This is a genomic window from Pseudarthrobacter lactosi (assembly GCF_055412785.1).
In genome coordinates this window covers 1-57,671 of the sequence record NZ_JBVAYS010000004.1, presented here as the reverse complement: position 1 = coordinate 57,671, position 57,671 = coordinate 1, and the positions used below count along the sequence as shown (strand labels likewise).

Below are 57,671 nucleotides of genomic sequence, written 5' to 3'. Positions count from 1 at the left end.
GGACGGCGGCCAGGCGCAGTACATCGACCGGCCGGTCCCGCCGCGCGCCACGGATGACCCCATCTCGCGACTTTTGGAATGGGCGCTGGGCCGCCTGGGCGAACCCCTCACCATCGACCGGCTCGCTGCCCAGGCGCATCTGAGCCGCCGCACCTTCGTGCGGTCCTTCCGGGCCGCAACAGGTACAACGCCGGCAGCCTGGATCCGTGCGCGCCGCCTCGATGCAGCGCGGCGGCTTCTCGAGACCACCGACCTGCCGGTGGACCAGATCTCCGCCGCCTGCGGGTTCGGCAATGCCGTCACCCTGCGCCAGAACTTCGCGGACGCCTTCGGCACGACGCCCACGGAGTACAGACGGCGGTTTGACGCGCGGGTTAGGTGAGGGGGCTAGCGGGACGCGTACGGTCCATCTGAGTTCTGACATGCCCTGTAACGCTCAGAAGTTCGTGCAGCAATCTTCAACCCATCTTTAGCTCTTCCGGACGCTGGGTGCGATCATGCCTGATGGCGCTAAACCGAAACCCGGCCGTTGATTCGTTCCTTGATTCGCTTGATCATCCAATGAAGCCCACCATTGAGCGCTTACGGTTGGCTGTCTTGAACGCGGATGATGGAATCACGGAGCGGATCAAATGGAAGGCGCCGAGCTTCTGTTTCAATGCCGTTGATCGGGTCACGTTTAACCTTCGGCCCCTGCATCACGTGTAGCTAATTTTTCACCGCGGCGCCAAGACCCCCAACGACACCTTGCGCTTTGATGCCTCGAAGTGGAGCGGCTTGTTGGAGATGATCGGAGGAGACTGCGGCCACGTGATCCTTCAAAGCCCGGAGGCTGCCATGGCTCGCCAAGAGGACGTCATTGCGCTGGTCCGGGAGTGGGTCCGGGCCTAAACCCAAGCCAAGCTGGCGCAGGGGACGGGCGGGATCGGGCATGGGCTTCCTTCAGCATCGGGGGGCGGCTGCTTCCCGGCGTATGCCCCGGCGCCTCCGCCACCCCATGCTGCTGACTTTGCATTGCGTGGCAGGAACCCCCGGCCAAAGCCGCACTACGCTGTGGGAGAACCGGCCGAATTTCTCCCCTCTGCCCCGGCCGAACTCCCAGCCTCCGGACGTAAACTGACCTTCGCACCACGTCACGTGAGCCCCGAGTCAGGGAGCCGCTTTTGCTCTGGAAACTGCTTGTTGAATACCTGCGGCCGCACCGGCAGCTGCTGATCGCCGTCGTGATTTTCCAGCTGGCGCAGTCCATCGCGTCGCTGTACCTGCCCACGCTGAACGCGGACATCATCGATGAGGGAGTGGCCAAGGGGGACACCGGTGTCATCCTGAACCTGGGGGGTCTGATGCTGGGCATCACGCTGCTGCAGATCGTGTGCTCGGTGATCGCCGTGTACTTCGGGGCGAAGGCGGCCATGGGCGTGGGCCGGGACCTGCGCGGCGCCATCTTCACGCGGGTGGGGGAGTTCTCCGAGCAGGAGGTCACGAAGTTCGGCGCGCCCAGCCTGATCACCCGGTCCACGAACGACGTCCAGCAGATACAGCAGCTGGTGCTGATGGCCGCCACCATGATGGTGGCTGCGCCCATGCTGGCCATCGGCGGCGTGATCATGGCCGTCCGGCAGGACGTGCAGCTGTCCTGGCTGATCGCCGTCGCCGTGCCCGTGCTCATGATCGGCGTGGGGCTCATCATCATCCGGATGGTGCCGCTGTTCCGGAAGATGCAGAAGCGGATCGACACGGTGAACCGGGTGCTCCGCGAGCAGCTCACCGGCATCCGCGTGGTGCGCGCGTTCGTCCGTGAGGACATCGAGACCGCCCGTTTTGCCCAGGCCAACGAGGACGTCACGGACACCGCGCTGCGTGCCGGCCGGCTGATGGCGCTCGCGTTCCCCGTGGTGATGCTGGTGCTGAACGTGTCCAGCGTGGCGGTGATCTGGTTCGGCTCGTTCCGGATCGAGGACGGCTCCATGCAGGTGGGCACCCTCATCGCGTTCCTGAGCTACCTGATGCAGATCCTGATGTCCGTCATGATGGCCACGTTCATGGCGGTGATGATCCCGCGTGCCGCTGTCTCGGCCGACCGGATCGGCGAGGTGCTGGGCACCGAGTCGAGCGTCCGGCCGCCGCTGAAACCCGTGAGCAGCGCGATTTCGTCCGACGGGCACCGCCGCGGGCAGCTGGAAATGCGCGACGTCGGATTCGCCTACCCGGGTGCCGACCAGCCCGTCCTCTCCGGGATCAGCTTCACCGCCAAGGCGGGGCAGACGACGGCGATCATCGGCAGCACCGGCGCTGGCAAGACCACCCTGGTGAACCTCATGCCGCGGCTGTTCGACGCCACCACCGGCGCGGTCCGGATGGATGGCGTGGACGTGCGCGAGCTGCACCCGGACCTGCTCTGGGGGCACATCGGCCTGGTGCCGCAGCGGCCCTACCTGTTCAGCGGCACCGTCCGCAGCAACCTGCAGTACGGCAAACCGGACGCCACCGACGACGAGTGCTGGGCCGCGCTGGAGATTGCCCAGGCCCGCGACTTCGTGGAGGAGATGGAGGGCGGGCTGGACGCGCCCATCTCCCAGGGAGGCACCAACGTCTCCGGCGGGCAGCGGCAGCGGCTGGCCATCGCACGGGCCCTGGTGAAACGGCCCGAGCTGTACATCTTCGACGACTCCTTCTCCTCGCTGGACACCGGCACCGACGCCCGCCTGCGGCAGGCCCTCAAGCGCAGCACCGCCGGCGCCACCCTGGTGATCATCGCCCAGCGCGTCTCCAGCATCGTGGACGCGGACCAGATCCTAGTGCTCGACGACGGCAGGATCGTGGCGCGCGGAACGAACCGCGAGCTGCTGGAGACGTCCGAAACGTACCGGGAGATTGTGTCCTCCCAGCTGGCAGCGGAGGAAACGGTATGAGCACGCAGAACCGGCCGACGTCGGGCGCTCCCCACGGGGCCTCCCCCCACTCAGCCGCCCCGGGCGGAACCGCAGCGGCCTCGAAAACCGGGACTGCCGACGTCGTCCGCATTCCCCGTCCGGCGGGCGGACCGGGACGCGGCGGACCGTTCGGGGGGATGAACATCCCGGCGGAGAAGGCGATGAACTTCGGGCCGTCGGCCAAGCGGCTGCTGGGGACACTGCGGCCGGAACGGGCCTGGCTGCTGCTGGTGCTGGTGATGGGCGTAGCCAGCGTGACGCTCTCGGTGATCGGGCCGCGGCTGCTGGGGGAGGGCACCAACCTCATTTTCGCCGGGGTGGTCTCCAAGCAGCTGCCCGCCGGGGTGAGCAAGGCGGAGTTGATCGCGCAGCTGCGCGCCGCGGGGGAGAACCAGAAGGCGGACATGCTCACTCCCATGGCGCTGACGCCGGGGCAGGGGATCGACTTCGCGGCGCTGGGAAGCGTGCTGATGTGGGCGCTGGTGCTGTATGTGCTGGCGTCGGCGTTTATGTGGGTGCAGGCGTATGTGCTGAACGGGGTGGTGCAGCGGACGGTGTTCGGACTGCGCGAGGAGATCGAGGCGAAGATCCACCGGCTGCCGCTGCGGTACTTCGATTCGATCCAGCGCGGCGAGCTGCTGAGCCGGGTCACCAACGACGTGGACAACATCTCCCAAAGCCTGCAGCAGTCCATCAGCCAGGCGGTCACGTCGGTGCTCACCGTGGTGGGCGTGCTGGTGATGATGGTCATCCTCTCGCCCACGCTGGCTTTGATCGCGCTGGTGACCGTGCCGCTGACGCTGGGGATCACGGCGCTGATCGCCAAGCGCTCGCAGAAGCTGTTTGTGGCGCAGTGGAAGCACACGGGGGAGCTGAACGGGCAGATCGAGGAGACGTACACCGGGCATGCGCTGGTGAAAGTGTTCGGCCGGCAGCGCGAGGTGGAGGAACGGTTCCGGCAGAAGAACGTGGAGCTGTACGACGCGAGCTTCGGCGCGCAGTTCATTTCCGGGCTGATCATGCCGGCCATGACGTTCATCGGAAACCTGGTGTATGTGGGGATCGCGGTGGTGGGCGGCCTGCAGGTGGCGTCCGGGGCCATGCAGCTGGGCGACGTGCAGGCGTTCATCCAGTACTCGAGGCAGTTCACCATGCCGCTGGCGCAGCTGGGGTCGATGGCGAACCTGCTGCAGTCCGGGGTGGCGTCCGCGGAGCGGGTGTTCTCGCTGTTGGATGAGGACGAGGAGTCTGCTGAGCCTGCTGCTTCGTCTGGTCCTGTTTTTGGGCGGGGGCGGCTGGTATTCGAGGACGTTTCGTTCTCGTACTCGCCGGACAAGCCGCTGATCTCTTCTTTGTCCCTGGTGGCTGAGCCGGGGCAGACCGTGGCGATTGTCGGGCCGACCGGCGCGGGCAAGACCACGCTGGTGAACCTGATGATGCGGTTCTACGAGCTGGATGCCGGGCGGATAACGCTCGACGGCGTGGACGTCACCTCAGTCTCCCGGCGCGAGCTGCGCTCGCGGCTGGGCATGGTGCTGCAGGATACGTGGCTGTTCGGCGGGACCATCCGGGACAACATCGCGTACGGGCGGCCTTCGGCTTCGGAAGACGAGATTTTGGAGGCGGCGCGGGCGACGTACGTGGACCGGTTCGTGCGGTCGCTGCCGGAGGGGTACGACACGGTGCTGGAGGACGAGGGCTCCAATGTGTCAGCGGGTGAGAAGCAGCTGCTGACCATTGCGCGGGCGTTCCTGGCCCGGCCGTCGGTGCTGATCCTCGACGAGGCGACGTCCTCGGTGGACACCCGGACTGAGGTGCTGGTGCAGAAGGCGATGAGTGCGCTGCGGTCAGACCGGACTTCATTTGTGATTGCGCACCGCCTGTCCACGATCCGCGACGCCGACCTCATCCTGGTGATGGAGGCCGGCCAGATCGTGGAGCAGGGCACGCACGCTTCGTTGTTGGCCGCGGGCGGGGCTTATGCGCGGCTGTACGAGGCGCAGTTCGCGGCTCCTGTGGCGGAGGTTTGAGGCAACGCACAAATGGGACATTCTCACCACGTCTGCTTCGACCTGCTGTTCTTTCAGCTGGACCAACGGCTACTTAGCCATCGGGCTTGAAACTCTCAGGTTTCCGGCCCAGAGTGCCAGCAAGTTGAACTTCCACGTCGCTCTGATCGATGACAGGCTGCACCGGGACGATCACAATGAACCATCGGCATCCTGGAACTTCGGCACCAAGAAAAGATCGCAGCGTCAGATCCAGCCTGGGGGCGTCAAACTCGCCCTGGCACTCGTCGCTTACAATGTCTACGCCCTCCCAGAAACGAAACGTCAGACTCCGGGGTTAAAGCCAGCATGAACTTTATCTTGGACCTGACCGCTGTACTCGGTTGCCGACACAGCCTCGCAATTTTGGCTTTCTGCTGACGTGCACGCCGTTACCGGCAGGACCGGGGCTGGCCAAACGAGAAGAATCCTGTGCCCCAAAAGAACTGTCCGTTCGAACGTGTCAAGCGGCTTCGGCTGGCGACTACCGGCAAAAGGCTATAAATCAGAGGGGAACGCGCAGCAGAAGCCTGGTGTTGTGCTGGAATACAACAATGACGTCCAGAGCAAAACGCCGTAACGCGCGAAATCGAAAGCGGAAAGGGACTCCGCTTGGAACCCTTGATCCACACGTAGCAATCCTTCTGGCTTCACTCGAAGGCATGGCTGTAGAGGGTGCTGTCGTCTCCGGCGAGTCAGACCCAGGGCCCGCAATCAGGCGGTTGATTTCCGAGCTCGTTACTGGGGTTCGTAAAGCGTTCGCGCCCTTTGACCCTCTCCGAGTGATCGAGGTGGCAAGGATTACATGCTTGCCTTGGTCAGGTGCGACCGAGATTGCTTCACCCGAAACGGTTGATAAAGCAGAAGGTGGGGCAACGCGTGCTGAGCTCATAGCACTCATAGCTGCAGGTGGCAGTGCCGAGACTCCAGATGGGAAAGAGGACGCTACGAGTCAACTGACGGAGCAAACTGCAGAACAACAGCAAAGCATCGGGGAAGCCTTGTCGAAGGTACTGCCCATGGTTGAGCGGATTCTGCACTTGGCCCATCTGCTTCAAACAGCTGAATCGGATCCTGATGAACCGCTGGCGATGCTCGGCGCAATGATGCGTGGATCAGAAATGTGGGTACGGAATTCTTCTTATCCTGAGATGGTCGTTGAGACACTCTCCCAGATGTTTGGAACACCGGAGATCAGTCAACAACTGAAGACTGATCTCGCCTTCGACGCTGAAGATGCCGTACATGTCCTAGACAGCTGTCACGAACTTCAAATCGACCGTCTCAACGTTCGCAGTAGGCGCCTCTTCGAGGCTTCGGAGCATCCTGATGAAGCTGAGGTTAGTGTGGAGGTCTTGGTAGAAGCGTTCCAAGCCTGGAAGGATGCGTTTGAACCCAGCGTTGACTCGGTTTTGGTTACGATCGCTGAGATCTGTGAAGCGACTAATTTACCAAAGACTGTTGTCACGGCGGTTTTGGATTACTTCTCATTCGACCCAAAGGATCTGTCGGCCCACCAACTCGTGGATGACTTCATTGGGGGTAACAACAAACTTCGTTCACACCCGGTTCTGAGGTCGACGGGCGACGGCGCAATGCTCGTACATGGTGCTCACGTTCTGCCAGCTGTCCGTGAGCGCCTAGAAAAGCACCTAAAGGCGACCTCAGTCTGGGAGCTGTACCAAAAGCACCGCGGAGATCTTCTTGAAACGCTCACGACGGCAGCGCTCCGTCGAGTCCTGGATTCTGCAATTAACTGGGACGGCTTTGAATACTATGTTCCGGCCACTGAAGGAGAGGGGCAGTTGGCCCCTGCAAAGTTCAGTAAACGAGTTGAAGGTGATCACCTCATCATCCAGGACGACGTCGCCATCATCGTTGAGGATAAGGCCGTTGCCATCTCCTCGAGATCGCGTACCGGCAACAGCCGCAGTCTCCGGAAAGACCTAACCGGAATAATCACAAAGGCCTCCGAGCAGGCCAGCCGCTTGCAGGAACGCATCCAATGCGATGGCGGATTGCGGATCCACAAACACGGCTGGTTAGATCTTTCTCATATCCGCGAGATTCACACGATAGCGGTAAGCCTAGATGATCTGCTGTTTGCCTCCACAGCAACCTCGGAACTCGTTCGCGCTGGTATTTTGAAGTCAGACCGCATCCCGTGGACGGTCTCGATCCACGACCTAGATCTCATCACTCGGCTTGTGGATAGGCCATCTGAATTCCTGCTCTACCTTCGTCGGCGCTGCAATCCCGAAGCAACGGTCTTCTACTCGGCACCGGATGAACTTGATCTCTTCCTCTACTTCCTCGAATCGGGCCTTTATGTGGAACCCGATCCGGACTTCGTTCGGAGTCAGATGCCGTTCATGCCACCACCTACAACGGCTGAGCGTCGACGACGTAAGACGCAGGCGCCAAGGATCATAACGAGTCGTACGGACGTTCTGGACAGTTGGTATGCCTCGAAACTTGCCACCCGGGATGACGGATCGCCTACGCTAGCGGGCAAAGCGCCGATCGACGAGGGGCGCAGCGAGCCTTCACCCAAGCCCAGTATGACCCGCAGCCCTCTTGGGCATCTGATAGATGCGATTGCATCTCGACGCGATTATGGCTGGTTGAGTGTGGGGGCCACACTTCTCGCGGGGTCCTCGGAATTCCAGGAGACATTGGCACAAATTCCAAGTCTGATACTGCCCGATGGTACTTCCGTAGGACGCGAGAGGCGAGTTGCCTTGCCCTTCGGTAACTCCTTAGAGGAGGGATGGCTGCTCGTCTGGTGCACGAGTGCTCCGGGACAGCCTGCTGATGCGTATGGGAGACACATTCGGCAGTATCTACGTCTTAAAAAGTATCAACTCGGCCTGCAGCGAGGAGTGGCATTCTTCTACGATTCTCAAGCCAGAGAGTTGGCTGATGTTTTCTTCGACGACCATATAGGAGAACTGGAACCGGAACTCCACCAAAGACTCGGCAGTTTAAGGCAGGCTGGGGATTTCGACACACTAAAGCGTCCGAAGAAAAATTCTAAACATTAGTGCCGCCGGGTGGTCGGTGGGATTTGTGGCACCACTTTTGAACCAGAAATTCCATATTCGATGACGAGTTTGCAGCCCCAATGCAGAGTTGTACTGATGGGTGGTGATCAAGTCGCCTGTAGTCGCATATCCTACAAAAGCCATAGCAACTCCTCGATAGGCCACGCAACGCACAGCTCCTATTGAAGAGAGGTTTCGGCCGACATGGTGAGTCCTTAAATGAGCTTTGGCGATTGGCGAGCACCCGGAGGGGTCAACTCAAGTACGCGGCTATGCCCGGTGAACGTGCCTAGACTGCATGTCGACTGTCGTCTCACAAACGTGTTTATGAGACGACAGTCGAAGGGCTGAATCAGGCCTCAAGGCGCTGGTGCTGACGTTCAACCATGTAAGACGAAATCTTGTTACCTATACGATTTTGTACTTGCGTCCAGATGCATACGATGAGAGCGAAAGGCAAAAATGGTCGACTAGGCGAATCAATTGCAGGACATGTTGTGCGATATCGGCTGCAGATTTACCCACAACCTGTTCGTGAAATATTTCAGGCAACGGATCATTTCCGTGCGCAACATCATTGCGCATGGTGGACATGGCATTCAATGATGCTTCCATATCCGCCGCAGGGACTGCAGATTCATCTAAATCCAGCACGGCCCAGATCCGTTGAAAATGATGTGCTCTTATGGTTTTCCCATCAAGAGGCGGTTGCGGGCCTGAGGTGATACGGGCCGGAAATTTGGCTATCTGCATATTCGTTTCCAGGCTAGTTACAATTGCGCGGTTATCCCAGTGTTTATCTCCTTTCGAAGACATACTCATTGCCTGGAATTGGGAATCTGATGCGAGTGCGCGCAGACCCGGACTGAGGGCTGAGATCGCCACTCCTGCGCGATTGATGTCGACCGATAATTCTACGAGAGCTTCTCTGAGGAGGCGCTCGATTTCAGCCATTGCCGCGACAGCAGCTGCCCCACGTAGCTCTTGCCCTAGTGGGTCACTCTCAGTAACCCCAGGTAACGCATTGGACGATAATCGTAAGAGCGTTTGGCGCCAGAATTCCAAACGGTTCGTTGCAGCATCCCCAAGTTCAATTATGCTGATGCTGAACGGTTTACTCATCTCCGCTAAGGAGGGCTCGCGCGCGCTCGATTCGGCGCTTCAACATCGAGCGGGTGTTCGTCCCGCCGGTGCTCGCTCCAACCAGTTCAGGGTCATTTAGCCAATCAGTCAAGGGCGGTGTAGGCAAGTCGCCTTCCTGCACTAATTCCCCGAGGGCAACGCCGCAGGCTTCAAATTGCACGAGTGGAGTGACGTGCGTGTTTTTCCGCAAGAACGGACCATCATCCAGGAAATCAGAGAGTAGCGTGAAGGTTGATTGGAATATCTCACGTTCGCGTGAGTAGTCAAAGCTTTTGTTTGCCGAGTCAGTGAATTCATTCACGAATTTCGATACTCCGCCCGCAAATGCGTCTCGGGTATTCTTATAAGCGAAAAACTTGATGACTTGCTCGGCGGCCGTGCCGTCGTGCCTGTTCGCTTCTTGAAGCTTGAGTAGAGTCGAAAACGCGGTGCTCGCGCTCAGCTCCTCGGCAAATTCGATGAAGTCACCTCGGTAGACGGCTGACCGCACCTCTTGAGGAGTCAAGGATATCGCACCAGAATTTAGACGCTCGAAGAGGTCGAACCTGACGCCCTTGTCACTTTTGTCTGTAAGAGAAATGAGTTGCAAGGGCTGTCGCCCAAAGTAGCGTTGGATTGCTATGGGCATATCTTCGAGAGCCACTCCATTCAGCTGCGAGAGTTTCGTAAGGCCTTCAAGCTTAAGCGGAGCATTCCTGCCAATCTTTTTGAGTTGCTCCTCGGACTGTGAAATGAACATGATCAACGTCGAGATGCGCTGGAGTCCATCAACCACTTCCCATTGAAAGTTGTCATTGGTTGCCACAAAAATTGGGGGGATTGGCAATCCGAGAAATAGCGACTCTATAAAAGTGGATGCTACGGCCTTCGGCCAGCGGTATTTACGCTGATACGAGGGCGCAATGCTCAGCTCACCTTCCTCAAACATTCGCACAAGTTCGCGAACGGAAAAACTAACTGCTCCTACGTCGACCTTTCGCCGCTCAGCTGCTAGTTGCTTTTCGAGGCCCGAGAACTTGTTTTCGCTCATAACTAAACCCTAGTGCTTCCCACTCCTCACGAAGAGTTCACTCGGATGGGACGGCCAAGGCATTTGTTGACTCGGCGTACACAGAGATCCTCGCGGACGAGAAAACGGAGACCGGCAGAGCACGTTGTCGCTTTCCCGGTCTGGCTGCGCCACTACAATCACACGGGTGAGACCCACATGTCGTTCAAGGGTCATGTCCACCGGTCAGTCGCTTCACCAACCCCAGGTCAACACACAGGTCAGGCCTCGGGCTGCGCTTCCTTTTGAGTTCGCCTGTGGACTTCCGCTCGGCGGTGCGCTTAAAAGCCTCAGCGGCGTCGTCTTCGCGATCGTTGGCTTTGATGCGCCACACACGGCGGCGGACTTGAATGCTTCGAAGCTCACCCGCGGGTGCTGTGGTCACGTTCAGCTCGTCGGCCGCCTGCTCGATGGTCAGGAAGCGTTTTTTCTGGGGTGTGTCAGACACCGGAGCGATCTATGGGTGGTTGCTCCTCAACGCCAATAGCTTGTGAACCGCGGTATTCGTCTTCTCTGTGTGTAGCGAGCGGTATTCGTTCTCTCTGTGGGTAGCGAACAGCACGTACCAATGCGAACTGAGGAAGATGTCGGCAACGGTGGTTTTTCCTCTGGCCCCGCTTTTGAGCGGGGTGCCTGCTGCGGCTCCTTTGGAACCGGGGCGGCATTGAGAACCGTATTCCCGCGCAGTCCTGTTGCGCGGCCCTAAGGGCTCAGACGACGTTACCTACAGCGCTGCCGTCATCGGAGACATCTCGTATCGGCGGTGAGACACGCGAAGGACGCCGACCACCCCACCGTCGTAGTACACGGACACACAGCGCAACGTCGCCGCCCCCAGACGTAACCTGTTTAGATGCCTCGTTTTGCGCTTGATATAGACTCCGTCCCCCGCCCCGTACGCGCCCAGGAACTCCTGGATGCGGTGAACCACCGGGTCGTCATTGCCGATGGGGCCATGGGCACCATGCTGCAGGGCCGGGAGCTGTCGCTCGAGGACGACTTCCTGGGGCTGGAAGGCTGCAACGAGATCCTCAACGCCACGCGGCCGGATGTCCTCGCGGACATCCACGACGCCTACTTCGCCACCGGCATCGACGCCGTCGAGACCAACACCTTCGGTGCGAACTGGTCCAATCTCTCCGACTACGGCATCGACGACCGGATCGAAGAGCTCGCCCGGAAGGGTGCAGAGATCGCCCGCGAGCGCGCCGAAGCGGCAGAAAAAACAGACGGACGCATGCGCTGGGTCCTGGGCTCCATGGGGCCGGGCACCAAGCTCCCCAGCCTCGGCCACACCAGCTACGACTACCTCAAGCAGACCTTCGCCCTGCAGGCCGAGGGCCTCATCGACGGGGGAGCGGACGCCTTCCTCATCGAGACCAGCCAGGACCTCCTGCAGACCAAAGCCGCGGTCAACGGCTGCAAACAGGCCATCGTGACCCGCGGCGTCCGGCTTCCCATTTTCGTTACGGTGACCGTCGAGACCACCGGCACCATGCTGATGGGATCTGAGATCGGCGCTGCCCTGACCGCGCTCGAACCGCTCGGCGTCGACGCCATCGGCCTGAACTGCGCCACCGGGCCGGATGAGATGAGCGAGCACCTGCGCCACCTCTCCAAGCAGTCCTCCGTGGCCATCGCCTGCATGCCCAACGCCGGTCTCCCCGTGCTCGGTCCCAACGGCGCGCACTATCCGCTCTCGCCCACCGAACTCGCCACCGCGCACGAGCAGTTCGTGCGCGAATTCGGCCTGGGCTTGGTGGGCGGCTGCTGCGGTACGACGCCGGAGCACATGGCCGCCGTCGTCGAGCGTCTTGCTCCCTTCCGCGCCGCCGGCGCCGTCACCGGCGGTGGGAGGGGCGCCGACGGCGGCCGGCTTCCCACCGAGCGTGAAGCAGGCATCGCCTCCCTCTACCACCACGTGAATTTCGACCAGGAGTCCGCCTACCTTGCCATTGGTGAGCGCACCAACGCGAACGGTTCGAAGGCGTTCCGCCAGGCGATGCTCGAAGAGCGCTGGGACGACTGCGTCGACATCGCCCGCGAGCAGGTCCGCGTCGGCGCGCACCTGCTCGACGTCTGCATCGACTACGTGGGGCGCGACGGCGTGGCTGACATGAAGGAGATCGTCTCGCGTTTCGCGTCGGCCTCCACACTCCCGCTCGTCATGGACTCCACCGAACCGGCCGTCCTACAGGCCGGGCTCGAACACATCGGCGGCCGACCGGTGGTCAACTCCGTCAACTACGAGGACGGCGACGGCCCGGAAAGCCGCTTCGCGCGCATCATGCCGCTCGTGAAGGAACACGGTACCGCCGTGATCGCCCTGACCATCGACGAACAGGGCCAGGCACGCACCACCGAGGGCAAAGTGGCCATCGCCTCCCGCCTCGTCGACGCCCTGGTGGGCGAATGGGGGATGCGGGTCGAAGACATCATCGTCGACGCCCTGACTTTCCCCATCGCCACCGGCCAGGAAGAGACCCGCCGGGACGGCATCGAAACCATCGAGGCCATCCGCCAGATCACCGCGAAGTATCCCGGCATTCAGACCACCCTCGGCGTCTCCAACGTGTCCTTCGGCCTGAACCCGGCAGCGCGCATGGTGCTGAACTCCGTGTTCCTGCACGAAGCCGTCCAGGCCGGCCTGACCAGCGGCATCATCGACGCCGCCAAGATCGTGCCGCTCGCCTCGCTCCCCGAAGGACAGCGCAAAGTGGCCATGGACCTCGTCTATGACCGCCGCGAATACGACGCCGACGGCAACATCACGTACGACCCCCTGAACATCATGCTGGACCTCTTCGCCGGCGTCGACACCGCAGCGCTCAAGGACCAGCGCGCCGCGGAACTCGCGGCGCTGCCCACCGGCGAACGCCTGCAGCGGCGCATCATCGACGGCGAAGGCAAGGGCCTCGAAGAGGACCTGGACCTCGCCCGCAGCGAAGGCATGGCCCCGCTGGCCATCATCAACGATCAGCTGCTCGAGGGCATGAAGGTGGTGGGTGAGCGCTTCGGCGCCGGCGAGATGCAGCTGCCGTTCGTGCTGCAGTCCGCCGAGGTCATGAAGAACGCGGTGGCCCTGCTCGAGCCGCACATGGAGAAGTCGGATTCCTCGGGCAAGGGCACCATGGTGATCGCCACTGTCCGCGGCGATGTGCACGACATCGGCAAGAACCTGGTGGACATCATCCTCACCAACAACGGCTACAAAGTCATCAACATCGGCATCAAGCAGGGGATCGCCGAGATCATGGCCGCAGCTGAGGAGCACAACGCCGACGTGATCGGCATGTCCGGGCTGCTGGTGAAGTCCACCGTGGTGATGAAGGAAAACCTCGCCGAGCTCCAGTCCCGGGGCCTCGCGAAGAAGTGGCCCATCATCCTGGGCGGCGCCGCCCTGACCCGCGCCTACGTGGAGCAGGACCTGGCAGAGCAGTTTGAAGGAACCGTCCGGTACGCCAAGGACGCCTTCGAGGGCCTGGCCCTCATGGAACCGCTGGTGCAGGTGGCCCGCGGCGCCGACCCCGCCGCCGTCGGCCTTCCACCGCTGAAGAAGCGGATCCATAAGGGCGGTGCGAAGTTCACGGTGACCGAGCCGGAGGCAATGCCCGGCCGGTCCGACGTCGTCGCCGACAACCACGTGCCCGCGCCGCCGTTCTGGGGCACGCGCATTGTGCGCGGCGTGGCATTGCACGACTACGCGGCCATGCTCGACGAGCGCGCAACGTTCATGGGGCAGTGGGGGCTCAAGCCCGGCCGCGGCGATGACGGCGCCTCCTACGAGGAACTCGTGGAACGTGAGGGCCGGCCGCGCCTGCGGTACTGGCTGGACCGCATCCTCGGCGAGGGAATGCTTGATGCGTCCGTCGCCTACGGCTATTTCCCGGTGGTGGCCGACGGGGAACAGGTGGTGGTGCTGCACCACGGGGAGGATCACGACGGCGTCCTCGGCACTGCGGGATTGCTCGCCCCCGACGGTGGTTCCGGCGGTCCGATCGGCACCGAGCGCCTGCGGTTCGATTTCCCGCGCCAGCGCCGGGACCGGCACCTGTGCCTGGCCGACTTTGTCCGCTCCCGCGAGTCCGGACAGATCGACGTGCTGCCGGTGCAGCTGGTCACAGCCGGTGCCAAGATCGAAGAGTTCACCTCCAAGATGTTCGCTGCCAACCAGTACCGCGACTACTACGAGCTCAACGGCCTGGTCATGCAGCTCACCGAGGCGCTGGCGGAATTCTGGCACGCGCGCATCCGCTCGGAGCTGGGTTTTGCCGCCGAGGAGCCGAAGGACAAGGCCGGGTACTTCAAGCTCGACTACCGCGGCGCCCGGTTCTCGCTCGGGTACCCCGCATGCCCTGACATGGAGGACCGCCGCAAGGTGACGGAGCTGCTGAAACCCGAGCGGATGGGCGTGGTCCTCAGCGATGAGCTGATGCTGCACCCGGAACAGTCCACCGACGCGTTTGTGTTCCACCACCCGGAGGCGAAGTACTTCAAAGTGTGAGCTGCGGGTGGACCACGCGCTGCTATGGGCCGAGGAGCTGAACTCCGTTTAACGTCATCGGCCCTGCGGCAACTTTCTGGGATCCAGGGAGTTGCCGTAGGGCCGATGCGTTTGTGGTGCAGGTTCCGGAGGCCGGTCAGTCTTTGCGGACCCATTTTTTGGGCATTGCCCGAGAGCGCGGCAATGCCCCCGCCGGGCAGTGTGTAGGGCTTAGCCTCGGACTGGTCCCGTGAGATGCAGGCCCCGCCGCCGTCGGTTATGTAGATTGAACTGACCCTGTTTTTCATCTCGCCCAGGTTGAGGCGTTCCGGCATTTGTATGTGCCACGCGTAGCCAACGCAGTCGGGGCTGTCGTAGATGGTTATGTACCCGTACGTGTTGTTGATCAGGGACGCTGAATTGTTGTTGACTTGGACTCCCCAGCCGTTCCGCCCAGCCGGGCCGTCGGTGAACAGCTCGTTCCCCATGCCGGCGTCGCTGTTGGCGCAGTCGGCCCGTGCGCCTTGGTAATCGGAATTGAAGTAGAAACACACCCGTCCTGACGGACGCGCTGTCCCTGAGCCTGAAGCATTGGCAGCGGGCGCGCCCGCCAGAAATGCGCTGGCACCCAGGGCCGGTACGGCTCCCGCAGTAGCTCTTTATGCATCGCGAGTTTCATGAAGTTCACCAGTCATTTTTGTTCGCGGACTCATCATCCGGGTGCCCAACGCAGGCGCCTCCGTCATCCTCCGACATCCCGTCTCATACGGCCATGGGGACACCTGCCCTAACCCGGCGGTGGCTGGCCCGCGACACACGTCAGGCCAGGTCCTCGACGGCGAGTCCCCTCGGCTGGTATGTCATCAACGACCCCGGGTTCGATCCCGGCAGCGTCGACAACATCGTCGACGTGTTCGCATCGAAAGGCCGCATCCCACGCAGCCGCACCCGTGCCATCGTCGCTGAATACGACACCGACGGACGCACCCCGGCTCAGGTGATTGATCGGGTCGTGTTCGGAGTAGGCGTAGGGGGAGAAGTACTTCGCGTCAGCGAGGTCGAGGATCGGGTCGGGAGCGGTGAAGATCCCGAGGACGGGGTCGTAGTCGCGGGCGCCGAGGTGGGTGAGTGCGCTGGCAATGTCCGCGGTGCCAGTGAGGTATCCGGTGGCTGCGGAGAACCCGTTTTCATTGGCGGCGTTAGACCCGGGGGAGGTTGCAGGCGCCGGCGCTGTTGTGAGGGCGGTCTGTCCGATCGCGGTAGTGGTGGGTCCGCGGGTGAGGCCGTTCGGGTCGGTGTGGCGTTTGATTGCGGTGATGCCGGTGGCTCCGGCGTTGGTGGTGGGGCCGGTCATGATTTGTGCGGTGTTGACGCCGTCTCCGGTGATGAATGAGACGGCTGTTGGGGTTGCTCCTGGTTTGGAGGTGCGTTGCGCGACGGTCTTCCCGGAAAAGGTGTACGTGCGTGTGGCGGTGATAGCCCCAGCCGTGGTGCAGAAGGCGGTGGTGTTGCCGATGGTGATGGTGGTGCCGGTGCCGTCGATGGTCGCTGCGAGGCTGCCGTCCGCGGCGTAGTAGCGCTGTGTTGCGGTTGCGGTGCCGGTCACGGGTGCTGTTCCAGTGGCTGCTGCCGGGTTGGGGTTGCGCGGGACGGTGGACGTGCCGGTGGTGGAGGCGATTTTCCCATCGGGGGTGTATGTGATGGTTTGTCCGCTGCGTCCGGTCATGCGTCCGGCGGCGTCCCAGGTGAACGTTGACGTGGTTGCCGAGCCTGATGCGGGGCTCGAGGTGAGGCTCTGGAGCCGGTGGGGGCCGGGCTGTCCGGTAGCGGGGGGAAGGTAGTAGCCGGAGGTGTCTGCGATGAGTTGAACGGTGCCGGCGGAGTCGTTGGTGAAGGAAACGGTTCCGTCGGCGGCCACGGGGACGATGGCGAAGTTGGGGACGGTTTGTCCTGGTCCGTAGTTCAGGTTGGATGTGCCTGGTTTCGGGGTGCCGCCGGCGTAGGCCGTGATGACCCCGTTGGATGTGGGGGAGGTCGCTGTGATGTTCATGGCGACGGCGGAAACCCCGGTGGCGGGGATTCCTCCGCGGCCGGTGACTTTGAGGTTGACGGTTTGTCCGGGTCCGATGGGGGTGTTGATCCCGCCGGTCCCGTCGCGGGTATCCATCTGTCGGAATGGGGTTTGGGCGGAAAACGCCCCGGGGGCCGTGGGTGTGCCGGGAAGGTAGTAGCCGGAGGTGTCTGCGATGAGTTGAACGGTGCCGGCGGAGTCGTTGGTGAAGGAAACGGTTCCGTCGGCGGCCACGGGGACGATGGCGAAGTTGGGGACGGTTTGTCCTGGTCCGTAGTTCAGGTTGGATGTGCCTGGTTTCGGGGTGCCGCCGGCGTAGGCCGTGATGACCCCGTTGGATGTGGGGGAGGTCGCTGTGATGTTCATGGCGACGGCGGAAACCCCGGTGGCGGGGATTCCTCCGCGGCCGGTGACTTTGAGGTTGACGGTTTGTCCGGGTCCGATGGGGGTGTTGATCCCGCCGGTCCCGTCGCGGGTATCCATCTGTCGGAATGGGGTTTGGGCGGAAAACGCCCCCGGATCCGTGAGAGCTCCGGGGTAGGCGTAGCTTTCGGTGGCGGCCAGGGCACCTGCAGCATTGAACCGTTTGACCTGGGTGCGGTCTCCGGTGGTGTTGTACTCCAGGGTCTGGGCGTACGGTGCGGCGCCTCCGAGCCCTGTTGGGCTGAAGCCTCCGGCGCAATTTCTACTGTTTGGTGTCCAGGTTCCGGCGAGGCGTCCGGCGTGGTCGTAGGTGTAGCACTGGAAGTCGTCGGCTGCGGGGCGGCCGGGGCGGGTGGTGTAGGTCAGGTCCCGGGAGGTGAGCTGGCCGCTGGGTTCGTAGGTGTATTTGGTGGTGCCGAGGTCGGTCGTGACGTTGCCGGCTTCGTTGAGTGTCTGGCTGTCCAGGAGCCGTCCGGTGGTGTGGTCCCAGGAGTAGTAGACCTTGGTGGAACCCATGGTGTCGGTGCCGGCGGTGAAGAGTTTGTTATCGGACTGGCCGTAGAAGGCGAGGTTGTTCATGTTGTCCTGCTGCGCGGACCCGGCATAAGTCACACCAAACTCAGACAAGACACCAGAGGGTTGATCCCAGTCGTTGTAGCTGTGGGAGACAACTTCCCGTGGAAGCCCTGCGATCGCCGGATACGTAACTTTCGCGGGGAGCCCTGACTTTCCGTAAGTTGACAGGGTTTCGTAAGTCCCCGCGAGAGCTCCAACGGATGCGGGGAGTTGGGTTTTCACGGAACCGGGCTGGTAGTTGGCGTTGTAGCCCGCGAGCGTGGTTGTTACGGGCTGGTCCTGGTTAGGTCCGTTGTAACGGGTGGTTGAAGCGACCTGGCCCTTTTTCTCGGTGTCGTAGGTGTAAGTGAGGAGGGGTTTTGATGACTGTCCGGTGAGTGTGGTGGTGATGGTGGTGGGACGGTCAAGAGCGTCGTAGGCGGTGGCGGTAATGGTGCCCAGGGCGTTGGTGGTGGTGGCTGGCCGACCGCTGGCATCGTAGGCCGTGGTGGTGGTTCCGGTGTCGGGGTCTGTTGTGTTGGTTTGTCGGCCGAGCGGGTCGAACGACCAGGCCCAGGTGTTGCCGGCGGTGTCAGTCATCCCGGTCATGCTTTGGAGCGGGTTGTACGTGTAGGTGGTGGTGTTGGCGGTACCGGTGGGTGTGGTTCCCTGGTAGACCTTTCGGGCGACGGTTTTCCCCGCGGCATCAGTAGTGACCTTAGCGGCCGGGTCGTTGCCGGGTCCCGTGGTGGTCACGGAGTTCGTGCCGGAATAGGCGATGGTGGTCGCCCATTGTTCCTGGTTGTCGTAGGCGAGTTTGCGGGTTTTGATCAGACGCCCGGCGGTGTCGTACTGGTAGTCAGTGGAGGACGGGACCGCGAGGGACGGGATCCGGAGAGTCCCATCGGGATCGGTCAGAAGGTAGTAGCCGTGGCGTTCGAGCTGTTTGGCTCCTCCTTCGCTGTAGAAGGTGTCGGTGGCGATCGTTCCGCCGTGTGTGGACCACTCCTGGGTCTGGCGGAGCCTGCCGAGGCCGTCGTAGATCTTGTAGCTCTCCCCGGGTGAACCACGGAAGTTGACGGTCCCGGTTTTGATCCAGGAGGGCTCCGTCTGCGAGACCTTGTAAGTGGTTGACGTGGTCGGGACGGGGTTGGTAGCTGCGGGACGTGAAGGGTCCCAGGTCCCGGTGATTCTCCCGGTTGCGTCGTAGGCATTCGTCGTTACATTGCTGTTGGCGTCAATGACGGTCAGTTCCTGGCCGCGGACGGGATCGAGAGTTGTGGTTTCGGTCCAGCCCTGAGGATTGGTAACCGTCACACCGGTGATCGGGCCTGTCGCCGGCGCGTACGCGGTGGTCGTCGTGCGGGGAAGGCCGGTAGTGCTGTCGGTGGAGGTGCTGAGCCTGCCGAGGGCGTCGTAGGCCTGAGTGGGGCCTGACTCCCATGCCGTAGCGGAACTCCCACTGATGTTTTTTGCCTGCCGCGTCGTTGTCACGCTTCCCTTCACCGGTGTGGTGTAGCCGGTGCTGCCGGGCACGGCGCTGGTGCTGGTGTCGTAAAGGTTCTGCGTGGCTTTGAGGAGATTCCCGGCGGGCGCGCCGCTGCTTGCGCACGCGCCGGCGTAGGTGGAGATCACGGCCGGCAGGGAGAGCAGGTTCGGGGTGGCTCCGTCCGCGTAAGCGGTGGTGGTGCAGGTGTCGTCGGTTGTGGTGGCGAGGTCGAGCGCGTGCGTGATGGCCTTGGGCCGGCCGAGGCTATCGAAGTAGGTGTCGGACTGGGTGTTCCGCCAGCCGGTGTCGATGGCTGATTTGGTCCAGTTCTTACTGGTCCCCTCTTGCCGGGCCGTGGGGGTACCGAGGGCGATGACGCCGGTCGCCGTCGGGGCCGAGGCCCAGGGAACGTTGACGGTTGCGGTAAGCAGTGCCCCGTTGTTGCTGAGGAACTTTTGGGTTTCCAGGACCCGCCCGGCGAACCAGACGGAGTCAGGGACTGTTGTCCCGTCGGAGGCTGCCTGTGTGGCGGTTTTCAGGCCTCCGGTGGTGTTGGAGGGTGTTTTGTCCAGTCCGCGCAGGTAGGTGGTGATGGTGGTGGAGGCGGCGGTGAGGGTTTTGACTTGGGCCCAGCCGGCGGCCACTGACCAGGTTTGTTTCGCCCCTGCCGGTCCGGTGCGGTAGACGGGTTCGGGGTATTTCCATGCCGGGGTGCCGATGTATTCGTAGGTGGTGGTCTGGGACAGGCTGCCGGCTCCGCCCGGGCCGGCGTCAACGGTGACGGCTTGGACGGGGTAGATGTGGAACCAGTCCGTTTGTGGCGGCTTCACGACAGGGGTGGTGGGGGCCCACACTTGCGGGAAACAGCGTCGTATGTTGGTTTCGGGGGAGGCCGGAAGGCTCGTGGGACTGCAGTCCGCAACGTGGTAGCTGACGGCAATTTGGGCGCCGGTGACGGTTTTGATGGCCGAGAGCCTGTACCTGTTCAGGGGTGCGAGTCCGTCGGTGACCCAGACCCTGTTTTGCCGGGCCTCGCCGCCGAAGATGACAAGCGGGTCGGTGATGGCTGCTTGGCCGGCTTGGGTGTTCAGGCCCTGGTGTTCGATGGAGCCGAGCCAGAGAGCAGGTTTTGTTCCGTCACCGGGGTCGGGCATGGAGTGGTTCAGGTTCCATCGGTCCGCTGCGAGGTAAGTTCCGGCCACAAGGGTTTCGGTCTGTATGCCCTTGAGCCGGTGATCCATGTAGAAGGTCGGGGACTGGACGGTGCACGGACCCGCTTGCGGGCACGCCAGACCGGTGGGGACATCGGTCCCGGCGGTGCAGACTACGCCGGTGCAGCGGTCGGTGTAGTCGAGCTTGATCCGCAGAGGTGCCGAGGACGTCAGCTCCGCACCGGCTCGCATGCCGTAGTCGATGCGGTCCAGGCGGCTGGAGCGGACATAGGGCAGGATTGCGCCGGTCCCTGCCTGCGCTTTGTAGTAGTTCAGCGCCTGGCTGTAGTACAGGGCCTGGGAGTTCCCGTGGACATCGACGATGTAGTCCAGGTTCCAGCCTTGGGCCTGCTGGCACAGTGAATCGGCGAAGGAACCTGCTGCGCAGGGCTGGCTCGCATCTGCCGCGCCCACGGGGACGGTGTCCACCGAGTTCGTGGTCGCGTTGCCTGCGCCGGGAAGTTTGTTCAGGCCGAAGAAGTACTGGGTGCCGGAGGTGTCGGTGATTTTCCAGTAGCCGCCGTCGTAGGTGCCGTTCGTCCCGGCAGTGGTGAGGTATTCGACCCGTGAGCCATCATCTTTGGAAAGCTTCCACATCCCTTTCCCGGCGTCGCGGACCAGCTGCCCGGAACGCCCGCCGAAACTGACGCTGATGCTCTGCCCCCCGGGATTTCCGCAAAGGTCGTACGATCCTGTGACGGCCTGGTCTGAGCACGGCACGAATTTCTGTGAGATCCGCCCGGTCCCGGTGAGCGCCCAACCGTCCCCGATGGCTGAGGCCTGGTTGTTGGTGGCGCTGGTGAGGCCATCGACCCGGGTGGAGTCATAGGACAGCCCCAACGTCGGGCTTTGCCCGGCCGGGGCTTCCCGGGCGGACAGAGGATACGTCCAGGTGAAGCCGCCGGTCTGGCCGGTCGTTCCCCAGGTTCCCGATAATGTTCCTGGCAGGGCCGTGAAGTCTCCGGCCCCTTTATCGTTCGCCGGCGGTGGCGCGAGCGGCATCGATGCTGTTCGGACGACGAGGGAGCTTGATTCCTGGGGCTGTCCTGGCATGACTGCGCTGGCTGTGCCGATCACGGTAGCGTGCGTTCCGGGAGCATCCTTGCTGGGGAGTACGCGCAGCGGCGAGAGGTCCGGTGAAGCGTCCACTGCAGGGATGGTCTGAGAATTGACCACCGAGCCGGGGGTAATGGAATCCGGCAGCGGCGGAAGTACTGGCAGTGCGAACGAGGTGGCAGCCACGACAGCGGCCGCCAGGAGTCCAAGGGGCCTGAAGATGCGCTTCATTATTTGAGTACCGTTACTGTCGTGGGGTTGGGGAGGGCCAAAGGTGCAAAATTTGGTCTTGGACGAGGACACCGCTGGTGAAGACTGGCAGAGTGAGGAGTCCCGTGAAGCGGGGTGTTCCGGCTGTTGTTGAGGATGCTCCAAGGAGGACTCGTGAGCCTGCCGGAGCCGGGGCGTGGGTGTCTGATGTTGTGGCAAACAGTCCAGACGCAGCCCACACGCCGTTGTGAAGCATCCGGGACGGTTCCACCGTCAGCGTCTTCGTGAACTTCCCGTCCGAGGAAGCCTTCACCAGTTCAGTCAGGGTTGTTAGCGCATCGACCACAACATCAGTGTCTGTGGTGGCGGCTTTTTGGACGGCCTGCGCTTCGGCCTCGGCGACCCGGTCGGCTGCCCGGACGGTTTCCTGTGACTGGACTGCGGGGGCTGTTAGAGATTCCGTGGCCGCTGCGCTTGGTGGGTTGAATCCGGATATTAGGAATCCGAGAAGAGAAACCCCGACAAGCGCGCGGGCATGGAGAGAAAACGACAATATGTCCCCCTGGACAAGGCAGGGGGCAATAAACCCATCACAGCCCCCAAAATCGATGGATATTCAGGAAGCATATGGCTGACACCCAGCAAACACAATGAAAACCTCAAGATTTCGCATCAAAGTCAAGTCAAACGAAAAAATGAGCTTCCACCAAGGTTCCAGCTAGGAAATGGAACACCTTATTGACTGCCCGCCACTTAGCCCAAGTCTCCGTGTCGATCTTCCGTCTGCTCAGTCAACATCCTTTTGCATGAGGATCTGGTTCAGCCAATGTGGCGCCGCGTAGAGCTGAGAACACGGATGTCAGAGGACTCTAAGCCATTTCTCAACAGACCCCATCAGCGTGTGGACCGCTCACCGCACGTTGCGCCAAACCTCTACCGCCCTGGTGCCCTTCGGGCAGTTGGCATACGACGTGTTGAAGCCCTGCGAGGCCGGCATCTGCCACTTCCAGGGCCCGTACACAATGGCCTCCTGGCCAGTGGGAACATGACGGCATCGGCCCGCAACCTGATACTCAGTGCCCGGCGCATTGGAGTTGCAACTGGCTCCCACGCTGAACTCGTAGTGGATCCACACGTTGCAGCTGGCATACCCGTCGTCAGCCAACGCAGGTTGAGCCGTGAGTAATGTCCCGCCCATGAACGCAAGGGCGGCGCTTTCCGGTAGCCGACCCCGGCAAGCCAGTGACGGTCTGGCCGGGTGACCCGGCGATGTCCTTAGACCCTGAGTCGAAACCGGTCCCTAGCCTGCTCAGAGTGCGCCTGCGCGGCGTGCCCGCCGTGGGTTCCGCCCACGCTGGAGACCGGCTTCACCCGCCGGAATGCGGCGAGAACAGCCCGCCCCACCACAGCGATGCCGATGATGGTGGTGACGGCACGCAGGGTGTCCCAGCCCGCCGTCGACGTCACCAGCGAGTAGAGCAGGAAGCTGGAGAGGTTGGTGCCCAGCGGCGCTCCGGCCATGTAGGAGATGCCGGTGCCGGCGCCCACCGCGAAGGGCCAGAACCACAGGTTGGTCAGGAGGCCGAACAGGTAGGACGCTAGGACGCCGTAGCCGCCCAGCATCCACAGTTCGGCCCTTCCGCGCACCCGGCGGGGGAGCAGACCGGCCCCCGCGCCAACCCACGCACAGGCGAAGATCTGGAACGGCGTCCACGGCCCGATCCCGCTCCACAAGGCGCTTGAGACGGCGATGGTGGCGGCGCCGAGGAGCATGCCGAACCGGGCACCGAAGGCCCGGCCGGCCAGGATCAGCAGGATGAAGACTGCCTCCACACCCCCGACGCCGGTACTCGCCACCCGCACTGCCGAACCGACGGCGGCCAGGACACCGAGCAACGCCACCGTATGCGCCGAGCTGACCGAGCCGTCGAGGGAAACCACGATGGCCACGACGGCGAGGGGCGCGATGGCCAATGCGGCGTAGGGGAGCGCCGCGGCGGCATCCTCCGGGAGGGCCGCAGCCAGCAGCGGCCAGCAGAAAGCCGCAAGGGCCAGAAGGTTTGCCGCGGCGAGAACTGCGAGCTCGATGCCCCGCGGCATCCGGATGCGGTGGGATTTTTTGGCAGCTGGGATGTCTGTTTGTTGGTTGGTGAACCGTGGTGCTGCGATGCGCTGTGCTGCTGCGACGTTCTGTGCCTTGGCGGCAACGGCTGTGGTGGGACTGGCCGGGGCGGCTTCTGCGGATGAGGGTGCGACGCCGTCGCGCATCGGGAGGATCCGGGCGCCGAGGCCGTGCGCAAAATCGTGGTCGTGGGTGGCGATCAGGACCGCCGCGCCGGAGTCCGCTGCCGCCCGCAGCGCCGCAGAGACTGCCGCGCGCGCCGTAGGATCGAGCCCGCGCGTGGGCTCATCGATCAGGAGAACCTGGGGGCGGTCCATGGTCTGCAGCGCGATGGCAAGGATCCGACGCTCCCCTGCAGAGAGATCTCGGGGATGCTCGTGGCCAATGGGAATGCTGACATCTCCCCGCAACCGGGCAAGGTGGGACTCGGCAGAGCGTGGGGCAGGCTGGTCGTCGCTTGGGCGACGCCGGGCGGAGCGGCCCCGGCCTGACTTACGTCGCGTTGATTGACGGACAGCGCGCGCCAGCCGCCGCTCTGCCGCACGGAGCTCTCCTGCCACGGTATCCCGGGTGAAGAGGTCGTCCGAGGCGTCCGGTACCAAGGCGAGGCGGCCGCCGTCGACAGTGCCGCCGTCGACCGTTCCATCACCCACTGTGACTCCACCGACCGTGCCTTCACCGAGGGCGAGCGCCACCAGGAGGGACGACTTCCCGGCCCCATTTGGCCCCACCAGAGCCACCACTTCACCGCGGTGCAGGGTCAGGGTTGCATCCCGCACAAGCGGCTGGCCCTTGCGGTGCACGGCGAGTTTCGTGGCAGTCAGGACCGGCGCGTGGACTACTGGCTGTGCCGGCGTCGGACGGGCAACGGGAGGGTGCGACGGCGCGGATGGCGGGGCACCCGGCAGCAGGGCGCCGTCGTCGATGGTCCACCACGAGTCGGCCACGGGTACGAGCTGCTCCGCCCGGTGCTCTGCCACGATGACGCAGACATCTGCTTCGCGAGCGAGGGCACTGAGCACGGCGATGACGTGTCCGCGTGCTGCGGTGTCAAGGTCGGCCAGGGGCTCGTCCACCAAGAGCAGGGGCGGCTGTTCCACCACCGCGGCGGCGATGGCCACAAGCGTTGCCTCGCCGGCCGAGAGGGTGCTGACATTCCGGTCCAGCAGCGGCGTCACCCCGATGCTTGCCGCGACCTCCAGCACGCGGGCCTTGGCGGTATCGGATGCCACGCCCCGCAGCTCGAGGCTGAGGCCGATTTCGTCCCGGACCCGGCTGGAGGCGAACGCTGCGCGGGGATTCTGCAGGACGACGCCGATGAGGCGGGCGGTATCGCGCGGCGGTGTGGCGGAACGGTCTGTTCCGCCGACGCACAGGGTGCCGGAGATGTTCCCGCCGTCAATGTGGGAGAGGAGGCCGGCGATGCCCCGCAGGATGGTGGACTTGCCGGAGCCCGTGGGCCCGGTAATAACCGCGATGGACCCGCGAGGCGGCGCGAATGCGGCGACGTGCACCTGCGCGTCGCCAATGCGGAATTGTGCGTTTCGGACGAGGACCGGTGCTTCGGTGCCTAGGCCGGGGCGGTGTGCTGCCCGGCTCCCGAAGCCGCGCAGCTCCAGGGCCGCGGCAACCCTGCCGGCGTGTTCGAGGGTGCGCTCGAGCACGGGCACCAGGGCGCGGGCTCCGAAGCGTTCGCCCCGCAAACGGAACGCCAGGCGCACGGAGGTCACGGCGTCGGCAAGCGCCGGAAGTGCCGCCCACGCAACCACCAGCATCCGGGCGATGCCCTGCATGGGGCCGCGGCGGGCCAGGTGCACGAAGCCGCGGGCGATGTCCACCCAGGCGTTGAGAATGCCGAAGCCGAGGATCATCCCGGCGATCGGCAGGGCGGAAAGGACCGCCGCCCACAGCCCGGGTCCGGTTACCGGGCCGAGCAGGACCACATGGGCGTACGGGGGAGGCAGCCGCAGCGGCGGCAAGTCGAGCAGAACCGGTTCACCGATGCCCGCCCCGAAGAAAAGGATGCGGTAGATGACCCGCGCCGCTATGAAGACAACGGCGAGAGCCGCCGCTGCGCGTAACGGCGCGGGTCGAAAGGTCATGCCGTGGGTGCGGCCGGTGCGCCGTCCACCGTGTAGAGCAGTTCCAGGCTTTCTCCGGGGCTGACCTGCAAGGTGGCGAGGCCTTCCTGGGCGTAGGCCCAGTCACCGGTGGCCGGCTTCACCCAGAGGGACCAGTAGGCAAAGGCGGCGGGCATGCCGCTGCATTCTTCCTTGTACGTGCCGCCCTTGTGGGTGATGTCGAAGTCCGCGGCGGGCACACCGTTTACACGGCACACCAGTTCGGTGGGGTATTGGGTAGTGCCTACGGTTATCACCTTGGCCTCGTCGAGCACCTTGGAGGCGGGAGTCTTAGCGTCCACGGCGATGCAGACCGAGGTGTCAGCGGCGTCCTGCTTCAGGGCACCCGAATCGACGATGACCTTCACGCCGGCGCAGAGCCCGGAGGCGGCGCTGGCCGAAGACGTTGCGGCTGGCGCCGGGGCAGAAGTGGTGGGCTGGTTGGCGGCCGGCGTGGAACAGGCGGCAAGGGTAAACAGGAGGGCAGCGGCGGCGAGGGAGCTCGCGGCGGCGGTGCGGATCTTAGTCAAAGTCACGTGTCAAGGGTAGGGCGTTGCTGGTCCGGAGCGGGATGGCGTCACGTTGTGTGACGTTCTTCCTACAGACCTACTAGCCGCCGGTTCTGGGTGCGAGGAGGATCTGCACGGCCTCCATCCGTTTGCCCATACCCGACGTGCCCGCCGTTCCGCCGTCGGCGCCCCATGACTGCCAGCCCAAATCTTGCACGTGGGCGCGGTAGTGGATCCTGTAATGGTTCGCCATCTCACCGGTCAGCCTGATTTCAAACGCTTCCAAACGTAGCCCTTGCCCGGCCGTGCCGATGGGATTGGCCGAGGATGTCCACGGCTGCCAGCCGATCGACTGCACATGCCCCCGCCACTCGATGTCCCCGGTATAAGCCGTGCTGGACACGTTGAGGCGCAACGCCTCGACCCGAAGGGCCCGGCCCGTGGTCCCGGCGACGGTCCCATCCGAAACGTTCGCCATCCAGCCGAGGTTCTGAACGTGGGCGGCGTACACGGCAGTGAATGCCGGTGCGACCTTCGGAACCAACTCGATCGTAACGGCCTCCACCCGCAGACCTTGCCCGACGGTGCCGGCCGTGGCTCCGTCTATCCCGTACGGCTGCCAGCCGACGTTCTGCACGTGGGCGCGATACCTGATGCTGTACTGCGAGGCCAGATCTCCCGTCAATCGCAGCTCGAACGCCTCCAGGCGCAGACCGTCCCCGGTCGTTCCGATCGGGGACGCCGACGTCGTCCATGGCTGCCAGCCGATGTTCTGCACATGCCCCCTCCACAGAATGTCGCCCGACAGGCGGTCTCCTGCCGCCGACAGGCGCAACGCCTCCATCGGCAGTGACTGGCCGGTCGTTCCTGCGGTGGCGCCGTCCGAGACGCTCGGCTGCCAGCCGATCGTCGCGACATGGGCCTGGTAGACCCCGATGCACGTCATGTCGTAGTCGTAGGTGCCGTCGGTCCATTGCGCGATGTGGACGGTGCCACCGGAGAAGCTGCGATTCACACAGAGGTCGGAAGCTTCACTGGCGAAGTCGAGACGCCCTGCCGGTGACCAGACGGGCACATCGGGCAGCTGCCACGATCCGGTGATGGCCTCCCAACCGCTCAAATAAGAGTAGATCCCATGCGGATACCCGGCGTCCGCCAGTGCGGCCAGAAGCCCGGAGACCACGTACCGGTTCTCCTGCCGCTCGGCTGCTGTCGAGCTGGGCCAGGGCTGTTGCGGGCGGGGCTCGACATCGACCCAGATTCTCTCCGGTCGCCATCCCACCTCAACGAGAGACGCGAGAGCCGCGCGACCCTCGGCGTACCCGACGTTGCGCAGCCGGTCCGGCCTGGTGCTCGCGGGCCAGGGGCCGTCGTCACCGTAGGTGTCGTATTGCGCGGCGGTGGGGAACGTAGCCATGGCGTAGGCCTGAGCCCGGACGCCTCGATCGAACACCCACTGGAACTGCCCGTCCAGGCAGGGGTTCTCGGTGAACGCAAGTCCGTTCGTCAGCCCCACGACCACGAACTCCGTGCCTTCCGGCGGCATCGGAAGACCGCCCGGACACTGTGGCCACGAAACGTCATGTCCGTAATCGACTGCTCGGGCGGGTGCAGCGAACAGCACGCCGAGTGCGAACACAAGTAATACCGCCAGGAGCCGCGGCGTGGACGCCCGGGATCGGCGGCCAAGTCGAAGAGCATCAAGGCCGACCATGATGGCCCCCTATTCGAAGGATGACCAAATTATCCCACCAGGCCACCCTCGCGGCTAGTACTACAGGTGGGCCGAGGAGAACGGTGGGCCTTCGCCTCGGCCGATATCCTCACAACTCCCGAATAAGCCGAGGCGGCGCTCGCGGCAGCGGCCGCGCTTTGCCTAGAACCGAGTAGTGCCGCGCATGTGGCGGGGGCGGCCGTCCGGGTCCACCAGGAAGCGGTTCACAGGATCCGCCCAGAGCCGCTGAAGGGGTGTCACTGGTTCGGTCCTGTGGTGTCGCGCATGTCCGTTGGGGCGGGACGAGCGGCTGCCGGTTTTGTGCCAATTGTCCAGAGCGTCGGCAGCGGCATTCCAGAGGTTGAGCCCGGCCGCCGAGGCTTGGAGCTGAGGGTCACTTTGGTCTAAGCCCAGGTGTTCGGCCCAAAGTTGGAGCCGGAGCCCGTGGGCCAACGGCCGGGAAGCGCCGGGACCAGCGGTGGTGTCGACTACCGCGCAGGTAAGTTCGCTGTCCGTGGTCCAGGATCGACGGTTGAAGTTGTCCGATCCGCAAGTGAACCAGGCGTCGTCGATGATGCAGATCTTGGCATGGACGTAGATCGGAGTCCCGGCGGTGTTCTCCAGATTGAACACGCCGAATCTGCCGGGTGCAATGCGGCTCATCCGTTCGATGGCGCGCAGTTGCCCGAGCCGCTTGGGTGGCCCTGCGAGCGGACCGTCGGAGTCGGGGTAGCGGGGTACCACGGCGATCACGTTCAACCCGGGGTTCTGTTCGAGGGCCGCTGCGATTCCGGCGGCGACCTCTGTGGACCACAAGTACTGGTCCTCGATGTAAATCAACGAGCGGGCCAGGGCGAACGCTTTTGTGTAGGCCTGGGCAACGCTCCGCTCACCGCCGGGTGCGAACGGGAACGGTGGATGCTTCACGCCGTAGGTGCGCAGGAGCTGCACGGCGTGGGGGCCGGCCGGCGGCGGTGGCGGCGCAGTCTCCGGAAGAGGTTCCGGGTGCCGGGGCATATCCGCCAGGCGTTGCAGCAGCATCCGGTAGGGTGTGCGCCGGTCCAGGGGATGGGGGTCATTCCACCGTTCAGCGAACAGCTCCAGCACGTCCGCCACAACCGGGCCGCGAAGTTCGACGGCGGCATCGTGCCATGGAGGTTGCTTTCCGTACCGGGGATCCATGGCCACTGCCTGCGGGTCTCCGGCATGATCGGCATCGTCCCGGCGGCTGTGCGAAAGGTCGATCCCACCCACGAACGCGACGTCCTGCGAAGGGTCATCACGGCGGCGGATGACGAACAGTTTTTGGTGGTGGCAGCCGAAGAGGCGCACCCGCTGATCCAACAGCACCTCGCCGCCGGCATCGTTGATCTGGCGGCTGAGGAGCTCGTTGGATCGCCAACTCATCGGGGCTGACACGCGCTCGCCGTGGGATCTCCAGATCAGGCCGCGGACTTCCACTCCCGCCCGGGCCAACTGCGCCAGCAAGTCACCGATCGCCGGTCCGTCCGCTGTGAGCCGCTCGTCGGCATCGCCACGCCAGTCGGTGAACCACACACGGTCTCCCGCCTGTAGGGCTGACAGCTCCTCATGCAGCCGGGCGAAGTAGGTGGTCCCGTGAATCAGCGGCCGCACGAGGTTGCCCTCCGACCAAGACGACGATCCCGGGCCGCCCGCGTGTACGCCGGTGGCGGCATTCCCGCGCTCAGCGCCACTCAAGAACCAGTAATCAGGACTACTGTTCACTCGATGTTCCCTTCGGGACCGAGGCCGGTGACTAAGCGTCCGGCCTAATCAATAGCCTACGACTGTGGCGATCAATGTCATCGGGTGACGTCGCGGTCCTGCCCTGCCGGAAGCTTTTTGGAAGGCCCGTTCGCAACCTTGTGTCTGCCGACGTCGGGGTTTACCTTAATCCCATGGCTCGGCGAATTCGCGGGGATGCGACAGCGGCTGCTGCCGTCATGGTGGCGGGATCGGCGGCGTTCCTGGCCGGGGCTTTTATGCCAGTCTCGCGGGTGTATGTCGAAGGAGACCCGCAGCGCAAACTGGCCATTCTGCTGGCGGACCCTGGGCAGTGGAGTGCCCAGCAAATGCTCTTGGCCGCAGGCACAGCTGCGTTGCCCGTCGGGGTGGTGATGCTCGCCCGTCACTGGGATACGGGAAGCGATCGCGGCGTTCAGGAACCCTTGGCGGGGCAGCGGCTTGCCCAAGGCGCCGCACTTGGCTGGGTCGCGGGAGCTGGTCTGTTCCTGGGTCACCTGAAGGCGCGATACAGGGATCCGGAGGCCTTCGCGTTGGGGAATCTGCCCGCATGGCCCTTTGAGGGCTACATGGGGCTGAGCCTTGCCGGCATGGCTGCCCTGGGTGGCGGGTTGCTGGCGCGGGCGCGTGCTCACGCCAATTCCGGCACCCTGCCACAGGACCCGCGCTGGCCGGGCTGGCTCAATGTGGGCGGGGCTGGAGTCTTCGCCGCCGTCCTGGTGGCTACCGGTGACCTGCCGCCCCTGCTGGTCTACGTCGTGGAGCTGTCGACCGGGGCTGCGCTGCTACGGCAGCTCCGCCGGAGCGCCGGCTTGGGGAAGCCAGCGTAACTCGCGGATCACTCAACGGTTGTGAAACCTGTATCGGAATGACGATGGACGGCCTATCTTGATCTGATACAAGCCCAAGGAAAGGAACAACGATGTTCACCCTGCAGATCAGCTATCCAGTCCGGGACTACGAGGCTTTCAAGAAGGTATTCGATAGCGATCCCGCAGGCCGCGCCGCCTCGGGCGCCAGGTCTGTCCGGCTGCTCCGGGATACGGACGACCAGAACAGCGTGGCCGTGCTCCTTGACTTCGACACCAAGGATGCTGCGACCGTCTTTCTGGAACGGCTCCGCAGCGAGGTATGGGACAAGCCCGAGGTGATAGGGCAGCTGATGACGGCAGCGCCCACTGCAAGGATCCTGGAGGAGACGGCCCGCGAGGGTGAGCGTGCGGGCTGACCGCTGAGTATCCGGGGTTCCGCCGAACCATTTCATTGCGGCCGGCTGGGCCAAATAGAAGGCTGTTCGGCCTTAACTCAAACGCTCGACGGCGGGAGGCCCCGTCGTCGACCGTTTCCTTTCTTCGTGACTGCTTCCGCCTCCAGCCGCCCTGGGGGTGTCTGACAGACACTGCCGCCGGCCAAACAGCCTGCGTACCGTGGAACCTGTGGACAGAAAAGAAGACATCTTCAGGCAATCCCTTAACAATCCCCACTGTCAGCGCTCTGCGCATTCTATGCGGCGCGGTAGCGGGCGGAGGATGCAGAAGTGGGGGGACCGGCTTTTGCGGCAGGCTACCCGGCAGCGTTCCGGTTTTGCGGCCAAACCGCAGTTCTAGCAAAGAGTGGATTTTGATGCGGGCTGGTCGAACTGGTGGGCTCATCGCACGGGGGGATGGTCATGCTGGGCGGCTGGCCGACGTCTGATGTTCAGGATCAGCGGCAGAAGAGCTGCGGGGGAGGGGACAACGGCGGCAGCTTCCGACGCTTCCTCGGCCTCCCCGTACCCCCAAAGTGCGAATATCGTGGGGATTCCGTGTGCAGCTGCTCCCGCGACGTCGTAGCTTCGGTCTCCGACCATAGCGGGACTGGAGATGTCAACGCCTTCGGATTGGAGCCGGCGCAGCAATTCGGCGATGACGTCTGCCTTGCTCGCTCTTCCCACGCTGTCCGACGCCCCGCACACGTCGATGAAATAGCCTTCAATTCCGAACCATTGTGCGAGTCTGATTGCTTGGTCCTCCACCTTGGAAGTGGCTACAGCCATTGGAATGCCGGACGAGTGTATGTGCTTAAGTACGTCTATGATCCCGTCGTATGGGCTGGATTGTTCAGCGCCATGATCGGCGTACGCTTTGCGATAGTGTTGGAGGGCATTTTGGGCGGTTTTTTCGTCCAGTTGTGAGACTGTTCTGAAGGACTCGATCATCGGCGGGCCGACGAAGCGGCGCAGTTTGTCCATCGCGGGGACTGGCGCGCCTACAGCTGCCAAGGCCTGGGCAGCACTTGCTGTAACGCCGGGTGCTGAATCCAGGAGCGTTCCGTCCATGTCGAACAGGATGCAGCTAATGCCAGTGAGAGAGGGCCGGGCCTGGTGCAGATGTGTCATTTTTTCGAGGGCTTTCGGTCTTGAAGTTGGTTCCGTTCCGGTTGTGTCCGGGGGATTATCGCTGTGAAGGGTAGGCATGGATCGAGTGAGTCTTGATCAGATAGATCAGAGGATTCTTGCGGAGCTCACGAAGAACGCTCGCATGAGCCATGCAGAGCTGGCGACCAAAGTCCTACTTTCGAGGAATGCTGTGCGCCAGCGAATCGAACGGATGGAACGGCAAGGGTATATCCAGGGGTACACGATTGTTGCCGGCCCACCCGGCCAGGGCCTCGTGTCCGCCTTCCTGATGGTTTACAGGAAGGACCGGGTGCGGGGGTCGGACGTCATCACCGTGTTGCGGTCGATTCCGGAAGTGGTTCTATGTGACGTCGTGAGCGGTGATTTTGATCTGCTGGTGAGGGTCGAGGCCCGGTCGCTGGAGAGGGTTCAGGAGATCTGGGAGCAGATCGCGGCCATTCCCGGCGTCACGGACACAGTGACGGCCATGACGCTATCCAGTTTCATCAGGCGAGGCACCGGAGGTGCCCGCGCCACCGAGTGAAGGTGATCAGACTCCGGACATGTCCGCGTTTCTGACAGGCAGCACGGCAGATTCAAGTAGCGACTGCGCTGCGTCCCGGTCCAAGAGGTTCCTGCTGGTGACGATGTCCAGAATGGTGACCCATCCTGCAGGGCTTCCTTAGCCACCGCTTCAGCTGCGGCGTACCCGATGGCCGATATGCTAGCCGTTGCAAGACCCACCGAGGCCGGTACAGGAACGATCCCGAGCGAATACGTCTCGGTGCGGGTGGTCATGGTTTTCCATCCTCTGTGTGGAAGTTTGGATAGTGGCGTAGTCGTGTGCCTTTGCTCGGAGGAATTGGAGGGGCGCAAGGCCCGGCACGCCCCTCCAGTTCGATCAGTTCTTGATGCAGATGACCTTTGGCTGGGTCATCTCCTCATACGCGAAATGGACGCCCTCCCTGCCCATGCTCCCGTACTTGGCCCCTCCGAACGGCATGCCGTCGAACCGGTAGTCAGAGGAATCGTTGATCATGACGCCGCCTGCTTCGAGCTGGCCGGCTGCGTCCATGGCCCTGGCCAGGGAGTCGGTAAATATGCCCGCATGAAGACTGAACTCGATGGCATTGGCGACGTCGATGGCCTCTTCGAAAGTGTTGAATTTACGAAGCATGACCACAGGCCCGAAAACCTCCTCCCTCCACAGGCTGCAATCCGCCGGGACGGCTTCCAGGACGGTCGGCTGAAGCACATTGCCGTCCGTGACATTGCCTGAGAGCAGGACAGCGCCGGCCTTGAGGGCCCCGTCCAGCTTGATCTGGAGCTCCTGCAATGCGGTGAGGCTGATCATGGGCCCAACATCCGTCCGTTCATCCAATGGATCTCCGGCAACCAACCGCGCCGTTGCCTCCAAGAAGCGCTGGCGGAACGCACCGTACACCGGGGCGGCAACGAGGATCCGCTGCACACCCACGCAGTTCTGGCCGGCGGCCCAAAACGCTCCCGAGACACAGGATTCCACTGCGTTCTCGATGTGGGCATCGTCCAGGACGATCACGGGTGCGTTTCCGCCGAGATCCATGGAAAGCTTCTTCAGGCCTGCGGTACGGGCGATACTCTCACCAGTGGAGAACCCCCCGGTGAAGGACACCATCCGTACGTCCCGGGACCTGATGATTGTTTCGGCCACTTCCCGGTCGCCATGAACAATCGTGAGGGCCTCCGGCGGGAGCCCGGAGCTCACGAGGACGTCCGTGAGCAGCTGGGCTGACAGGGGAGTCAGTGCAGAGGGTTTGAGGATCACGGCGTTTCCTCCGGCGATTGCCGGGCCGATCTTGTGTGCCACCAGGTTGAGGGGGTCGTTGAAAGGAGTGATCGCGGCAATGATGCCCAGTGGTTCGCGCGAGTACCATCCGGTGCGGTCCTCTGAGCCCTCATACGAGTCAAAGGGGATGACTTCGCCTGCGTTCCGGCGCGCTTCGGCAGCGGAGAGGCGGAGCGTGTTGACCGCGCGCAGCACTTCCTTCCGTGCCTGGCGGATCGTTTTCCCGGCTTCGGACACAATCGTTTGCGCGAACTCCGCGCTGCGCTGCTCGATCTCCGTTGCGGCGCCGTCCAGTATCTTCCCGCGTGCGTTGCGGGACAGTGCCCGTGCCTTCCGGGCGCCGACGCGGGCCGTTTCGATCAGGGCATCGCCGGCGGTGGCGTCGGTCAGCGAAACCGCGCCGACCACCTTGCCGTCGTAGGGGCTCGTCACATCACGGAACTGCGGCAGCGCCGTTTCCGTCGAACACAGCATGGATTCAGACATTTGCAGCTACTCCCGTCCGGGCTGCGTGCATGGCGATGATGTCAGAGAGCAGAGCGTAGGCGGTCTCCACGCGGCCGGCTCCCGGTCCGGAGACGGTTACTGCGCCCAGAAGGTCGGTGTCGAAGGACACGGCATTGGTCGCGCCGGAAACTCCGGCCAGCCCATGGCCGAGGGGGAGCGCCACGGGTGATACGCCTGCTGTCACTGACCCGTCCAGGTTCCGCTGTGCTGCACCGACGAGCTTCCAGCGGCGTCCCTCGCGGGCTGCCTTCTGGATATTCTCCGGCGTCACGGTCGAAATCCCCTGCCGCTGAACGTCCTTGAGTTCTATGCCTGCGTCGAGCAGTTCGTTGGCGAGGATGAGGACCTTGAGCTGAACGTCGTAACCCTCGATGTCCGCTGCGGGGTTTGCCTCGGCGTAGCCGAGTTCCTGTGCCTCGCTTATGGCCGCTTTGAAGTCCAGTCCGGCCTCCATCCGCCCGAGCACATAATTGCTGGTGCCGTTGAGGATGCCTTCGAAGCCGTTCAGCTTCAGCCCCGCGAACATCTTCTTGGCCAGGCGGATGACGGGGGTGCCGCTCATGACGGCACCCTCGAACTCGAAGTGCACGCCGTTCTGTTCGGCCAGGGAGGTCAGCTCGGCGCCGCGGAGGGCAACAGGGCCCTTGTTCGTGGTGCAGACGCTCTTTCCGGATTCCAGTGCCCATCGCACGTGTGAAACTGCTGGCTCGCCGTCTTCAGGATTCGTGAAGGTGGCCTCACAAATGATGTCGGCGGTGCAGTTGCGGATAACTGATTCGTTATTGGTGTCGGCGGATCCGCCGTACTCGGCGAAGGTTTCGCCGCCACCGTCCAGTTTCAGGGCGATGGAGAGGTCGATGCCCTCGGGTTGGACGAAGGAGCCGAGGCGCAGGTCGGTGATGGCCACGACCCGCAGGCCGAAGCCCAGCTCGGAACGCAGTGTCTCACCGCGTGTAGCGATCAGTTCGGCCAGCGTCCTGTTGACGCCGCCGAAGCCGATCAGCGCAATGTCGTAAGTGGTCATGGTGCTCCTTCAATCAGTTACATCGGTCCTCCAATGTTGACCGGATTCCATGTCCGTCAGTGCATGTGATTGTGACCGAAAAACAGGGCGAATTGACCATCTGCCTGCCGATTCGACATCTACACCTCGAAGTAACTTACGTGCAACATAGACATGTTGAAATGTTTTTAATGACCAGAACGCCGTTTTGTGTTACTTTCATCACTATCGCTATTGCACAGCTCGAGGCGGCCTGTCCCACACGCCGGGGCGATGTGCGCACCCCTCGCATCAGACCTGTCCACTCACCTGGGAGAAACCATGGAACCCTCATCACCTGTCCAGCTAGAACCGCAGCCCACGATTCCCCCGTCGACCGATTCCGGGCTCCGGCGGTCCATGGGGGCACGGCATCTGGTCATGATCGCCATGGGTGGGGTGATCGGCTCCGGGCTTTTCCTGAGCTCGGGTTACACCATTTCCCAGGCCGGGCCACTCGGGGCGGTCATCGCCTATCTCATCGGCGCCTTTGTCGTGTACCTGGTGATGGCCTGCCTCGGCGAACTTGCCGTCGCTTATCCAGTCTCAGGCGCCTTCCATATCTACGCGGCGAGGTCGATCGGGCCAGCCACCGGGTTCACCACGGCCTGGCTCTACTGGCTCTGCTGGGCAGTGGCCATCGGATCGGAGTTCACAGCCTCCGGTCTCCTGATGCAGCGCTGGTTCCCGGGTGTTGACGTCTGGGTCTGGTGCGTCATCTTCGCCTCGGTCCTCTTTGGCCTGAACGCAGTTTCTTCGAAGTTCTTCGGCGAATCCGAGTTCTGGTTTGCCATCGTCAAGGTCGGCGCCATCGTGGTCCTTATCGTTCTCGGTGGCGCGGCGCTGTTCGGCCTCCACCCGCTCAGCGAGGGGACCAACCACCCTTTCATGTTTGAGAACTTCAACACCTCCAGCGGTCTCTTCCCCAACGGCTTCACCGGCGTCCTCGTCACCGCACTTGCAGTGTTCTACGCCTTCTCCGGCTCTGAACTCATCGGCGTGGCAGCGGGCGAAACCGCCGACCCCGCCACCAACATCCCCAAAGCGATGCGCAGCACTGTCATCCGTCTGCTGATCTTCTTCGTCGGGGCAATCGCTGTCATCGCCGCTACCATCCCGTTCGAGCAAGCCGGACTGGATGAAAGCCCATTCGTGACGGTCTTCTCATCCATCGGCATTCCCTTTGCCGCGGACATCATGAACTTCGTCATCATCACCGCACTCCTATCCGCCGGAAACAGCGGTCTCTTCTCCTGCGCACGGATGCTCTACTCCCTTGCCGACGAGGGGCACGCCCCCCGGGCCCTGAAGAAGCTGACCCGGCGCGGTATCCCCATGATCGCGCTCTCAGTCAGCATGCTAGGAGGCCTGGCGTCACTCATCAGCAGCGTCGTTGCACCTGAAACGGTCTACCTGGCTCTCGTTTCGGTGGCAGGTTTCGCCGTCGTCGGGGTCTGGATGTCCATCACCGCCTCGCACTTTTTCCACCGGAGGTCCTTCGTCAGGAACGGCGGCGATGTCGCTGCCCTTCCCTACAAGGCACCGTTGTTCCCGATGGTGCCGATCCTGGCCTTCTCGCTCTGCCTCATCTCGCTCATCGGTATCGCCTTTGACCCGAACCAGGTAGCAGCCCTCTATTTCGGAGTCTCTTTCGTTGGCGCCTGCTACGCCTTCTTCTACTTCAAATACGGGCGCAAGGCGGGCGCAAACCAGCTGTCCTGACGCCATTATCGACCATCGTCTTCTCAGCTTCGTGGCCGGGGTCTTTCTTCCCCGGCCACGAGGCTGTCCAAGGGATAAACCATGAACTCACAAGGCCTGATGCAACACGTGCGCAGTTCGGTCCAGGACGCCGGCAGCTGGCTGGAGATTGACGCCGCCGCTTTCGAGTCAAACGTCCGGAACCTCCTGGCCATGATCGATGACCGGGCGCTTTTGTGCGCAGTGGTCAAGTCCCATGCCTACGGACACGGAGCTGACCTTTTACTCCCTTCCCTTGTTCGTCTGGGCGTTCCATTCGTCGGCGTAGGAAGCAACGGGGAGGCCGCCATTGCACGCCGCTGCGGTTTTGAGGGCCGGATCCTGCGTGTCCGTGCCGCGGCGCCGCAGGAGATCAGGGCCGGCCTGCGTCACGACATCGAGGAACTTGTGGCCGACCCGCAGAGCGCGTGGGAGATACGTAAGATCGCTGCCGTGGCCGGAAAGGTGGTCCGCATCCACCTCGATATCAACTCTTCCGGGATCAGCAGGCACAGCCTCGACGTCTCATCCGAGCTTGGCCGGGCATCCGCGGTAGGAATCGTGAGCCACCCGGGGCTTCAACTGGCCGGGATCATGACGCATTTCCCCAAGGACGACGACGGCCATATCGAAACGGCACTTCTGCGTTTCCAAAGCCAGGCGTTGACGCTGCTTCAACTCACCGGAACTCCCCGGGAGGAAGTGCTGCTCCACTGCGCCAATTCATACGCCGCCCTGCACGTACACGGCTCCTGGCTGGACATGGTCCGTGCCGGGGCAGTGCTCTACGGCGATTCGGGTCCGACAGCAGCGCATTTCCAACGGTGCATGGCCTTCAAGGCCCGGATCGCTTCCATTAATAGCTATGCGGCAGGTACCAAGGTCGGCTACGGGCTAACCCACACGTTGGACCGGGACTCAAGGCTGGCGTCAGTGACAGCAGGTTACGGAGACGGCTACCGGCGGGCGCTGGCCGGCCAAGGCGGTGTGCTGGTCCGCGGCCGTCGCGCTGCCATTGTCGACGTCGTTTCGATGAATTCCATGGTTGTTGACGTCACCGATGTGGCGGAAGTCTGCCCTGGAGACGAAGTCGTGCTGTTCGGGCGGCAGGGAAGCGCAGAAATCGCTCCCGCAGAACTGGAAGCAGCGAATTCCGCCATACTCGCGGACCTCTACACTGTGTGGGCGCAAGGAAACCGCGTCCTGGTCAATAACGAAGACATGGGAGAATAGGCGTAGTTATCGGGCGGAAGGAGCATGGAGTATGGATTCTTCCTCGGAAGCGTCGTCCATGGCCCAAGGACTGCGGATAGTTCGGCTGGTCGCAGACCGGGAGAAGTGGGGAAGGCGGCTCCTCGGTGTTTCCCAGCTCGCATCCGAGCTGGATATGGAACAAAGCCGTGTCTCCCGGCTGACGCAGGAATTGTGCGAGCTGGGGCTGCTGGAACGTGTCGAACGCGGCCCATTCCGAACCGGGCCACGTTTTTTCAGCCTGGCCGCAGCATTGAATGCCGGCTGGGTCCGGGAATCCAGATCCGAACTTGAGGCTTTGGTGGCTTCTTTCGGCCTTCGATCCAGAATCTCTGTCCGCGAGGGCTTCCGCGTCATTCTCCTGCGGGCCTCCAGCAATGACGCGGTTCCCGGCAGCTTCGTGAAACCCGGCATGGTGACGCCCGTGTGGTGTACCGGGTCCGGCCGGGCCCTGCTGTGGGACGACCAGCAGCCTGCCGTTCAAGCTCTCCTCAAGGACGTCAACTTCCTCGGCGTAGGCGGACCTGGAGCGGCCCATTCGCCACAAGAAGTCGCCGAACTGATGGACCGGGACCGGGCGCGGGGCTTCATCGTCGCGGAGGAAGAATTCGAGCATGGAATCTACGAACTGGCCGTTCCCGTCCGCAGTGCTGAAGGATCCATTCTTGCCGCGCTGAGCGTATTGGGCAGCCGGGCCGAGATCAAATCCAGCAAGAATGACATTGCAAAGGCCCTCACAGCAGCAGCCGAGCGGTTGGGGTCCTGCGAGGACCGCGCCCGGGGCGACGCGGGCCGGAAGGGCCTGGCCAGCTAGGGCCGGTTCTGCGGCAAAGGGCGGCCCAGCGACGACTCAAGCCACTTTCCCCAGGACAGGAGAGCCGTGGCGCAGAACTCCCGCCGCGGCTCCAGGCGTGTCTTGGCGCCTACGACCTGCAACGCTGCCACCACATCGCCCTTGAAGTCCCGAATCGGAACGGCCAGGGAATACAGTCCTGGCTCGGCTTCCTCATCGACGATGGAGTACCCTCGGACCCGCGCCCCGCGCAGTCGTGACAGGAAGTCCTCGACGTCACTCGGTGTATTGGGGCCATGACGAACGAAGGCAACGCCCGAGAAAATGGTTCGGACCTCGCCGTCTGAGGCTTCCCACAACAGGGCCTGGCCGGCATCACTGCAGAAGGCCGGGTAGGGCCGGCCCAGCCAAGAACCGACCATATTGCTAGTCGCCGGAACACGCTCACCGATGGTGACCGTACTGTCTCCGCTCAGAACTCCAAGGAAGCATCCTTCATCAGTTTCACCGGCCAAGCCTTCCAAGGCGGTCACACCGTCGGTCTGCAACCGTTGCTCTGTCAACAGCTGCGCGTCGGTCAGGAGCGACCAGTCCAAGGTGTAGGACCTATGGTCTCCGCGTGCCAGAAATCCCTCCTGCTCGGCGGTCCGCAGGCTGCGCGAAACCTGGCTGCGGTCCTTGCCCAGATCGGCTGCTATATCAGCGGCCGTTCCGCCAGGCAGGCCTCCTGCGTTGCGGGAGCCGACCGCTAGGACTGCCATGATTCCGCGGCCCATGCTGGATGTCTTAGACATGGATCCGATTCTAGTCACTGGACGAACCGGTCCTAGTGGATGGCGAAGACCCGGGCAGGAAAACCGCTGCCTCGCAGGGGCTTAGGCCAGCTCGCAATGAGAGCCGCGCCCGCTTCCGGAAGTCCTTCCAGGTTCGCCATCAGTTCGATCTGCCACCGGTTCCGCGCCAGGACATAGGTCTCCAGGCTGAAATCCTGGCGGGAAGTAGCCAGCCCCGGGTCTGTGTCCGTTTGTTCATGACCGACGGCAGTAACCGACCGCTCCTCAATCAGGAAGGAAAGGACTTCCTGCGACCAGCCCGGCGTGTGGCTGACACCCTCATCATCCCTGTTTGCCATGGCGCCAGCGTCGGGCCAACGAAGACTCCACCCTGTCCGCAACGCCACAAATGCCCCGGGTGCGATGGCACCATTGCGGCTCTCCCATGCCTGAACGTCCTCCATCGTTGGTGTGGCGTCCGCATTTGCGATGACCCGCGCGGTGATGTCGAGGATCACCAGCGGAAGGACCATGTCCTCCACAGGAATCTGGTCCAAGGTCCGTTCCCCACGGATGAAATGCGAGGGAGGATCAACGTGTGTTCCCCATTGGCCGATGATCGAATAGCGGTGGGCAGTGAAACCGTCGCCTTTCTCCAGATCGAATAAGGGCTCCCTGATTTCGTCGGGGAACGCCGGGAAATGAGGCTGGCCAGGGTGGAAGGCGTGTGTCAGGTCGGTAAATGACCTGCCGGCAAGCAGCGGCTGCAGACCGTCCCAAAATCCGGTCGTGGTGGCTTCAATCATGATGCGGCCTCGCTCTCAAGGACTGCCGGAAGGGCAGTGCTGGAGACGCTGATTGGCCCTGTCAGTTCGATGACCGGTACCTCCCAGGGATGGATCTCCACGATGTGCTGCAGGCAGCGCTCCACGGCAGCGTCATCTAGCGCCGCATCGAAATACGTCGTGAAGACCAAGGTAGGCGAAATTGTGCGCTGGCCCACCTGCCCCAACGTAGGGTTAGCACCTTCAGTGCAGGTGAAACCCTCGAAACCCAAAGCCGATTCGAAGACATGCCTGTAGTTGCCAAAATCCCCTAAGTCCGGGGATTCCGACAAAGCTTGGAGCAGGGCCACGATGCCCGCTTCATCCTCGAATGCTTCTACGCCGCCCGTGGCGAGCCGCGAGAAGGATTCCGGAGCTATGGGCCAATGCACACGCAGCTTACGTACTGATTTCATTTCAATCTTCAAGGGAAGCCTCTTCCTGAGCGGTTCGTAAAAGGGTGTCTGAATGCCATGGTGACATAGAGTGATGGTCATTACAAGCATTTAAAAATGCTTATTACGCACACATTTGGAGGGAGGCATTCATGTTCACCCCGGCACATCGCCAGACTTGGGGCGTGACTGGGCCGGAAAGGGCAGGTTGCCGCAAAGGACTGCTGACCGTCATGTGCAAGCCCGGGGCTGTGCCGCCCTTTGTCACTGCACGTTGTGATAACTTGCATTGCCGGATCACGAGTTGCCGCGTCCGCCCGGCAGGCCAGAACGAACCGAACCGCTTGGAGCCCTAAACAATGCCCAGTAACACCAAGCTCTCCCGCATCCTCGATGCCGGAGCGAACCTGACCGTGGACGGCGCACTCGCCACCGAGCTTGAAGCGCACGGCTGCGATCTGCAAGATCCTTTGTGGTCGGCTAAAGTCCTTCTGGAACAGCCGGAGCTCGTCAAGCGCGTACACCAGGATTACTTCCGCGCCGGAGCCTCGGTCGCCATCACGGCGAGCTATCAGGCCACGCCGCTGGGATTTGCGCGGCGCGGCATCGGCGAGAAAGAGGCCTTGGGATATGTGGCGTTGAGTGTGCGCCTGGCCGACGAGGCGCGCCGCGAGTACCTGGCCGAAAACACGGATGCAGGCCCCCTGCTGATTGCAGGATCGGTCGGGCCCTACGGCGCGTACCTCGGGGACGGATCAGAATACCAGGGAGACTACTTCCTCAGCCGAAACGAGTTTTTGGAGTTCCACCGGCCTCGAATCGCGGCGCTGGTGGAGGCCGGAGCAGACTTTCTTGCCTGTGAGACGCTGCCTTCTTTGCCGGAGGCCGAGGCCTTGCTGGCACTCATGAAAGAGTTCGACGTCGAAGCCTGGCTCTCCTTCACGCTACGAGACGGTGGGCACATCAGCGACGGTACGCCGCTCGCTCAGGTGGCAAAGCTTTGTATGGAGCAGCCGCTCGCGGTGGCGATCGGCGTGAACTGTGTGCCGCTGGACCTGGTCTCCCCATCCCTGGAGGCCCTGGGCAAGGCCACCCACATGCCCCTGATCGCATATCCAAATTCGGGAGAAACCTATGACGCAGTCACCAAAACGTGGGGGCAGGCCGCGGCTGGGGACAGCGCTTCGGGCCCCGATAGGAAACAGCCCGCAAGCCTTGCGGAGGGAACGCCCATCTGGCGTGAACTTGGTGCCCGGCTCGTTGGCGGGTGCTGTCGAACGACCCCGCAGGATATTGCCGCCGTGGCGAGGCTGTCAAACATTCCCTGATCAGAAGCTGCCAGGGCCGGGGTTCGCTCCGACCATCGCCGCCATGGTTCGCACGGACCAATGCGTTTGGCCTTCAGGCTTGGAATTCCTTGTCAGATCAACGATCTCGTCAATCGTCGATTGGGGAACAACCGGCTTGCGGCCCCGCCCCGGACGCACCTCACCCAGATGTGCGAGGCCCGTTGCACCTCGCGGTGAGCCTCAGGCACTCGCCAGTCCATCTGCCCCTTCAACTCACCCAAGGTATACGCGCAGTGGCGCGATGCTGACGGGCTTCAGCAGGTGACCCGGGGAGACGGCAAAAAGGCCTGGGCGGTCAGCCGCTATGAGGATGTCCGGGCGGCGTTGGGTGATGCACGCTTCAGCGCCGACGTCTTGGACATTGGGGCACAGGCTTTCCCCCGGATGGATGATCCTGAGCATGCCCGGCTGCGGCGGATGCTCACTGGCGAGTTCACCATCAAGCAGGTGGAAAAGATGCGGCCTCACATTGAGCAGGCCACCAACGAACTGCTCGATGCCATGATCCACGGCGGGAACTCCGCGGAACTGGTCCACGATTTCGCTTTGCCGTTGCCTTCATTGGTGATCTCTGTGCTGCTGGGGGTTCCCTACGACGATCACCGCTTTTTCCAGAAGCATGCCACCACCATCAACCAAGTGGATGCCTCAGACGAAGAAAAAGGCGCGGCACGCCGGGAACTCTTCCAGTACCTGTACCAACTGGTGGTCAAGAAGCAGCAAGACCCCGGCGACGACCTGCTGAGCCGCCTGCTGGCGGAGCAGGTGCCCACGGGACAGCTGGACCTGCACGGTGTGGCAATGACGGGCATCATCCTTCTGGTAGCCGGGCACGAAACCACGGGAAGGCCTGTCCACCCTTGCCCTGCTCGAGAACCTGGACATCATACGAATCAGACGGCACCTCTGCCATGGTCGTTCACAAGCGACGCATTCACGCGTCCCGGGCCGCGAAATGCAGGGATTGACCGGAGAGCACGTCAACCCCAACTTACTTCTTCACGTCTATCGGCTGGCTTTACCACGGTCCGTCTCCACAGGTAGCCGGGGCGAAGGCGTCAGAGCAGGCTGGGTTGGCTGGCGAGGATGTAGTCTGCTGCGGCTGGCCCTGTCATGCGCAGTCCTGGGCGGATGACTCCTTTGGCGATCCTGTGCCGATCGGGGATTCCCCTCTCGCGCATGGCGGCCCAGAAGGCCGGCGAGGATGTGGGACATTCCCGGCGGAGCAGGCACCAACTGGTGTACACCCCGTACAATTCGTCGTCGGTTAGACCGTGGTTTGGTTCGGCAGGGGCGATGGAATCGGCAAGGAAAAGTGAATAGGTTGAAGCAGTCATGGTCAGCCTTCCGCCCCGCGGGGCATGTGGGGGATGGCGATCTCGACGTACGCGAGGTCCAAGCCTGGTGTGCCCGGCACGGGTCCATGGCGGTTCGGAGACGGAAGTCGCCGCAGATGGCTGCATGGCGAAAGTGCCGCCAGAATGTTTGCTCCAGTGTCGGGTATACATCAATTACTCATCGGGTCTCTGGCTGGCCGCTTGTTGGTGGCGATGAATTGATTGCCCGGTAGTTTAGGGAGTCGGTAGCGTCGAGAACCTCCAATGCCGTCATGCGGGCTGCGGTGGCCACGTCCTTGATGGGCATGCCGTGCGTAACGGCCCACGCCACGGCGGGCTGTAACTCAGGGGCGGCATGTACATGTTCAAAATCCGAGGGCGCGTCTATTGAGGCGGCCACTTCTACTGCGCGCATGGGATCGCTAGTCATCACCATCGGCCCCCAGCCATGGCAACGTCTGGTGGTCCTGGTGTGACCCATCACCCGTGCCATCGATAATTTCACTGTTCTGAGCAGCGCGGGCTCTTTCGCAGCCGGGCGCTGCCGAACGGGGGATCCCAAGAGCGGGGCACCTCGGTCCAGGAGATGTCGCGCGGGTCCGCCCGCTGCACTGTTCCGGACGGGCACACCGTGAAGAACGCCCGGCCCGTGGAGCTGCAAAGAAGCGGCAACGCCGCACGGTATTGAGTGTTCGGGTTCCTTCGATCTGAGGAGTTCCTCCCTGGACAACTGCGCCGAAAATAAGGGGCGCTGCCAGGGTCCGGGGCAACAATCACAGCGTAGGGGAAGAGTCGAGGGTTGGAAAGGGCCGTACGGCTCGCGTCTTGAACGGAATGGTATGACTACCGTACTGACCGCCTTGTTAGGGGATCTCTTTTCGACGCCCGACTCGTGGTGCAAGCACGGTTGCTGGCCGGGCGATGATGCGGAGCGGACGACTACGGAGCCCCGCGCGTCATCCGTGGTGGCAGGTTCCTGCAGGAGGCTGATAGTCGCGACGTCGGGCAAGCTGGTGACCCATGTTGGAGCTGATTCTGAGCCGTCTTACGGGCCACTCCGGCGCAATCCCTGACGGATCGCGCCTCAGACCTGATCTAGTGGCACGCCCTAGTCTTGCTCGGCGATGTCCTCCGCCCACAAGTCCGGGTTGTTTTCCTGGAACGTTTGCATCATGTCCACGCACCGCTGATCATCCAGGACCACCACCTCAACACCACGTGATCGCAAAAGCTCGAACTCGCCGCCAAACGTGCGCGCTTCACCCACCACCACGCGGGGGATCTTGAACTGGATAATGGTTCCGGCGCACATGGCACAGGGGGCCAGCGTGGTGTAGAGCGTGGTGTCCCGGTAACTCTTCTGCCGGCCGGCTGCGCGAAGTGCGGACATTTCCCCGTGCGCTATCGGATCGCCGTTTTGCACTCGTTCGTTGTGTCCGCTCGCGATGACCACACCGTCACGGGCGAGTGCTGCCCCGATGGGAATGCCGCCTTCGTTGGTGCTCTTTTGGGCGGCTTGATAAGCGGCTTCGAAAGCGGGGTCAGGGGCCGCTTGTGGCGCCGGTATGGCGGCGGGCAGTTGAGGTTCGTGGGTCATGCGGTCATTGTCGCATGAGGGGTTGGGGGTGGGGGTCGGAATCCGGATGCGCGCCTAAACCCAGCGGCCACGGGTACCGCATGCCCGTGCGGTCAACCGGCAGCACCCCATCGTGCAGCAGTCGCTGCACGCGGTGCTCCAGGGCCGCGACCTCTTTGGCGTCGAGGAGCTCGGCCACGTCTGGAGGCGCCGCCTCTGCGAGTGGAGCGATGTCCTCGAGCAGGGCGTCCGGTATGGGTTCGCCGGAGAAATCCCAAATCACGGTGCGCAGCTTGAAGCTGGCCGAGAAGCAGAGCCCGTGATCGATGCCCCACACCCGGCCGTCTTCGCCGCGCAGCATGTGCCCGCGCTTGCGGTCGGTGTTGTTCGTAACGTAGTCGAACAGTGCGATATGGGCCGGCTCAAATGCGTCTCCGGTGCTTCCGCGAACAGCGTGAAGTAATGCTCCCGGAAATCGCACTCGATGAACCACTGCAGTGAGCCGACCCCCAACGGAGCCTCCTCGCGGACACCGTCGGCGGCACGAGCCTCCACTCCAGCGATTCGCTGAGCAGGTAGGCCGCGCGTTCCCGACGGTAGAGCCCGGGCTCGAAATCGGACAGCGGCTTTTGCCCGGCCTCCGGCTTGTAGGCCGCCTACGCAGTGTCCTCCGCGCCGGCGACCTGGACGAGGAACGTCTCGTTGCTGCTGCGCGGAATGCGTCCCACCAGCTCGACGCTGCCCTCGGTGAGCAGGGTCAGCTCACGGCCGGACACCGGATGCCCCAACTCACTGCCCCCTCAGCCCGCTCAGCGGTTCCGACGTCGAATTCACCATGAGTACGGCGGGCGCCTCACTGTCTACAAACGAGATGGCCGACACCGAGCCCGGGCTGATGACGATCCGTTGGAAGAGGTCCAGGGGCGTGCCCAGGGCGTGGGCGACGGCGGCCTTGATGGGATCGGCATGGGAGAAGCACACCACGACGCCACCGGCGTGGGCTGTCCGCAGTGCCTCCAGCGATCCGACGATCCGCGCCTGCATCTCCGTGAAGCTCTCGCCGTTCGGGAAACGGAACGTCGAGGGGCTGTGCTGGACGGTCTGCCACTCGGGCAGGACGGCCACGTCCGCCAGAGCAGCCCCGGTCCAGTCGCCGAAATCGCATTCGAGCAGGCCGTCGTCGTGCTTCACTTCCCGTCCAGTGCGGGCCGCCGTCGGCTCCGCCGTCTCACGCGCGCGCTCCAGCGGCGAGGAATAGATGGCGTCGACAGACAAGTCAGCGAGGCGCTCCGCGACCCGTTCCGCCTGGGCCCGGCCGCCGTCGGACAAATGCAGCCTCGGCGCGCGTCCCGGCAGCACCCTGCCCGTCGTCGGCGTCACTCCGTGGCGCACCAGAAGCACGAGCGTGCCCTGCTGTAAGTGCTCCGGTGAAGGTTCAGGCGTTGCTGCAGTCATCAGCACCAGCGTATGCGGCACAGCGCCCCGTGAGCAGGGAATCTGAACAAATCCCTCGTTCCCGGCCCGGTAGAGGTCTACCGTGGAGGGGTGAGTGATCGCCCCGAAATCTTCACTGTTGGTGAACTGCGTGCCTCCGGCCACGTGCACAAGGACCTGCGCCGCGAAATCCGCGACAACCTGCTCGCCGCGCTCGCCGCCGGCCGTGATCCCTGGCCCGGGATGTTCGGTTTCAGCCGGACCGTCCTGCCCCAGCTTGAGCGGGCGCTGCTTGCCGGGCACGACGTGGTCCTGCTCGGCGAACGGGGGCAGGGCAAGACCCGGCTGCTGCGCACCCTGGCCGGGCTGCTGGACGAGTGGTCGCCGGTGATCGAGGACTCGGAACTCAACGAACACCCGAACGAACCCATCACGGAACACTGCCGTGCCCGCGCCCTCACCGAGGGGGACCGGCTGCGCGTGGCCTGGCGCCACCGCTCCGAACGGTACGTCGAAAAGCTCGCGACGCCGGACACCTCCGTCGCGGACCTGATCGGCGACGTCGACCCGATGCGGGTGGCCGAGGGCCGCCGCCTGGGCGACCCGGAAACCATCCACTACGGCCTGGTCCCGCGCTCCAACCGCGGCATCATCGCCATCAACGAGCTGCCCGACCTCGCCGAGCGCATCCAGGTCTCGATGCTGAACGTGATGGAGGAACGCGACATCCAGATCCGTGGCTACGTGCTGCGGCTGCCGCTGGACGTCCTGGTGGTCGCGTCCGCCAACCCCGAGGACTACACGAACCGCGGCCGGATCATCACGCCGCTGCGGGACCGCTTCGGCGCCGAGATCCGCACGCACTATCCGTTGGAGCTCGACGACGAGGTGGCCGTCATCCGGCAGGAGGGGCACCTGGTGGCCGGTGTCCCGCCCGTCATCCTCGAGATCCTGGCCCGCTACACCCGGGCGCTGCGCCAGTCCCCGGCGATCAACCAGACCTCAGGAGTTTCCGCGCGGTTCGCCATCGCGGGCGCCGAAACGGTCGCCGCGGCAGCCCTTCGCCGGGCCAGTGTGCGCGGCGAGGACGAGGCCGTGGCCCGGATCATCGACCTGGACGCGGCCGTGGAAGTCCTTGGCGGCAAGATCGAGTTCGAGTCCGGTGAGGAAGGGCGTGAACAGGAAATCCTGGACCACCTCCTGCGCATGGCCACCGCGGAAGCCGTGCGGGCGCACTTCCACGGGATCGACATGGGGCAGCTGGTGGCCGCGCTCGACGGCCACACCACGGTGACCACCGGGGAACTGGTCACCGCGCGGGAGTTCCTGGACAACCTCCCGTCACTCAACGGATCCCGCCTCTACGACGAAATCAGTGAGCGCCTGGGTGCGACGAACGACGGGCAGCGCGCCGCCGCCGTCGAACTCGCTTTGGAAGGCCTCTACCTGGCCCGGCGGATCGCCAAAGAGTCCGACGACGAGGCGACGATTTACGGCTGACGAAGCCGCTCAGCAGCCGGCAGAGGAGGGCCCATGAGCGTTCATAACCGGTCCAGGTACAGCCGGTACAGGGGCGGACCTGACCCGCTCGTTCCGCCGGTGGACCTGGCGGAGGCGCTCGACGCCGTCGCCGAGGACGTGATGGCCGGCTACTCGCCCCGGCACGCCCTGCAGGAGTACCTGCGGCGCGGCGGCCGCAGCCGGGAAGGCCTCGACGACCTCGCCGGCCGCGTCCAGCAGCGGCGCAAGGACCTCCTAGGCCGGCACAAGCTGGACGGCACGCTCAACGAAGTGCAGAAGCTGCTGGACACCGCGGTACTGGAGGAACGCAAACAGCTGGCCCGCGACGCCATGATGGACAATACCGACCGCGCGTTCCGGGAAATGCAGCTGCAGAACCTGCCCCGGTCCACCGCGGCGGCGGTCAACGAGCTGGCCTCCTATGACTGGCAGTCGAGCACGGCGCGGGAAGCCTACGAGCGGATCAAGGACTTGCTGGGCCGCGAGGTCCTGGACCAGCGGTTCGCCGGCATGAAGCAGGCCCTCGAGAACGCTACGGATGAGGACCGGGCGGCCGTCAACGAGATGCTGCAGGACCTCAACGGGCTGCTCGACAAGCACCGGCGGGGCGAGGACACCGACGCGGACTTCCAGAACTTCATGGCCAAGCACGGCCAGTTCTTTCCCGAGAATCCGCAATCGGTGGAGGAGCTGATCGACGCCCTCGCCCAGCGCGCGGCGGCTGCCCAGCGGATGCTGCAATCCATGTCCCGCGAGCAGCGGGAGGAGCTGATGAGCCTGTCCGCCCAGGCGTTCGGCTCGCCCGAACTCATGGCCCAGCTCGGCCAGCTCGACGACACCCTGCGCGCCCTGCGGCCCGGCGAGGACTGGACCGGCTCCGAACGCTTCGAGGGTGAGGAAGGGCTGGGCCTGGGCGACGGCACCGGCGTGCTGCAGGGCATCGCCGAGCTGGACGAGCTGTCCGAACAGCTCTCCCAGTCCTACAACGGATCCCGCCTGGACGACCTGGACCTGGACGCGCTGGCCCGCCAGCTCGGACAGGATGCCGCCGTGACGGCCCGCACCCTTGCGGAAATCGAGCGGGCAATGCACGACGGCGGATTCCTCCAACGCGGTGCCGACGGGGACCTGCGGTTGTCACCGCAGTCCATGCGGCGGCTCGGGAGGGCGCTGCTGCGGGACACCGCCAAGCAACTGTCCAGCCGGCAGGGGCGCCGGGACACGCGCGTTGCCGGGGCGGCCGGGGACCAGACCGGCTCCAGCCGCCCGTGGGAGTTCGGCGACGCCGAGCCGTGGGACGTCACGCGGACCATCACCAACGCCATCCGCCGGACGATTTCAGACGGCGGCGATCCGGGCCACGGACTGCGCCTCGCCGCGGACGACATCGAGGTGGCGGAAACGGAGGCGCGCACGCAGGCCGCCGTGGTCCTGCTCGTGGACGTGTCGTTCTCGATGGCCGCCCAAGGACGCTGGGTGCCGATGAAACGCACCGCGCTCGCCCTGCACCACCTCATTTCAACCCGCTTCCGCGGCGACCGGCTGCAGCTGATCACGTTCGGCCGCTACGCGCAGACCACGGACATCGGTGAGCTCACCGCCTTGCCGCCCTTCCAGACCAAGGGAACCAATCTGCACCACGGTTTACTGATGGCCGGCCGCTTCTTCCGCAAGCACCCCTCGATGCAGCCGGTCCTCCTGGTGGTGACCGACGGCGAACCAACCGCGCATTTGCTGGCCGACGGTGAGACCTGGTTCGACTACCCGCCGGACCCTGAGACCATTCGGATTACCGTGGCCGAACTGGACCGGCTGGGGCGTTCCGGCACGCAGGTTACCTTCTTCCGGCTGGGCGATGACCCCGGCCTGGAACGCTTCGTCCAGCGCATGGCGCGCCGGGTCGGCGGCCGTGTGGTGGCGCCCGAGACCGGGGACCTGGGCGCTGCCGTGGTGGGGGAGTACCTTCGCGCCCACTTCCGCGGCCGCCCCTACGGCGAGACGGACTGGGTCAAATAGAAGGTTGTTGGGCACAGATTGTTAGAGACGGAGTTCCATGATCCACTCCCCAATCGTCACGAGCGCTGTCAATGCGTTTTCTTTCATCGGGTGGCTTACCAGCCGCGTGCGGAGAGGCGGTGCGGCTGCGGGATCTCGTTGACGTTGATGCCCACCATGGCTTCGCCGAGGCCGCGGGAGGCCTTGGCGATGACGTCGGGGTCATCGAAGAACGTGGTGGCCTTGACCACGGCGGCGGCGCGCTGGGCCGGGTTGCCGGACTTGAAGATACCGGAACCGACGAACACGCCGTCAGCGCCGAGCTGCATCATCATCGCGGCGTCGGCCGGGGTGGCGATGCCGCCGGCGGTGAACAGCACCACGGGGAGCTTGCCGGCGGCGGCAACTTCTTTGACCAGTTCGTACGGGGCCTGCAGTTCCTTGGCCGCAACGTAGAGCTCGTCCTCGGCCAAGGCCGCGAGCTTGGCGATCTCGGAACGGATCTGGCGCATGTGCCCGGTCGCGTTGGAGACGTCACCGGTGCCGGCCTCGCCCTTGGAACGGATCATGGCCGCGCCTTCGTTGATGCGGCGCAGCGCCTCACCAAGGTTCGTGGCGCCGCAGACGAAGGGAACCTTGAAGTTCCACTTGTCGATGTGGTGGACGTAGTCGGCCGGGGTCAGGACCTCGGACTCGTCAATGTAGTCCACGCCCAGCGACTGCAGGACCTGGGCCTCCACGAAGTGGCCGATCCGGGCCTTGGCCATGACCGGGACGGAGACGGCGTCGATGATTTTGTCGATCATGTCCGGATCGGACATGCGGGACACGCCGCCCTGGGCACGGATATCGGCCGGAACGCGTTCCAGCGCCATCACTGCAACGGCACCGGCGTCTTCGGCGATGCGGGCCTGTTCAACGTTGACGACGTCCATGATGACCCCGCCCTTGAGCATCTCAGCCATGCCGCGCTTGACGCGGTTGCTGCCCGATATCGGGAAAAGTGCCTGGTTCATTGGCTGGTTCTTTCTTTTTCGTGGGGTGTGACAGGCGCCCTCGTGCCACTGCTTCCGTCTGGCTTCTGGCCGGAACCCCTATCAGCGCAGTACGACGGTTCTATTACCTTGAAGGATCACGCGGCCTTCGCAGTGCCAGCGCACCGCATTGGACAACGCCTTGCACTCGGTGTCCCGGCCGGCGGCGACAAGGTCCTCCGGGCCGTAGGTGTGGTCCACTTCCACGGTCTGCTGGGAGATGATCGGGCCCTCGTCGAGCTCGGCGTTGACGTAGTGAGCGGTGGCGCCCACGGTCTTGACCCCGCGCGCATACGCCTGGTGGTACGGCTTGGCGCCCTTGAAGCTGGGCAGGAACGAGTGATGGATGTTGATGGCCCGGCCATCCAGCCGCCGGGTGAGTTCGTCGCTGAGGACCTGCATGTAGCGGGCCAGAATCACCAGCTCCACGTCGTATTCATCCACCAGTTCCAGCAGCCGCGACTCAGCTGCGGGTTTGGTGGCGGCGGTGACGGGCACGTGGAAGAACGGGATACCGTGCCATTCCACCAGCGCCTGGTGGTCCGTGTGGTTCGAGACCACGGCAGCGATTTCCACCGGCAGTTCACCGGTCCGGGCCCGGAACAGCAGGTCATTGAGGCAGTGCCCGAACTTGGACACCATGATCAGCACTCGGCGTTTGGCGCCGAGTGGCTCCAGCCGCCAGCGCATCCCGTACCGGGACGCTACCGGGCCGAAACCGGCCCGCAGGGTGTCCGCGGTGGAGGCATCGCCGTCGGACGCAAAATGCACGCGCATAAAGAAGTGCCGCTCGTCGCGCTCGCCGAACTGTTTGCTGTCCAGGATGTCGCAGCCGTGCTCGAGCAGGAACCCGGAGACGGCATGGACGATGCCGGGCGTTTCAGCACAGTCGAGGGTCAGGACGTGCTCCACGGTGGTCGGAGCAGCGGAAGGGGAAGTTTCAGTCTGAATGGCAGTCATGGCTCAGCACTCGATGACGTTGACGGCGAGTCCTCCGCGGGAGGTTTCCTTGTATTTGGTTTTCATGTCCGCGCCGGTTTCTTTCATGGTTTTGATGGCTTTGTCGAGGGATACCTTGTGCGAGCCGTCGCCGTGCAGGGCAAGGCGGGCGGCGTTGATGGCTTTGACGCTGGCGATGGCGTTCCGTTCGATGCAGGGGATCTGCACCAGGCCGCCGACAGGGTCGCAGGTCAGCCCGAGGTTGTGTTCGATCCCGACTTCCGCGGCGTTCTCCACCTGGGCCGGGGATCCGCCCAGCACCTCGCAGAGCCCGGCGGCCGCCATGGAACAGGCGGAGCCCACTTCGCCCTGGCAGCCCACTTCGGCGCCGGAGATGGAGGCGTTGATCTTGAACAGGATCCCGACGGCGGCCGCGGCCAGCAGGAAGCGGACCACACCGTCGTCGTCAGCTCCGGGAACAAACTTGATGTAGTAGTGCAGGACGGCGGGGACGATGCCGGCCGCCCCGTTGGTGGGTGCGGTGACGATGCGCCCGCCGGCGGCGTTTTCCTCGTTGACGGCGAGGGCGAACAGATTCACCCATTCCATCGCCCGGAGCGGATCGGTGACGCCCGTGTCCGCGGTGAGGGTCTGGAATAACGACGGCGCGCGCCGCTTCACGTTCAGCCCGCCGGGAAGGATCCCTTCCGCGGCGCAGCCGTTGTCCACGCATTCGCGCATCACCGCCCAGAGTGCCAGCAGTTTTTCGCGAAGCTCCGCTTCGCTGCGCCAGGTGAGTTCGTTGGCGAGCATGACGTCGGAGATGGACATGCCCTCGCGCTTGCAGATCTCCAGGAGTTCATCGGCGGTGGTGAACGGGTACGGGAGGACGGTGGCGTCGGCCACGACGCGGTCGCCGGCATCGGCGTCGCCGTCCACCACGAAGCCGCCGCCGATCGAGTAGAAGCTCCGTTCGCTCAAGACGGCCCCGGTGTGGTCCAGGGCGCGGAAGGTCATGCCGTTGGGGTGGGCTGGGAGGGACTTGCGCCGGTGCAGCACCACGTCCTCGTCCCAGTTGAAGTCAACCCGGTGGTGCCCGCCGATCAGGAGTTCGGCGTCTAGGGCTGCGGCGGCCACCTGGTCATCTGCCGTGGCGGTGTCCACGGTTTCGGGGTCCAGTCCTTTGAAGCCCAGCACGACGGCCTTGTCGGAGCCGTGGCCCCGGCCGGTGGCACCGAGGGAGCCGAACAGTTCGGCCTGGACGCGCCTGGTGGAGCTCAGGTGTCCGTCGCCTTTGAGTCCGTCGGCGAACAGCTTCGCTGCCCGCATCGGGCCGACCGTGTGTGAGGACGACGGCCCGATGCCTACGGAGAACAGGTCCAGGACGCTGAGGGCCACTTAGGGGACCTCGGGCGAGGCGTACTCGCGCATGGCATCGAGGAGCCAGCGGCCCAGGAAGTCCGCGAATGAGGCGCGGGGGAAGAGCCGGTAGCTCTCATCCCCGGTCTTCCACAGGATCACGGGGATGTTGCCCACCTCGGTGGACACTGCCGTTCCCGGGGTAAAGCTGCGGGGGTGCAGGTCCAGGGCGCAGCCCTTTTCCAGCACCGCCCGGGCACGGGGCCCCGTGAGGTCGAAGGTGGTGCGGTTGGCGGACAGGTCCACCATCTGGCCCTCGCCGTCGGCGAGGGCTTCCCGCAGCGCCTGGATGAGGTCGCCGCCGAGGGACTCGTGGGCTTCCTGGGGTGCCACCACCAGGAATTCTTCGGGTCCGAGCCATAGCACGGTGGTGTCGCTGGTGCCGCTGACGGCGCCGCACACTGCGGGCAGCCCGCCGGTGACGGATGCGATCCGCTTCCCGGCTTCGGTGTTCCGGTCCACCCTCAGGCCCAGCATGGTCAGGAAGGTGATTTCGCTCAGTTCCACCCTCCCGCGGACGGAGCCGGTTTCAAATGCGGCCCTGAGCAGCGCAGCGGGGCTGGTGCGGAGTGACAGGTTCGTCTCGGAGGAGGCTTTGGGTGCTGCGGAGTTAGCCATCTTTGCGGGTCCCTTCGGGGTCAAAAAGTACGGTTTCTGCCACAACAACGTCAACCAGTTGGTCGCCGGCGGCGGCCACGAGGGTCTCGCCGATGCGGTTGCGGCCGTTTTTGATCAGGGCCAGTCCAAAGGATCTGCCCAGTGCGGCGCTGTGGTAGCTGGAGGTTACGAAGCCCTGCATGGGGACGGGGCCGTAGGCGGGGTTGGTGGTGATGCCCTTTTCCACGAGCTGGGTGCCTTCCGGCAACCGGATGGTGCCGTCAACGGGCAGGACGCTGACCAGGTGTTTGCGGTCCTCGCGCTGGGCCTCGGCCCGGGCGTAGGAGCGCTTGCCGATGAAGTCCTTGGCCTTGGAGACCACCCATTCCATCCCCGCGTCCTGCGGGGTGACGGTGCCGTCGGTGTCCTGCCCGACGATCGGGTAGCCCTTTTCGGCGCGGAGCACGTGCATGGTTTCGGTGCCGTAGGGGGTGATGTTGAATTCGGCCCCTGCCGCGGCCACGGCTTCCCAGGTGTTCAGCCCGTACCAGGCAGGTACGTTGATTTCGTAGGCCAGCTCGCCGGAGAAGGAGATCCGGCAGACCCGGGCGCGGACGCCCGAGGCGAGAGTGGTTTCGCGGAAGGTCATGAACGGGAACGCTTCGGTTTCCAGTCCGCCGTTGGCGGCCAGCTCCGGCGCCAGTTTCGCGAGCACCGCACGGGATTTGGGCCCGACGACGGCGATGGTGGTCCACTGTTCGGTCACCGAGGTGCAGTGCACGTCCAGTTCGGGCCATTCGGTCTGCAGCCATTCCTCCAGCCAGTCCAGCACCTTCGCGGCGCCGCCGGTGGTGGTGGTCATGAAGAAGCGGTCATCGTCGAGGCGGAGCGTCACGCCGTCGTCGAAGATCATGCCGTCTGCCGTGCACATCACGCCGTAGCGGGCAGAACCCGGGGCGAGCTTCTTGAAGGCGTTGGTGTAGATCCGGTTGAGGAACTCACCGGCGTCCTTGCCGCGGATTTCGATCTTGCCGAGGGTGGTGGCGTCCATGAAGCCGACCGATTCGCGGACGGCGGCGCACTCACGCAGCACGGCTGCGTCCATGTCCTCGTCTGCCTGCGGGTAGTACCAGGGGCGCTTCCACTGGCCGACGTCTTCGAACAGTGCACCCTTGGCTTCGTGCCAGGGGTGGATGGAGGTCTTGCGGGCGGGATCGAACAGTTCGCCACGCTGGCGTCCGGCGAGTGCCGCGAAGGCCACGGGCGTGAACGGTGCCCGGTAGGTGGTGGTGCCGATGTCGCCGATGCCGCGGGAGGCTTCGCCTGCCTGCCGGAGCGCGGCGGCGATGACGCCGATCGCGTTGACGCCGGAGGTCTTGCCCTGGTCGTTGGCGGTGCTGATGGAGGTGTACCGCTTGATGTGCTCCACGGACCGCATCCCGGCTCCGGTGGAGCGCAGGACGTCTGCCACGGACTGGTCGCGTTGGAAGTCTACGAAGTGGTGGTGCCAGTCATCCGGGCCGCCATCCTGGCCCGGGACAAGCCAGAGCTGGCGGGTCAGGCCGGAGGCCTTCGGTGCGCCAAGGACAAGGGGCTCGGTGGCTGCATCTGAATTTTCCGGGCCGAAGCCAGCAGCAATGGCAGCTGCGGCGCCGGCTGAGATGCCCTCGGCCACGCAGTCCTCGAGTTCGAAGCTGCCGCGGCCGGAACCGATGCTCTGCTGGTTCGGGACCACGGTGCTCGGCACAAAGGCGGCGAGCTCCTCGTCCCAGCGCAGCTTGCCCTGGCGCTGGGAGTGGAGGTGGACCAGCGGGCTCCAGCCACCGGAGACTGCCAGCAGGTCGCAGGCGATCTCTTCGACGCCGGAGGTGAGTTCGCCGTCGTCGTTGATGCTGCGGACGGTGACGCCACGCAGCCGGCCGTCGCCGGACTCTACAGCGGCGGTGTTGGCCACGGCGCTGCCGATCAGCACCCGGGTGCCGGCTTCGACGGCGGCGGCGGCCACCTTGGTGAGCTGGGGCCGGGCGTCGACGACGGCTGCGACCTTGACGCCGGCGGCGCGGAGGTCCGCGGCGAGGGCGTAGGCGCTGTCGTTGGTGGTGCTGATGAGCACGCGCTGCCCGGCGGCCACGGCGTAGCGGTTCAGGTAGCTGCGGACGGCGGAGGCGAGCATGATGCCGGGGCGGTCGTTGTTCTCGAAGACCAGGGGACGTTCGTGGGCGCCGGGAGCCAGCACCACCTGCTTGGCACGCACGTGCCAGATCCGCTGCCGGGAGACGCCGGCGGCGGCCGGGCTGGACAGGTGGTCGGTGCGGTTCTGGACCGCGATGACATAGTTGGCGTCGTAGGCACCGAACGCGGTGGTGCGGTTCAGGACCGTGGATTCGGCGCCGGAGACGAGTTCGGCTTCCACGTCCGCTACCCATTCCAGGGCCGGCTTGCCTTCGATGGTCGCAGCCAGCCCGGCCGCGGTGGAGCCGGACAGGATCGAGCCGCCGAGTTCGGGCTGGTCATCCATGAGGATGACGCGGGCGCCGGTGCGGACAGCCTCGCGGGCGGCGGCGAGGCCGGCGGGGCCGCCGCCGATGACCAGGACGTCGGTGTGGACGTACTTCTTGTCGTACTCGGCGCGGTCCTCCTCCGGGTCCAGCTTGCCCAGGCCGTTGAGCAGTTCCGCCTTCAGGCCGTCCACCAGGGTGACGGTAGTGGCGGGCAGCATGGACTCGGCAACGTCGCCGGGGAAACGCGGTGAGATCTTGACCATCGCGTTGGATTCCTCCACGCCGGCGGACATGATGCCCCGGGGCCGTTCCTCGTACAGCGAGTTGCCGGCCGCGATCCGGCCGTTGGCAATCAGGGCCGAGGCGAGAGTGTCGCCGGGGTGGCCCGTGAACTCCTCACCGTCCACGGTGAAACGCCAGGAGATAGTGCGGTCGATGCGTCCGCCGGCGGCGAGCCGGGCGTTCTGGGAAGTCACTTGGTTGCTCCCTTCGGGGC

The 57,671-nt window shown here is 64.0% G+C and carries 38 protein-coding genes and 2 pseudogenes (1 of these 40 running past the window's edge); 15 read left to right on the top strand and 25 right to left on the bottom strand.

Going from position 1 to position 57,671, the window contains the following annotated elements; translation table 11 throughout:
* From ACZY0Q_RS17350 to ACZY0Q_RS17335, 4 genes are all read left to right on the top strand, one after another.
* On the top strand, positions 1-382 hold the 3' end of the coding sequence (locus ACZY0Q_RS17350) for a GlxA family transcriptional regulator (protein ID WP_463918722.1). Its footprint begins 569 nt before the window's first position; the window shows 382 of its 951 coding nt (coding positions 570-951); its start codon lies off the left edge, out of view; its stop codon occupies positions 380-382.
* Between the two features lie 781 nt (positions 383-1,163).
* On the top strand, positions 1,164-2,912 hold the full coding sequence (locus ACZY0Q_RS17345) for an ABC transporter ATP-binding protein (RefSeq protein ID WP_463918721.1): 1,749 nt from the start codon (positions 1,164-1,166) through the stop codon (positions 2,910-2,912).
* Positions 2,909-4,963 (top strand): ABC transporter ATP-binding protein, encoded by a 2,055-nt coding sequence (locus tag ACZY0Q_RS17340; protein WP_463918720.1) that lies wholly within the window; start codon positions 2,909-2,911, stop codon positions 4,961-4,963. Before ACZY0Q_RS17345 ends, ACZY0Q_RS17340 begins: the two co-directional genes overlap by 4 nt.
* A gap of 800 nt (positions 4,964-5,763) precedes the next feature.
* A complete protein-coding gene (locus ACZY0Q_RS17335) occupies positions 5,764-8,025 on the top strand; it encodes a hypothetical protein (protein ID WP_463918719.1) in 2,262 nt (753 codons plus the stop codon).
* 408 nt (positions 8,026-8,433) lie between these two features.
* Here ACZY0Q_RS17335 and ACZY0Q_RS17330 read toward each other — a convergent pair whose 3' ends face one another.
* The 3 genes from ACZY0Q_RS17330 to ACZY0Q_RS17320 form a co-directional block, all read right to left on the bottom strand.
* Positions 8,434-8,979 (bottom strand): MAE_28990/MAE_18760 family HEPN-like nuclease, encoded by a 546-nt coding sequence (locus ACZY0Q_RS17330; RefSeq protein WP_463918718.1) that lies wholly within the window; start codon positions 8,977-8,979, stop codon positions 8,434-8,436.
* Positions 8,980-9,139: 160 nt separating this feature from the next.
* The gene (locus ACZY0Q_RS17325) at positions 9,140-10,198 is read right to left on the bottom strand and encodes a GmrSD restriction endonuclease domain-containing protein (RefSeq protein ID WP_463918717.1); all 1,059 of its coding nucleotides are present in this window, start codon (positions 10,196-10,198) and stop codon (positions 9,140-9,142) included.
* Positions 10,199-10,382: 184 nt separating this feature from the next.
* Positions 10,383-10,664 (bottom strand): helix-turn-helix domain-containing protein, encoded by a 282-nt coding sequence (locus tag ACZY0Q_RS17320; RefSeq protein WP_463918716.1) that lies wholly within the window; start codon positions 10,662-10,664, stop codon positions 10,383-10,385.
* A 405-nt stretch (positions 10,665-11,069) separates the two neighbouring features.
* Here ACZY0Q_RS17320 and metH point away from each other — a divergent pair, with 405 nt between their 5' ends.
* Complete coding sequence (gene metH, locus ACZY0Q_RS17315; RefSeq protein WP_463918715.1) at positions 11,070-14,720, top strand: methionine synthase; 3,651 nt, start codon at positions 11,070-11,072, stop codon at positions 14,718-14,720.
* A gap of 383 nt (positions 14,721-15,103) precedes the next feature.
* Here metH and ACZY0Q_RS17310 read toward each other — a convergent pair.
* From ACZY0Q_RS17310 to ACZY0Q_RS17285, 6 genes and pseudogenes are all read right to left on the bottom strand, one after another.
* Positions 15,104-15,253 (bottom strand): annotated as a pseudogene (locus ACZY0Q_RS17310) (peptidase inhibitor family I36 protein); the annotation flags it as partial.
* 233 nt (positions 15,254-15,486) lie between these two features.
* Complete coding sequence (locus ACZY0Q_RS17305; protein WP_463918714.1) at positions 15,487-21,735, bottom strand: RHS repeat-associated core domain-containing protein; 6,249 nt, start codon at positions 21,733-21,735, stop codon at positions 15,487-15,489.
* 1,254 nt (positions 21,736-22,989) lie between these two features.
* Positions 22,990-25,938: an ATP-binding cassette domain-containing protein gene (locus ACZY0Q_RS17300; RefSeq protein ID WP_463918713.1), complete on the bottom strand. Its 2,949-nt coding sequence runs from the start codon at positions 25,936-25,938 to the stop codon at positions 22,990-22,992.
* Positions 25,935-26,492 (bottom strand): hypothetical protein, encoded by a 558-nt coding sequence (locus tag ACZY0Q_RS17295; RefSeq protein WP_463918712.1) that lies wholly within the window; start codon positions 26,490-26,492, stop codon positions 25,935-25,937. The genes ACZY0Q_RS17300 and ACZY0Q_RS17295 overlap by 4 nt, the downstream gene beginning before the upstream one ends.
* 73 nt (positions 26,493-26,565) lie before the next feature.
* Positions 26,566-28,179 carry a hypothetical protein gene (locus tag ACZY0Q_RS17290; protein ID WP_463918711.1) on the bottom strand — a complete coding sequence of 538 codons (1,614 nt, stop codon included), beginning with the start codon at positions 28,177-28,179 and terminating at the stop codon, positions 26,566-26,568.
* A gap of 162 nt (positions 28,180-28,341) precedes the next feature.
* Positions 28,342-29,925: a phospholipase D family protein gene (locus tag ACZY0Q_RS17285; RefSeq protein WP_463918710.1), complete on the bottom strand. Its 1,584-nt coding sequence runs from the start codon at positions 29,923-29,925 to the stop codon at positions 28,342-28,344.
* Positions 29,926-30,098: 173 nt separating this feature from the next.
* Between ACZY0Q_RS17285 and ACZY0Q_RS17280 the strand changes: the two genes are divergently transcribed.
* Both ACZY0Q_RS17280 and ACZY0Q_RS17275 read left to right on the top strand, forming a co-directional pair.
* Positions 30,099-30,773 carry a hypothetical protein gene (locus tag ACZY0Q_RS17280; RefSeq protein WP_463918709.1) on the top strand — a complete coding sequence of 225 codons (675 nt, stop codon included), beginning with the start codon at positions 30,099-30,101 and terminating at the stop codon, positions 30,771-30,773.
* A 92-nt stretch (positions 30,774-30,865) separates the two neighbouring features.
* Complete coding sequence (locus ACZY0Q_RS17275) at positions 30,866-31,171, top strand: hypothetical protein (protein WP_463918708.1); 306 nt, start codon at positions 30,866-30,868, stop codon at positions 31,169-31,171.
* A gap of 420 nt (positions 31,172-31,591) precedes the next feature.
* Here the strand turns inward: ACZY0Q_RS17275 and ACZY0Q_RS17270 are convergent, their stop codons facing one another.
* A complete protein-coding gene (locus ACZY0Q_RS17270) occupies positions 31,592-32,260 on the bottom strand; it encodes an HAD hydrolase-like protein (protein ID WP_463918707.1) in 669 nt (222 codons plus the stop codon).
* Between the two features lie 136 nt (positions 32,261-32,396).
* Between ACZY0Q_RS17270 and ACZY0Q_RS17265 the strand changes: the two genes are divergently transcribed.
* Positions 32,397-32,864 (top strand): Lrp/AsnC family transcriptional regulator, encoded by a 468-nt coding sequence (locus ACZY0Q_RS17265; protein WP_463918706.1) that lies wholly within the window; start codon positions 32,397-32,399, stop codon positions 32,862-32,864.
* 357 nt (positions 32,865-33,221) lie between these two features.
* Here ACZY0Q_RS17265 and ACZY0Q_RS17260 read toward each other — a convergent pair whose 3' ends face one another.
* Together ACZY0Q_RS17260 and ACZY0Q_RS17255 are read right to left on the bottom strand one after the other, a co-directional pair.
* Positions 33,222-34,634, bottom strand: coding sequence for an aldehyde dehydrogenase family protein (locus ACZY0Q_RS17260; protein WP_463918705.1), 1,413 nt, complete (start codon positions 34,632-34,634; stop codon positions 33,222-33,224).
* On the bottom strand, positions 34,627-35,679 hold the full coding sequence (locus tag ACZY0Q_RS17255) for a homoserine dehydrogenase (protein ID WP_463918704.1): 1,053 nt from the start codon (positions 35,677-35,679) through the stop codon (positions 34,627-34,629). Before ACZY0Q_RS17255 ends, ACZY0Q_RS17260 begins: the two co-directional genes overlap by 8 nt.
* Before the next feature lie 300 nt (positions 35,680-35,979).
* Here ACZY0Q_RS17255 and ACZY0Q_RS17250 point away from each other — a divergent pair, with 300 nt between their 5' ends.
* The 3 genes from ACZY0Q_RS17250 to ACZY0Q_RS17240 all read left to right on the top strand — a co-directional run bounded on the left by ACZY0Q_RS17250 (position 35,980) and on the right by ACZY0Q_RS17240 (position 39,502).
* A complete protein-coding gene (locus tag ACZY0Q_RS17250) occupies positions 35,980-37,419 on the top strand; it encodes an amino acid permease (protein ID WP_463918703.1) in 1,440 nt (479 codons plus the stop codon).
* An 81-nt stretch (positions 37,420-37,500) separates the two neighbouring features.
* A complete protein-coding gene (gene alr, locus ACZY0Q_RS17245; protein ID WP_463918702.1) occupies positions 37,501-38,670 on the top strand; it encodes an alanine racemase in 1,170 nt (389 codons plus the stop codon).
* Positions 38,671-38,701: 31 nt separating this feature from the next.
* Positions 38,702-39,502, top strand: a complete 801-nt coding sequence (locus ACZY0Q_RS17240; protein WP_463918701.1) for an IclR family transcriptional regulator — start codon at positions 38,702-38,704, stop codon at positions 39,500-39,502.
* Here the strand turns inward: ACZY0Q_RS17240 and ACZY0Q_RS17235 are convergent.
* From ACZY0Q_RS17235 to ACZY0Q_RS17225, 3 genes are read right to left on the bottom strand one after another with little or no spacing between them, the layout of a single operon-like run.
* Entirely contained in the window at positions 39,499-40,275 is a 777-nt protein-coding gene (locus ACZY0Q_RS17235) for an IclR family transcriptional regulator (RefSeq protein ID WP_463918700.1), read from the bottom strand. The genes ACZY0Q_RS17240 and ACZY0Q_RS17235 overlap by 4 nt on opposite strands.
* Positions 40,276-40,307: 32 nt before the next feature.
* A complete protein-coding gene (locus tag ACZY0Q_RS17230; protein WP_463918699.1) occupies positions 40,308-41,060 on the bottom strand; it encodes a cyclase family protein in 753 nt (250 codons plus the stop codon).
* Entirely contained in the window at positions 41,057-41,506 is a 450-nt protein-coding gene (locus ACZY0Q_RS17225) for a hypothetical protein (RefSeq protein WP_463918953.1), read from the bottom strand. The genes ACZY0Q_RS17230 and ACZY0Q_RS17225 overlap by 4 nt, the downstream gene beginning before the upstream one ends.
* 326 nt (positions 41,507-41,832) lie before the next feature.
* Here ACZY0Q_RS17225 and mmuM point away from each other — a divergent pair, with 326 nt between their 5' ends.
* Positions 41,833-42,801: a homocysteine S-methyltransferase gene (gene mmuM / locus ACZY0Q_RS17220; protein WP_463918698.1), complete on the top strand. Its 969-nt coding sequence runs from the start codon at positions 41,833-41,835 to the stop codon at positions 42,799-42,801.
* Positions 42,802-42,822: 21 nt separating this feature from the next.
* Here mmuM and ACZY0Q_RS17215 read toward each other — a convergent pair.
* A pseudogene (locus ACZY0Q_RS17215) lies at positions 42,823-42,981 on the bottom strand (IS630 family transposase); the annotation flags it as partial.
* Between the two features lie 225 nt (positions 42,982-43,206).
* On the opposite strand from ACZY0Q_RS17215, the gene ACZY0Q_RS17210 reads away from it, so the two are divergent.
* Positions 43,207-43,866 (top strand): cytochrome P450 family protein, encoded by a 660-nt coding sequence (locus ACZY0Q_RS17210; RefSeq protein ID WP_463918697.1) that lies wholly within the window; start codon positions 43,207-43,209, stop codon positions 43,864-43,866.
* A gap of 14 nt (positions 43,867-43,880) precedes the next feature.
* Here the strand turns inward: ACZY0Q_RS17210 and ACZY0Q_RS17205 are convergent, their stop codons facing one another.
* From ACZY0Q_RS17205 to ACZY0Q_RS17190, 4 genes are all read right to left on the bottom strand, one after another.
* Positions 43,881-44,159, bottom strand: a complete 279-nt coding sequence (locus ACZY0Q_RS17205; protein ID WP_463918696.1) for a hypothetical protein — start codon at positions 44,157-44,159, stop codon at positions 43,881-43,883.
* Between the two features lie 1,108 nt (positions 44,160-45,267).
* A complete protein-coding gene (locus ACZY0Q_RS17200) occupies positions 45,268-45,756 on the bottom strand; it encodes a nucleoside deaminase (protein ID WP_463918695.1) in 489 nt (162 codons plus the stop codon).
* A gap of 4 nt (positions 45,757-45,760) precedes the next feature.
* The gene (locus tag ACZY0Q_RS17195) at positions 45,761-46,216 is read right to left on the bottom strand and encodes a protein kinase family protein (RefSeq protein ID WP_463918694.1); all 456 of its coding nucleotides are present in this window, start codon (positions 46,214-46,216) and stop codon (positions 45,761-45,763) included.
* A 308-nt stretch (positions 46,217-46,524) separates the two neighbouring features.
* Entirely contained in the window at positions 46,525-47,190 is a 666-nt protein-coding gene (locus ACZY0Q_RS17190) for an MSMEG_4193 family putative phosphomutase (RefSeq protein ID WP_463918693.1), read from the bottom strand.
* A 90-nt stretch (positions 47,191-47,280) separates the two neighbouring features.
* Between ACZY0Q_RS17190 and ACZY0Q_RS17185 the strand changes: the two genes are divergently transcribed.
* Positions 47,281-48,669 (top strand): sigma 54-interacting transcriptional regulator, encoded by a 1,389-nt coding sequence (locus tag ACZY0Q_RS17185; RefSeq protein WP_463918692.1) that lies wholly within the window; start codon positions 47,281-47,283, stop codon positions 48,667-48,669.
* A gap of 33 nt (positions 48,670-48,702) precedes the next feature.
* Positions 48,703-50,706: a vWA domain-containing protein gene (locus ACZY0Q_RS17180; RefSeq protein WP_463918691.1), complete on the top strand. Its 2,004-nt coding sequence runs from the start codon at positions 48,703-48,705 to the stop codon at positions 50,704-50,706.
* Positions 50,707-50,801: 95 nt separating this feature from the next.
* Here ACZY0Q_RS17180 and pdxS read toward each other — a convergent pair whose 3' ends face one another.
* The 5 genes from pdxS to ACZY0Q_RS17155 form a co-directional block, all read right to left on the bottom strand.
* Complete coding sequence (gene pdxS, locus ACZY0Q_RS17175; RefSeq protein ID WP_463918690.1) at positions 50,802-51,701, bottom strand: pyridoxal 5'-phosphate synthase lyase subunit PdxS; 900 nt, start codon at positions 51,699-51,701, stop codon at positions 50,802-50,804.
* An 81-nt stretch (positions 51,702-51,782) separates the two neighbouring features.
* On the bottom strand, positions 51,783-52,679 hold the full coding sequence (gene purU / locus ACZY0Q_RS17170; protein ID WP_463918689.1) for a formyltetrahydrofolate deformylase: 897 nt from the start codon (positions 52,677-52,679) through the stop codon (positions 51,783-51,785).
* Between the two features lie 3 nt (positions 52,680-52,682).
* The gene (locus ACZY0Q_RS17165) at positions 52,683-54,056 is read right to left on the bottom strand and encodes an L-serine ammonia-lyase (RefSeq protein ID WP_463918688.1); all 1,374 of its coding nucleotides are present in this window, start codon (positions 54,054-54,056) and stop codon (positions 52,683-52,685) included.
* A complete protein-coding gene (locus ACZY0Q_RS17160; RefSeq protein WP_463918687.1) occupies positions 54,057-54,695 on the bottom strand; it encodes a sarcosine oxidase subunit gamma in 639 nt (212 codons plus the stop codon).
* Positions 54,688-57,651, bottom strand: coding sequence for a 2Fe-2S iron-sulfur cluster-binding protein (locus tag ACZY0Q_RS17155; protein ID WP_463918686.1), 2,964 nt, complete (start codon positions 57,649-57,651; stop codon positions 54,688-54,690). Before ACZY0Q_RS17155 ends, ACZY0Q_RS17160 begins: the two co-directional genes overlap by 8 nt.
* Positions 57,652-57,671 lie beyond the last annotated feature (20 nt).

Bases quoted from the DNA above. Each gene is read 5' to 3' on its own strand.
- ACZY0Q_RS17190 (WP_463918693.1), bottom strand. From the start codon at position 47,190: ATGACTGCAGCAACGCCTGAACCTTCACCGGAGCACTTACAGCAGGGC.
- ACZY0Q_RS17200 (WP_463918695.1), bottom strand. From the start codon at position 45,756: ATGACCCACGAACCTCAACTGCCCGCCGCCATACCGGCGCCACAAGCG.
- ACZY0Q_RS17210 (WP_463918697.1), top strand. From the start codon at position 43,207: ATGGATGATCCTGAGCATGCCCGGCTGCGGCGGATGCTCACTGGCGAG.
- ACZY0Q_RS17305 (WP_463918714.1), bottom strand. From the start codon at position 21,735: ATGAAGCGCATCTTCAGGCCCCTTGGACTCCTGGCGGCCGCTGTCGTG.
- ACZY0Q_RS17290 (WP_463918711.1), bottom strand. From the start codon at position 28,179: ATGGTCGGCCTTGATGCTCTTCGACTTGGCCGCCGATCCCGGGCGTCC.
- ACZY0Q_RS17280 (WP_463918709.1), top strand. From the start codon at position 30,099: ATGGCTCGGCGAATTCGCGGGGATGCGACAGCGGCTGCTGCCGTCATG.
- ACZY0Q_RS17180 (WP_463918691.1), top strand. From the start codon at position 48,703: ATGAGCGTTCATAACCGGTCCAGGTACAGCCGGTACAGGGGCGGACCT.
- ACZY0Q_RS17325 (WP_463918717.1), bottom strand. From the start codon at position 10,198: ATGAGCGAAAACAAGTTCTCGGGCCTCGAAAAGCAACTAGCAGCTGAG.
- ACZY0Q_RS17230 (WP_463918699.1), bottom strand. From the start codon at position 41,060: ATGATTGAAGCCACCACGACCGGATTTTGGGACGGTCTGCAGCCGCTG.
- alr (WP_463918702.1), top strand. From the start codon at position 37,501: ATGAACTCACAAGGCCTGATGCAACACGTGCGCAGTTCGGTCCAGGAC.
- ACZY0Q_RS17160 (WP_463918687.1), bottom strand. From the start codon at position 54,695: ATGGCTAACTCCGCAGCACCCAAAGCCTCCTCCGAGACGAACCTGTCA.
- ACZY0Q_RS17260 (WP_463918705.1), bottom strand. From the start codon at position 34,634: ATGTCTGAATCCATGCTGTGTTCGACGGAAACGGCGCTGCCGCAGTTC.
- ACZY0Q_RS17235 (WP_463918700.1), bottom strand. From the start codon at position 40,275: ATGTCTAAGACATCCAGCATGGGCCGCGGAATCATGGCAGTCCTAGCG.
- ACZY0Q_RS17205 (WP_463918696.1), bottom strand. From the start codon at position 44,159: ATGACTGCTTCAACCTATTCACTTTTCCTTGCCGATTCCATCGCCCCT.
- mmuM (WP_463918698.1), top strand. From the start codon at position 41,833: ATGCCCAGTAACACCAAGCTCTCCCGCATCCTCGATGCCGGAGCGAAC.
- pdxS (WP_463918690.1), bottom strand. From the start codon at position 51,701: ATGAACCAGGCACTTTTCCCGATATCGGGCAGCAACCGCGTCAAGCGC.
- ACZY0Q_RS17340 (WP_463918720.1), top strand. From the start codon at position 2,909: ATGAGCACGCAGAACCGGCCGACGTCGGGCGCTCCCCACGGGGCCTCC.
- purU (WP_463918689.1), bottom strand. From the start codon at position 52,679: ATGACTGCCATTCAGACTGAAACTTCCCCTTCCGCTGCTCCGACCACC.
- ACZY0Q_RS17240 (WP_463918701.1), top strand. From the start codon at position 38,702: ATGGATTCTTCCTCGGAAGCGTCGTCCATGGCCCAAGGACTGCGGATA.
- ACZY0Q_RS17250 (WP_463918703.1), top strand. From the start codon at position 35,980: ATGGAACCCTCATCACCTGTCCAGCTAGAACCGCAGCCCACGATTCCC.
- ACZY0Q_RS17300 (WP_463918713.1), bottom strand. From the start codon at position 25,938: ATGACCTTTCGACCCGCGCCGTTACGCGCAGCGGCGGCTCTCGCCGTT.
- metH (WP_463918715.1), top strand. From the start codon at position 11,070: ATGCCTCGTTTTGCGCTTGATATAGACTCCGTCCCCCGCCCCGTACGC.
- ACZY0Q_RS17330 (WP_463918718.1), bottom strand. From the start codon at position 8,979: ATGGCTGAAATCGAGCGCCTCCTCAGAGAAGCTCTCGTAGAATTATCG.
- ACZY0Q_RS17270 (WP_463918707.1), bottom strand. From the start codon at position 32,260: ATGGACGGAACGCTCCTGGATTCAGCACCCGGCGTTACAGCAAGTGCT.
- ACZY0Q_RS17255 (WP_463918704.1), bottom strand. From the start codon at position 35,679: ATGACCACTTACGACATTGCGCTGATCGGCTTCGGCGGCGTCAACAGG.
- ACZY0Q_RS17265 (WP_463918706.1), top strand. From the start codon at position 32,397: ATGGATCGAGTGAGTCTTGATCAGATAGATCAGAGGATTCTTGCGGAG.
- ACZY0Q_RS17275 (WP_463918708.1), top strand. From the start codon at position 30,866: ATGTTCACCCTGCAGATCAGCTATCCAGTCCGGGACTACGAGGCTTTC.